We start from the raw sequence: 57,671 nt of genomic DNA, 5'->3' as shown, positions 1-57,671 counted from the left end.
GCCGCCTATGGGACTCAGTTTGATGCGGTGGATTTGGCTTCGGTGATCACCTACGAGCGTAACGCTTGGGGCAACGACACAGGCGATATTGTGACCCCTCAAGAGATCAAACAACGCCTGCAAGCGGGTCAATAAGGAGCTAAGAAGATGAGTCATTCTAGCGCACAGGCATCGGCTCATAGCGAACATGAGCATGGTCAACCTGCAAAAGGCTTAACCCGTTGGCTTTACACCACCAACCACAAAGACATTGGCACGCTGTATCTTTGGTTCAGCTTTGCTATGTTTCTGACTGGCGGTTGCATGGCCTTGGTGATCAGAAGCGAGTTATTTCAGCCGGGACTACAGTTGGTTCAGCCTGAGTTTTTTAACCAAATGACCACGCTACATGGTTTGATTATGGTCTTTGGTGCGGTGATGCCCGCGTTTGTGGGACTGGCGAACTGGATGATTCCTCTGATGGTAGGCGCACCTGATATGGCGCTACCGCGCATGAATAATCTTAGTTTTTGGATTTTGCCATTTGCCTTCGCCATGCTGCTATCAACCCTGCTAATGGAGGGGGGCGGTCCTAATTTTGGTTGGACTTTCTACGCGCCTTTATCAACTACCTATGCACCGCCCAGCGTGACCTTCTTTATTTTCTCCGTGCATATGATGGGGATTAGCTCAATTATGGGCGCCATTAATGTGGTGGCGACCACTCTGAATATGCGCGCACCCGGCATGACCATGATGAAAATGCCGCTCTTTGTTTGGACTTGGTTGATTACGGCTTTTTTGCTGATCGCTGTAATGCCCGTACTGGCAGGCGTAATCACCATGATGTTGATGGATATTCATTTCGGCACCAGTTTTTTTAATGCTGGAGGTGGTGGTGATCCGGTGTTGTTCCAGCATCTCTTTTGGTTCTTTGGACACCCCGAAGTGTACATCATGATCTTGCCTGCTTTTGGCATCATCTCGCATATTGTGCCCACCTTTAGCCGTAAGCGGCTTTTTGGCTACGCTTCAATGGTCTATGCCACAGCTTCTATTGCGTTTCTCTCGTTCATTGTTTGGGCTCACCATATGTTCACGGTGGGTTTGCCGTTGGCGGGCGAGCTGTTTTTTATGTACTCCACCATGCTGATTGCCGTACCAACGGGGGTTAAAGTCTTCAATTGGATCAGTACCATGTTCAGAGGGTCGCTCAGTTTTGAAACCCCTATGCTGTTTGCCATCGGTTTTATTGTGTTGTTCACCATTGGTGGCTTTTCAGGACTGATGCTGGCTATTGCCCCCGCAGATTTTCAATACCATGACACCTATTTCGTCGTGGCACACTTTCATTATGTGCTAGTGCCGGGTGCGATCTTCTCCATTATTGCAGGGGCTTATTACTGGCTGCCCAAATGGACAGGGCATATGGTGGATGAACGTTTAGGTCGCTGGCATTTTTGGTTATCCATTATTGGTGTGAACCTGACCTTTTTCCCCATGCACTTTTTGGGCTTAGCCGGTATGCCGCGCCGTATTCCTGATTACGCCTTGCAGTTTGCTGACTTCAATATGATCGCCAGTATCGGCGGTTTTCTCTTCGGTTTCAGCCAGCTGTTGTTTCTGTATATCGTGATCAAGTGCATCCGCAGTACCGACCAAGCGCCTGACAAACCTTGGGAGGGTGCAGAGGGCTTAGAGTGGCAGGTGCCTTCACCTGCGCCGTATCACACATTTAGCACACCGCCAAAAGTGGATTGATCCCTTTTGGCAACAGGCGTCAGGGGTACTTGACGCATAGGCGGAGGTTACGATGAAACCTAATCCAACACCCGCACAAGGCCGTGAACAAGATAAAAAACAAGCCAATCAGCGAACGTTAAGACGCCTATTATTGGCCTCTGTGGCGATGTTTGCCTTTGGCTTTTTACTGGTGCCCTTGTATGACGTGTTTTGTCAGATTACGGGGTTGAATGGTAAAACGGGGGGAGCGGTATCTGAACATCAAGGGGCGCAGGTCGATGCAACCCGTTGGGTTACGGTGCAGTTTCTTACCAATACCAATGCCGATATGCCTTGGCTGTTTGAACCGTTACAGCATAAAGTCAAAGTACACCCCGGCGAGATCACCAAAGTGAGCTTCAGCGTGCTTAACCCCGCCCTTAAGCCTATGACGGCACAGGCGGTGCCCAGCGTAAGCCCCTCTGAAGGCGCTGAATATCTGTTGAAAACACAATGTTTCTGTTTTGAGCAGCAAACCCTAGCCGCAGGGGCGCATCAAGAGATGACCTTGCTGTTCAGGGTTGACCCCAACCTACCCCCACATATTCACACTTTAACATTGGCCTACACCCTATTTGATATCAGCGAAACTCATGCCATCGGCCAGATGGCTCAAGTGGGTATTAATGGAGGTTTATCATATGAGTAGCTCATCAACCGCACCGGCCAACCCTCTCTATTTTGTGCCTGCACAAAGCCATTGGCCGATCATCACTGCCATTGGTTTATTTTTGCTGATGTTTGGTGGCGGGCATTTGATCAACCATCCTGATGGTCTGCTGAAGTGGTCAGGGCTATTGGGCTTTTTAGTGATCATCTGGATCTTCTTTGGTTGGTTTGGCGCAGTGGTCAAAGAGAGTTTGTCGGGGCTTTATAGCCCGCAGATGGACCGTTCTTTTCGCTGGGGAATGCGCTGGTTTATCTTTTCTGAGGTGATGTTTTTTGCCGCCTTTTTTGGCGCCCTATTCTATATTCGACAGTTGTCTATTCCTTGGTTAGGGGGCGATGGCGCACATCAGATGACACAAATTTTGCTCTGGCCGGATTTTGTCGCCCATTGGCCGTTAATAAACCCTCCTGATGAGCAAGCTTTTGCTGGCCCCAAGGCGGTGATTGACCCTTGGCATCTGCCCTTGGTGAATACGGTGTTGCTGTTGACCTCTAGTATTACGTTGACCCTTGCCCACCATGCGTTGAAAAAAGGCCATCGCGCTCAGTTAGCCTCGTGGTTGGCCATCACCATCGGCTTAGGGGTGCTTTTTTTAGTGATCCAAGCAGAAGAGTATATCGAAGCTTATACACTGCTTGATTTGACACTGAACTCGGGGGTTTATGGCAGCACCTTTTTTATTCTCACAGGTTTTCATGGTCTGCATGTCACCTTAGGGGGCATTATTTTGCTGGTGATGCTGATACGGATTATCAAAGGCCATTTCACCATGCAGCACCATTTTGGCTTTGAAGCAGCGGCATGGTACTGGCACTTTGTCGATGTGGTTTGGTTGGGGTTGTTTCTCTTTGTTTACGTACTTTAAGTTTAAACAGGGGGCGCATAAGCCCCTGTTGATCACGAAAAAGAAACTGAGCTTTCATCTGCTCATGATACTGGTGATCATTTTGTGTACTGGGCTAGGTTTTTGGCAGCTGGAGCGTGCTACCGAGAAAACCATCCTGCTAGAACAAATTCGGCAGGGGCGTTTGCATCCGGAGTCCGCCAATGAACTGTTGCAGCAAATCCGCAATGCTCAAATCAGACCTTATGCTCAATATCGAGTGAGCGGCTATTATCAGTCTCAATACTCGTTCCTGTTAGACAATCGCACTGATAATGGCCGCGTAGGTTATCACTTATTAACCCCTTTCTTATTGGCTACCCCCAGCCTTATAGGACAAACAGACACCCCTTGGCTATTGATCAACCGAGGCTGGATCGCCGCACCTAGGCTACGTGGTGATTTACCCATTATTAACACTCCTACTGGATTAGTTGAAGTTCAGGTACAGCTGAATCTACTTCAGCCTATAGCAGATACGGAACAACTTGATCTTAAATGGCCACTTCGAGTGCAGAAGCTTGATCTGACACAATTCAGCGAACAAATTCAGCATTCGTTATTGCCATACGAATTTAGACTCGCAGATGCAGGGCAAGCGGGCGTGGCATTGGCTCAACCCGCTAGGCCAGCATTGCAACCGGATCAACACATGGGCTATGCGGTGCAATGGTTTATGCTGGCGTTGGTGTTTAGCTTGCTGTGGTCATACCCACTGTGGCGAGGCTATATACCTCTTAATCGCTAGATATTCTTTAGCTTTAACCTAGTCCTCTCTGACTTTTCAACTCTATTCCCTTTCCCCTCTCGGTAACAAATTTGCCCATGCAGGCCTTTTAATCTCTGCTAGCCTAAAAAGGTGGGGCAATTATAGATCAGCATAAAAATAATAAACCCTCGGTATGAGGTGGGAGATTGATCATGCATATCCAATCTGAACAGCAGATTCAGGCCAATCGAAAGCGCCTGACGATGTTGTTGATTTTACTGACGCTACCCTTTGTATTGGCTTGGTTGATGGTACGTTTTGAAGTTTGGATTCCTGCACGCACCAGTAATCACGGGCAACTACTCAGCCAAGAAGCGCCTTTCTATCGTTGGCCGTGGCAGGCTCAAGATAGCTTCCCTGAGTCCCTAAAACAGCATTGGTTATTGGTGCTGGCAACACAGGGGGACTGCCAAAATGACTGCCAAAAGTGGCAGCAGCAATTACAGCAAGTACACAAAGCCTTAGGTAAAGAGGGCGATCGTGTGCGACGGGTTTTTCTACAGCCCGTTATGGCCAGCAGCCAACTACCAGCACCACTGCTAGGCATGGGCTCACAAGAGATTCTAAGCTGGCATGGTTTAACAATGGCAAGTCCTGACTGGCAGGCTCGACCTTGGTTAGGTAAAGACTTTCAGGTGCTATTGGTTGATCCAATGGGCAATTTGGTGACGGGTTACTCAACAGAGCATTCCGCACGGGATCTATTACGAGATCTGCGACGCTTGTTAAAAGCATCCGCAGCGGGATAACACAATAGATTTAATGGGTTCGCTGTTTTGAGAGCACTCAACCAGCGGAGGAGGCAGTTATGCCAAGAAAAAAAGCCATTGGACAGGCTCTTTTGGTGAGCCAGATCGCCTGCGTATTGGCACTAGTGGTGATCACATTAGGTGCTTGGACTCGATTGGTGGATGCGGGTTTAGGCTGTCCTGATTGGCCTGGGTGCTATGGGCATCTGATGGTGCCAACCAGTAGCGCACAACTGGCACAGGCCAATGTTTTATTCCCAAATCATGTTGTGGAAGCCGACAAAGGTTGGCCAGAGATGATCCACCGCTATGCCGCAGGCATATTGGGGCTATTGATCACATGGTTGGCATTCAAAGCATGGCAGTGGCGTAAGCTGAATGGCTATCCCAGAAAGCTCAGCTGGTTACTCTGGACGTTGGTAATCACCCAAGCACTGTTTGGTATGTGGACTGTGACCTTAAAGCTTTGGCCGCCTGTGGTGACACTGCATCTTTTAGGTGGGATGAGCACTTTAGCACTGCTTTTTGTTTTAAGTCTTCGGCTGAAACGCTTTTATAACCGCTGGGCTGATCGCGAGGGCTGGAGCGAAATGCGCTTTGACTCATTGCTGTTACATGAGCACGGTCAACATGAATGGGCACTGTTATGGAAGCTACGCCAATGGGCAAGCTTTGCCTTATTGATACTCATGCTACAAATCAGCTTAGGAGGATGGACAAGCGCAAACTATGCCGCAATGGCCTGTCCTGACTTTCCAACCTGTCAGGGTCAGTGGTTACCCAATACCGATCTGCAACAAGGCTTTAACCTTACTCCTCCTGTAGGTGCGAACTATCTAGGTGGGCAGTTAGATGCCCCCGCACGTGTTGCTATTCATATGGCGCATCGAGCAGGTGCATTAGTCACCATGTTGGTGCTAGGTGGTTTGGCTTTTTATATGTTGAAAAACCCTTTCACTTTATTACTACAAGTACGCGCATTTTGGTTAATGTCGACCTTGATTCTGCAATTGAGCTTGGGGGTTGCTAACGTATTTCTGAACTTTCCATTGCCATTGGCCGTGCTGCATAACTTAGGCGCCGCTTTGCTGCTTTTAGCTTTGTGCAATTTGCTCTGGTATTTACAGGCTTTACATCCGCCGCTTCCGGTGGGAGGGATGGTGCGCCATGCGTAATTTAACAGCTCATTTTTTTGGCTTTGCTTTAAATATGAAACGGTTACCTTGGCGCAGCTACTATCAGCTGTGCAAACCTAAGGTTGTCGCGGTGATGTTGCTGACCGTTGTGGTGGGGATGTGCTTGGCGCTACCCGGTGCATTGCCTTGGGCTAAGGTATTTTGGGCTTTAGTGGGAATTGGTTTGTCTGCTAGTTCTGCCGCTGCCATTAATCATCTGTTGGATGAAAACATTGATCGACAGATGGCGCGTACTCGCTACCGTCCACTACCACAAGGACAGTTACAACCGTTGCAGGTACTAGGCTTTGCACTGGTGCTGGGTACGTTAGGCATTGGTATCTTATTCAGCTTAGTGAACGCCTTAACCGCTTGGTTAACATTGGCCTCGTTAATTGGCTACGCAGTGATCTACACCGCAATACTCAAGCGGGCAACACCGCAAAATATCACCATTGGAGGTTTGGCAGGTGCCGCCCCCCCTTTATTGGGTTGGACAGCGATGACGGGGCAGTTTGATCCTCAGGGGTTGCTGCTCGTACTTATTATTTTTGCGTGGACCCCGCCACATTTTTGGGCTTTAGCCATTCACCGTAAAGCAGAGTATGCAAAGGCTGGCGTCCCCATGCTACCCGTGACACATGGCGAAGCTTTCACCAAATTGCAAATCCTGCTTTACACCTTATTAATGATATTAACCACAATATTGCCCTACATCACAGGAATGAGTGGTCTACTCTATATAACAGGCGTGATGATTTTGAACCTGCGCTTTTTGAAACACGTTATCGTGTTATATCGAGGGCAGGATGAACATGCCGCCATCAGAACCTTCTGGTTCTCAATCCGTTACATCATGTGGCTGTTTGTGGTGTTACTGGTGGATCATTATTTGGTCATCACTTAACTCAAGTTAAGTCTGCAAGTTGATCGCCAAGCGATTGCTAAGAATAAAGCAGCCAAACCGAAAATATTTGCAATATGATCTGTAAAGGCTCAATGAGCCGTAAGGAGGTCGTCATGTTTCAGCACATGTTTGGTGTGATTTATCACCCTAAAGCTGAGTGGCAATTTATTCGTGAGGAAAAGTACTCATGGGTAGACTGCTACAAAAACGATATTGTGTGGATGGCTGCAATTCCACCGCTCAGTTTATTCATTGGCAGTACACAAATGGGCTGGAGTATCGCAGGCGGTGACTACGTTCGTATGACGGTTGCCAGCGCTTTACCCATTGCCTTCGCTTTCTATTTTGCTTTACTGATTGGCACTTATGTTATGGCTCGCGCTGTACATTGGATGGAAAAAACCTATGGCTCCGAAGCCAGTTTTGACCGCTGTATGGTGCTGACCACTTTCACGTCTACGCCGCTGTTTATAGCAGGCTTTGCAGGCTTATGGCCTGTGCTTTGGTTTGTAGTCATGGTAGGTTTGGTGGCCATGTCCTATACCATTTACCTGCTCTACTCAGGAGTAGAAACCATTATGGAGATACCTGAGGAGCAGGCATTTCTATTTGGCACCTCTATTCTTACCGTGGGCATGGTAGTTCTAGTCGGCATAATGACCATGAGCGTCGTCATGTGGGGAATGGGCATGATGCCAATCTTTACTAGTTAACCTAAGGATTAGAGAGCGGATGATAGCAGCATCACCATGTTAGCCGGAGTCACTTTGACCCGGCTATTTTTTTATCCGGTCGACTCCCCTACAATGCCGAGCTTTGCTGAATGTTATCAAGTCAGCCATTGTTGTTGGTTAAATCATCTTATTATGAGAAAAAAATCCCGCCAGTCTCTTTCTCCTCTGCCTTTTCGTGATGGCATAGCGCCTAGCTTTTTGAACTTACCCGCAGGGCGTTGGCCTGATCTGCTCAGTTTTCTACAAGAGCGCTTCAAACACCTTAACCCTGATATGCTGCGTGAGCGTTTAATCAAAGGTGACCTAGTTGATGAACAAGGTAAGCCGCTGGCTTTAGACAGCCCCTATACGCCGAATCGACGTATCTGGTATTACCGTGCTGTTCCTGATGAAACCCCTGTACCTTTTCTTGAACACATTATCTTTGAAGATGAGCGTATTCTGGTGGCAGACAAACCACACTGGTTGTCCACTATTCCGGCAGGCCGCCATTTAAGAGAAACGTTGGTTAGCCGCCTACGTAATAAACTGAATTTACCAGAGCTTGCACCCTCCCATCGTTTGGACCGAGAAACAGCAGGCTTAGTGTTACTCTGCAAAGACCCTGCTTATCGGGGCGCTTACCAATCTATGTTTCAACAAAGGGACGTGCGTAAAACCTACTTAGCTGTAGCCCCAATACACCCTTCGCTAAGTTACCCCCATGTGCATCGTTCAAATATTGTGTCAGGCGATCACTTTTTTACCATGTGTGAAGCGGAAGGTGAGCCAAATAGTGAGACAGAGATCAGCCTAATTTGCCAACAAGAGGAAGCAGGGTTATATCAGCTTAAACCTCATACCGGACGACAACACCAATTGCGAGTTCATCTTAGTGGCTTAGGCATCGCCATTGAGAATGATCCTTGGTATCCCTGTGTGCAGCCAGCCCGAGTACATGATGATTTTAGTAACCCCTTACAGCTATTGGCCTATACACTGGAGTTTATTGACCCTGTTTCAGGTGAGGCTAGATTCTTTCAAAGTCAGCGCCAACTACGTATCACCTTGCCATCAGAAAGCAGAGGCCAAGAAAACTCAACGCCTTAGCACACCATAAGGAATGACCATGTATAAATTCACTTTTTTTGTGCCAGAGTCACATCTTGAAGCCGTAAAACAGGCCGTCTTTGCCACAGGTGCAGGTAAAATAGGCCATTATGATCGCTGCTGTTTTCAACTGAAAGGCGAAGGGCAGTTTAGAGCACTCGAAGGTAGCCATCCTTTTTTAGGTGAACGCGGTCAGCTAGAAACAGTTGTTGAGTATCGAGTTGAACTGGTTTGCGATGAGCAGCATATTCGCTCAGCGGTGGCGGCCATGAAGCTGGCGCATCCTTATGAAGAACCCGCCTATGATGTGATTCGAATGGAGTGTTTCTAACGCGCTAATATGAGCTGGCATGGGACTGATGCCTTGCTCGTTTGGCTTGATACATCAACGCATCAGCTTGCTTGATCAGGGCTTCAAGTGTGCTGCTGGCATCGGTTGAACAGGCGATACCGATGCTAGCGCCGATATGGGTTTCGCCCTCTGTGGTGACAATAGGATAAGCCAGAGCCTTGCGGATCTGTTCGGCCGTTGCCGTAGCGCGCTCGTCAGCGCTTTGATCTAACACAACAACAAACTCATCTCCCCCAAGACGACCTACAACATCAATCCCGAGACTTGTTTGAGCCAAAATCCGTTCGGCAACGGTAACCAAGACCTGATCACCGACAGCATGACCCATTTGATCGTTAATCGGCTTGAAGTGGTCTAGGTCAATCAGCAGTACAGCGACCTTATGAGGGGGGCGATTGAGTCGCTTTTTGCTGTGGTGGAACAAGCCTGCGCGGTTATATAAGCCAGTGAGTGGATCGGTTTCCGCTCTTTTTTGTGCCGCCTTTTTCTCGCTTTTTAACAGCTTAATACGCTGCGCCAAAGCCAAAGAAAACAGTAACACCTCAATGGTAACACCCAGTTGAAAACCATGTTCTGTCAGCAAATTGTTGGGGACTAACCCTGAAGCTCTGGAGACGGTTAAGGCCGCGCCAATAAGCGGGAATAGTTGGGCCGCCATAAACAGTTTGGCGGGCAGAAACTGGGTCAGTGCGACTTTGATACTGACCCAACTGAACAGAATCATCGTATACAAACCCACCACAAACGACATGATATTGCCTAAGCGATATTCTCCCACCACGACAGAGAGCAACATTAGGGCTGCAAACAGATTAACCAGCCTCAGCCCAATATCCAATCGAGGCGTGCGTTGCGCCGTGTTTAAGAACATGCGCCCCCATGCAGTCAATGCAACAAAATAAGCGGCAGGCACTAATACATGCTGGTAGTTGGCAAGCCAAATACTATTTGGCCAGAAATATTGAAAGGCATAACCATTAAGCTCGGTAATGGTCAGAATAGCGGTGGCAGCGGCCATTAAGTAGTAGCCGTATAAGCGATCTCTTAACACCCACCAAAGAATGGCGTTATAGATGAACATAGCCAGCATGATGCCGAAGCTTAGCCCTAACAGTAGGTTTTCCATTAAGTGCCAACGCTGAAACTGCTTCACTGACCAAATCCGAATCGGTGCGACCAAGCTGTCTTGGGTACGGATTTGTAAATAAATCCGTTGTAACTGGTTGTTGTTGAGCTGGAAAGGAAAAATAAAGTTTCGGTATTCAATGGGGCGCTGGGCAAAGGGTTGTAGATCCCCTAAGGTTTGCTGCTGCCAATGACCCTCTGCGGTTTGTGTATAGAGATGCACCTCATCAAGAGAGGCAAACACCACTTCCAACCACCACTCTTGAGGTAATGTGCTCTGCTGTTGTAGATCTAATGCCAGCCAAAGCGTGGCATCGGTGAATCCTAATCGTGCTTCACCTTCTAAGGGTTGAAAGGTTGAGCCTGTAATTTCTTGGATGCCCAGCTGCCCATTCTGATCTAATAAATAGCTCAAATACCCTGTAGCAGATTGGCCATTCTTTTCTGGATTTAGTAGCAAGGGTGCAGCATGGAGATGAAGCGTATAGACAAACAACAGTAAGCCAAGGGTGAAGGCAACAGTCCAATGTTGTAGTCGATAGCCCATAGCAGAACGTTTCCCTATTCAGATCACTCAATTTCAAATATTTTACATGAAATAAGAGAATAAAAGATGTTTTTCCCTAGGAGGCTATTGGGTCGCAATTTGCCAGCATAGGCTCTTGTTCTGCTCAACAAAATGAACAACATCAGGGTCAATTTTACCCTCTTGGACAAGCCCCAAAAGTATAGTCACAATTTTATCAGCAGGCATTGAGGCACGGTAAGGGCGGTTCTGTGCCAAAGCCTGAAAAATATCGGCCACGGTCAGAATTCTAGACTCAATGGGCAGATCAGCCGCTCTCAAATGATAAGGGTAACCTGAACCATCTAAATACTCATGGTGCTGGCAAGCCCATTGTGCGATCTCTTGAAAGGGCACAACTTGCTCTAGAATATCCCGCGCTTCAAAACCATGTCGATGCATGGCCATCACCTCTTTAGCATCGAGAGGACCTTGCTTGTCTAAAATTCGATCGGGAATATGTAGCTTACCAATATCATGTAAATAGCCTGCGATTTTCAGTTGTTGGCACCGCTTAGAGTTAAGATCAAAATGTTGGCCAATGTAAGCAGCTAAAGCTCCCACGTGTAAGCTATGATCTGCGGTATAAGGGCTTTTGGCATCTACGGCAGCAGCTAAAATGAGCGCTACGGCTTCAAGAGCCGAAATATCCAACACGATCTGTTTGGGAATGTCTATCGCATGCAAATAGCGAGTAAGGTGATTGGGTTCAAGGTTAAACCAGAAGGCATCAATCATAGAGGCTTGCACAAACACATCAATCATAACTGGATTGAAGAAGCCGTCCATTTCTAACAGACTTGCATGAATAGACTCTCGTGCATGAACGGGTTCATCATGAGGATTGTCGGCAAGATATTGAAATAACAACGCGTCCACGCGGTCAATCATAAAGATCAAACTGGCGACCTGTTTGCTGCTATCACTGATAGGCAGTTTTTTCAGCTCGTCCCAATGGGTGTGGTGATACTGTATAACCTCGATATACTGGGTATAAAAGGACAGGTTATTTAGACGCTTGACCCCCTCAATGCAGTGCAGATTCGCACGCTCCCAATCCAACAATGTGACCAACAGCTCATGATCTTGTGTCGAAGACACACCAATATCATGGATCAGGCCCGCTACCAGTATATCAGTCGGCTCAAACTCTGGGATATTCAGATATTCTGAGCACTTCCAAGCCATATAGCCAACACGTTTGCCATGTTGTGTATCGTCTACACCCACCTGATCAATCACATCTGAAATCATCAGTGTTAAGTCTTTAAATGATTGATTTTCCTGCATAACATGACCCCAGTTTATAAGCTGCAAATTGATTTATCTTTTTCTGCTCAATTCTCTGTGTGCTATAAGCAAGACCGCTATACTTTTAGTGAGTACTTTGGTTTAACCCTAACGTCATAAGGAAGCACTCATAATGATGAAAGTATATTCAACACTCAATCTACGTTGGCAGATACTGATTCCCGTCACACTACTGGGGATGCTGATGTTAAGTGTAGGCTATAAAGGTTATCAAGGAATTGAATTAGTCAGCGAGCGTTCTGCTGTGATGGCTGCTCAACTAACGCCTGCCACCAGTGCAATTTTGAATGCGGATCGAGATCTTTACCAAGCGGCTACCGCGATGCGAGATTATTTAAATGCCGCCCAAATAGGTGTGGATAAGAGTGAGCCACTGAAAGACTTTAACGACAATGTGTCTCAGGCGGTTGATCGTATGATGAAAGCCCGAACACTGGTGGCGAATACAGGGGTTGAGCTACCCTCAGAGCAGAGCTTTAACCAGCAATTGGCCGCATGGAAAGCGCAGGCTCAACAAGTATTGGCGCTGATTGACAGTCAAAATACGACAGATGCGCTGAAGCTGATAAACGGTGAGGAGGGTAAGGCTTTTGGAGCCTTACGCGATCAGTATGACGCGTTAGGGGAGAAAATTGATGCGTTCTCTGCACAGCTTGCGGTATCTATTACAGAGACCAAGGCACAGGCCAATACGGCCTTAGTAACCTTGCTGTTATTATCGCTACTTTGCTCCGTCCTGACCTCGATTTATGTGCCAAGGTTGGTGGTTCGCCCTGTTAAGCATCTGGAAAAGGTGGTGTCTGATCTGGCTGATGGCGGTGGTGATCTAACACAACGCATTCCTATTCAGGGGGATAATGAGGTGGCGCGTCTCTCTAAACAGATTAATCGGTTTATTGTCTTTTTACAGTCGATGATTGCAGAGGCGCAGCAACAGGCCCAAAACATGCAATCGGTTTCGAACAGCTTGCGCAAAAACACTGAACAAACCAATCAAAGTGCGCAGCGCCAACAACACTCTGTTGCACAGGTGTTTAATGCGGTGTCTGAGTTACAAAGTGCAATACATGAGGTCGCCAATAGCGCTCAACACTCTTCAACACAGTCGGGTGATGTGCATGTCGAAGTTGCCGCATCAAACGATGCCATTAACCAGTCCTCTTCTCAAATCAACAAACTGTCTTCTGAAATGCAGAATGTTGTGACGTTAATCAGCGCACTGGAGCAAGAGAGCCAAAACATTGCCTCTGTACTGGATGTGATTGGTGGCATTGCTGAGCAAACTAACCTGTTGGCACTCAATGCGGCGATTGAAGCGGCTCGAGCGGGTGAGGCTGGACGTGGGTTTGCCGTAGTGGCCGATGAGGTCAGAACCTTGGCGTCTAAAACACAACAATCAACGCAAGACATTCAAGCCATGATTGATCGCTTACAGGACGGCGTGAGTAATGCAGTGAGTGCGATGCAATCGGCCAATACACAAGTGGCCAAAACGGTAAGCAGTGCAGATACCGCATCAGGTGCCCTGCACCGTATTGTGAGTGGCATTGATAACATCAATGCGATGTCGAGTCAGATTGCTTTGGCTACTGAACAGCAAACCTCTGTCATCCAAGAGATGGGGTATCGGATCGATGAAATCAATCAACATGCAGCAGAGTTAAGTGGTTTGGCAGATCATGCCAGTCATGATGGCCATCAACTGGGCGATCTGGTCAAAGTGTTGTCAGGGCATATGCAACGTTTTAGAGTTTAAGTGAAACCTAAATATCAAGGCCTAGATTTTCTCGAAGCAGATCAAAAAGGCATAGCGTTCTTTCGATTGAACGCTATGCCTTATGTTTGTCCACCCTTAGCTTTAACCGTTACTGATAACGCCTTTGATCAGGTTAAGCCTAATTGCTGCATACGTTCTTCCGTCATTTGGTCGATCCAGTGCATCACTTCTTCACTGGCAGACTCCGCGGATTGCATTGCAGCTACAATAGCATCACGGACTGTGACATCTTTTTGCCAATCTTGATCAACCAACGCAAGTGCTTGGTGTACTGAACTATGCACTCGCTTATGTGGTACTTCTAAAGCTTTATAGGCTTGAGATTGTGCAAACTGGCCTTGGTTGAGGTTTTCGTAATACCACCGCCCCAAACGGCACTGGGTGTGGTTCACTTGTACCGCCTGATATTCTGCGCCTTTATCCTGCTCCCCTAGCGCAACATAGCCATTCTGTTTGTAGACCACATGATCCAACTTGACGAGGGAGTGGTAGATCACTGTGCAGATCCCTTCTACTTCTCGGGCTGATGTTTCAGAGGAGTGTGCCAGTTGGTTAAAGCGGGCTTCGAACTGCTCCACCATCTGTTTCATCTCTTGAGTCACTGTTTGTGACTGTTCTGAAACACTGCTGACTTCATCAACACGGCGGCTGAAACCTTGCAATATTTTATCCACAGACTCAGCTGCTGATTTTGTCCGCTGTGACAGCGCTTTAACCTCATCGGCGACCACTGCGAAGCCTCTGCCATTTTCACCTGCGCGTGCCGCTTCAATGGAGGCGTTTAGTGCCAATAGGTTGGTTTGATCAGCGATTTCTTTAATAGTCATAAGGGAAGCGGCAACCTGAGTACTGTCCTGACTAAGTACCTGCACCACCTCTGTCACTTGTTGCACGGTGTGAGTAATTTCATTAATGGCTGCTTGGATAGCACCAACAGAGTTAAGCGACTGTTGTGCTTCTTGTGCATTAAAACTTGACTGTTCACCCACAGACCGAGAGCTTTCATTAATATTAATCAAGTCTTGCTGGGTTTGTTTAAGGTTCTTAATCAGGTTGCTGGTGTTCATTTTATGCAGATTTGAAGCCAAACTATTGGCGTTCAATAGCGCTTGATTATCATGCATGGCTGAAATAGACAGTGTAATCGAGCGCAGAGAGTCGCCCATACGCCCCGGCAAGCCCGCACTCAAAGGGGGACGATTAAAGTTACCTTGAGAGACCTGTCTAAAGGCAGTATCGACCTCTTTGAAGTAGCTCTCTACTTGATCAAGCAAGTCATTCAGCGCCCACGCGACAATACCCAACTCCCCTAACCCTTTAGTACTGTTAACGCGGTGATGTAGCTCGCCTTTTACACTTAGAGTTAAGGTGTTGTTGAGACGTTTTAATATTTCCAGCATCCGGCGAGTTTGGATAATTTGTAATGCAAGTATGGTTGAAACAACCGCTCCACCTGCAACATGCCAATAATCTATGCCATATTGCCAGCTAGAGTAGATAAAGGTTGCGGTTATCACCAGATAGCAAAAAATTGACCCCCAAATAAGCTGGGTATGTAAAAAAGGAATACCTCGGCTGGTATTGTTGTGGCTATTCACCATATTTCACCCCTTACTTAGGCAGTTTACCCTGTTGATACAGTGCGATCATGGCATGACAGTAGTCTATGCCGATCTCTTGTAACCAAGACTCTAGTTTGGCCACAGACTGATCAATGGCACCTGCGCCTTGGCCTGCGGCTTCAATATCCAACATGCTGCGGTATAAAGGTTCGATAAACTGCTTTATCGTCTCTAGATTGGGCTTTCTACGAACTGAGTAATAACCTTTCAACTCACCTTGTAAGTCAAGATCTGGGGTAACATTGGCAAAGACCCAATAATAACTGCCATCTGCACATCTATTTTTAACAAAACCAAAAAACTCATGGCCTTGCTGTAGAGCTTTCCACATCAGTCGATAAACCGCCTTCGGCATATCAGGATGGCGAATAATATTGTGAGGTTGCCCCAACAGCTGCTGTTCTGAGTAACCAGAGATGGCCATAAATTTACGATTGGCGTAGGTTATTTTTCCTTTTGGACAGGTTTTACTGACAATAAGGTCGTGCTCGCCAAGCACAACTTCATGGCTACGTGGGGTAGTTTGACGGGTCATGAGCATGATCAACCATGTGGCGACATAACAGGGTATATAGCGGGTTTAGCTAATACCGAAACTTTAACGCTAAGTAATAATGCTTACAAGATGTAACAATAAAAGTAAGGTTATGCTTTGGTGGAGATCTGGCTGAAACTTAATCTCCCAGCTTATTGTTTTATTTGTAAATTAGTTGTTATGAAAAAGCGTGCCCAAACATTTTAAGTGATAAATACGCACCTCTGGATTGGCAAAGAAACCGACCTCCCAAGGGTTTTTGTCGATAAATGCGGCTTTAATCGGCTCATAAATAGGATGCCCAAGCGGTACTTCATAAGCCTCTGCATCTATTAATACGTAGTTCCAATCAATGGCATTTTCAAAGGTGAAGCTGGCACGCTCATCGATGGCAAAACAGCAGCGATTATCTTTTTGAAGCTGCTGCACTTTGAAAGTTGAAGGGAAGGAGATGATAAAAATATCATCCTCTTCAGAGGATAAAAACGCCATTGCGGTGGTGTGAGGTTGCTCTGGCGTACGAGTGATCAGAACGCCAATTTTATTATCATGCTCAGATTGGCTAATCACAGGCATGGTGGTTAAGGGGGTGGTGGGTAAGTTTTTCAGTGGACGGGCATCAGCCGGATAGTGATAGCCTCTTTCTCTATAACCTAAAACCTCTGACATGCCATGCACTAAGCTAAACTCTCGACAGTCGATAATCAGCGTATTTTGATTTTTAACTTGCTGCACACGCCCTTTATACGAGGTACGAAACACTCTTAACTCAGCGTCATATTCTTCCACACCAGTACGATTATCTAAGTGCAGTGTAACCCAATCGGTCAAATTGAAGCTGTGCCCCGTTGGAATAGTAAACTCCAACTGATGCTGTTCAAGAAAGCGCACTAACCCAATACACAATTTAATTTGATCGCCCTGATAAGAGGCCGCTACAGCAATGGTGGGGCTGCCGATTACTTCTGATAGTGCTTCAACTTGTGTCAGCATATCTTGATCCTGTGTTGAAAGAGCGCTGTCAGCATGAATAGCCTCAGGCGCTAAAGCCAGCTGTTGTTGAATAGGATAACAAAGTTGCCAAATTCGAGTCGCTTCACGGATACCTTTTAAATGGACATCCATGGATTGAGTAAAGGGATGCGGCTGCTGGCAATTTTCTCGCACATCATCCGAAACCAATAGCCATGTCTGATAGGTCTTGCATAAGCTTTCTATGCGAGCGGCTCGGTTAACCCTTTGTCCCAATGCGGTAAAGCTGCGGTGCTCAGCACTACCAAACTCACCTAGCAAACAGTAACCATAGTCGATGCCGATACCAATTTGAAATTGATGATCAAATACCGACTGATAATATTGGTTCAACTGCTGTAAGTTTTTCAACATCTGTTCGGCAGCAAACAAGGCTTGATCACTGGGTGATAAGCGCTGTTGCTCATCTAAACCAAACAGTACCATCATGCCATCGCCTAATAACTTATCCACATGGCCACCAAACATATTCACGGCGGCGGTCATAGCGCTAAAAAAACGATTCAGAATATGGGTGACATCATAAGGTAAGTGGCACTGGCTAAACTCTGTAAAGTTGCGAATGTCGCAAAACATAATCGCGATGGGTTGGGTTTTTGCACTAGGGTTTAAACCATTTTCGAGTGCCAACTGAATATCAAAGTGATCTCTTACCAAGCGCCTGACGGTGATGGAACCTGTAGGTCTTAGCTGACAAGATAAACGCACTTCTGAGGGTAAGTTTTTGCGAGATTTGATCTCTCGCTCGGCCTCTGTTTCAGGAGAACAGTTCTCTAAACCTGCTTCCACAATAACCCGACAAGTTGAGCACAAGCCTTTGCCACCACACTCATGGACATGGGGAATCTGCTGTTTAAGCGCTTGGCAAAGCAGGGTCTCACCCTCGGTTAGAGTGAACTGCTTTTCATTAATGAAGTGAACCAAAGAACTGGAAGCGGAAGATTTTATCACCACACGACACTCACTTATCAGCAAGCCAAAACTCTAGTGTAGAGCTTCGGCTTGCTGCAAGTCATGTGTAAAATATCTGTAGAGTTGATTAGGCAAACTTTGCCATCTCTTTTTGCAGCTTTTGCGATAAACCAAAGAGCTCAATGCTAGAGCGTGAGGTTTGCTCTGCTGCTTGTAAGTTTTGCTGAATTTGCAGCATAACTTCTTTCAAATGCTGTTCAGCCAAAGAGATATTATGTAATTGCTGCTGACTTAAGCCTTCAACTTGGCTATTTCTTTGTTTTAAATCTGCAATATCCTGTTTAATAACCAAAAACACTTCACTGATTTTCGCTGATTGGTTTAACTGCTCTGTTGTAGTGCTTTGTGTGCTACGGATGTTATCAGCCGCTTCTTGTGTCTTCGTTTGCAGGTTCGATACTTTATGGTGAATCTGCTCGGTGGAGGCCTGAGTCTTAGTGGCTAAGTTACGTACCTCATCTGCTACAACCGCAAAGCCTCGTCCCTGCTCCCCCGCCCGAGCAGCTTCTATCGCTGCATTGAGTGCTAATAGGTTCGTTTGGTCAGCGATTTCACTGATGCTATTCATCACATCACTGATAGAACGACTGTCGTTACTCAGTTGTTCTATATGCTGTACCGTGTATTCAACCTCTTGAATTAACTGCTCTGTTGCCAATCTGTTATTCTGTGCCAACTGATTAATCTCAGCGGAACGATTATTCACCTGTAGCATACGCTGCTGAGCTTGTTGAATATGACTTTGTACTTGCTGTGACCCCTGTTCAGTTTCATTCAAAGAGACGTTTAATTGGTCGAGTAGCTGCTGCTGAGAGTGAGTAATAGATAGTGTGTGGTCTGCGCTAGCTTGCAAGCCTTTAGCATTACGCTCTAACTGAGCCGCCATATTTAACGCATGCTGCATACTATTTTCAATGTTACTTACAAACTGGTTAAAAGCTTGAGCCAAAGCTCCCAACTCGTCTTTAGAATCACTTTTCAAACGTACACTAAGATTACTGTCACCATTGGCAATTTCATTCATGTGCTGTACCAGCAAGTTGATACGTTTGAGTACTCTTTTTGAGAGCCAAAATAGCCCTAACGATAGGCACAAACTAAAGAGCGTCGACATAACAAGGTTGATAAAACGGTTGCGCTCTATTCGGCTATCAATTTCCATGCGACTTTGCTCTAGCGTGGTTGAAAGTCGCGATAAGGTAAGGTCAATTTGATCATTTAAATTGCCTATTGCGCCTTCTTGCTCTGATAGGCCCACCTCTTTTGAGGTGCTCACAAAATCGTAAAAGGTTTTTTCGTAAACGCCTATATCAGTAGAGATGCTCTGCTGAAGTGTATCCGTTAACGTGCTGTCACTAAGCTGTTGATTAAAGGTTTGAATAGAGGCTGCAAACTTATCTACGTACTTCTGCTGACCTCGTAACATAAAGTCTTTTTCATGACGCCGAAGCATCAACATAGCAGCGGTTAATTCGGTATGGTTGACACTATTTAAAGATTTCTCCACTCGGTGCACTGCGCTTCTAAGCTTGCCATACATACCTGTTTTTGGTGTTAAGCCCAGTGCTTCTTTCTTTTCAACCAAGGTGGCAAAGGCTTGCTGGTGAGCATCGTTGGCATGTAACGTCATTTCTAGCCAACTGCTGGGGAATTTCTGCTCGACAAATACAGTTTTTAAATCAGACAACTTTTGCGCTAACTGTTTGCCTTCTATAGTAATTTGATCCGCAAGTGCTGCATCGTTATTGTGAAAATAAAGCTGCTCTTGCTCTTTCAACTTGAGCAAATCCGCTCGACTTTCAGATAGCGCTATTTCCGTTTCGCTCAGATCTGACAGTTGATTTAGCGTGTAATTACTCAGCAATAGTATTGAGGCAAAGCCAAGAATACTGATGATGATTAAAAGAATAAAACGTTGGCGGATAGTCATTTGCTCTCTCTCCGAGATAGTGCTCGTTTAGAGCTATTATTTCAGAGAGATCAAATAATATTAGTGACGGTTTTATGACGATTCTGTGGCAAATTTACACTGTTGCAATGAGTCTTGCCTCAGATCAATTTGTTATAATTTGTCTGGCTCAGCGTAGAGTAAGCAGCTCATCAATACCGCATCTTCACGCTCTTCACCGGGTACAGTGTAGTATTTAGGGCGAATGCCATCTTCAACAAAGCCCATTTTTTTGTACAAGTGGCGAGCCGCTTGGTTGCTTTCACGGACCTCTAACAAAATGGCCATTAAATTGTCGGCTTTGGCGAGTTCGATCATCTCGGTGATCAGTCTACGGCCAATGCCTTGGCCTTGTAGGCCGGGCGAAACCGCGATGTTATGCAGGTGCCACTCATCCACTATCTTTTGCAACATGGCATAACCGCAAAGGCGTTTTTCGATATAAACCCCCAGTAGGGTATCACCTCGTTGCATCCCCAACTCAAACATCAATTTTGTCCAAGGGGTTAGGTGGGCATTGCGCTCAATTTCCATCACGGCGTCGAGTTCTAAAATACCCACTTCACGGACTTTCATCATAAGGTTTGATCTGCTTTTGGTTAAGTCAGCTTAATTTAAGTGACAGAGTTTTTAAGAGTGATGAGCTGCTGTAATAGCGCCATTTTATGCTGGCCATTATGCAGTAACTGATTCACAGATATGGGGTGGTGCAGTTGAATATTCAACAGTTGGTGATCTTGGGCTATTAGCTCAGGTAGATCACCAAACCACCAACAGGGCTGATGGCTTTGGCATTGCAAACGCGCCCCTGTCAGTAATGAGTGCAATATCATCAAAAACGCTTCATCTGATACTGACCCTGTATTACTGCGAAAAGGCCACTCAAATGGCATCGACCAACCGTTTTCGGGTAACCCCATAAATCTCAGCGCCGAGGCCAGTAACGGCATAATCTGGTGTTCTGGCCATTGTTCATCTGTGATATTGGCAATAATCAAGGGGGCTGGTTCAGGTAAGCGTACTAATCCTAAGCGTAAACGCTGAGGCACCCTTGAGCTGAGCGCCTTTTCCTCTTGTGCAAGCTCAATAAGCGACGCTGAGCCCACTGTTGTCCTATTCAACACCGCTGCAATCGGACTTGGAGCTTGTACGCTTTGATCAGTTTCTGGTGATAAGCCAACAATCGGTTTAGGCTGGGCAACGGCTTGGCTTTGAGCTTGAATCTGCGGATGATGCCCGTGATGCGTTGCTAACGATGGCTCTATCGGCAGTTCTAATTCGACATACTCAGACGGCAATGCCCCTACCAACGGCAGACGTGGCATCCAACTGGTGACACCCAGTTGTTCGAGGTAGTGTAAGCGTAGCGCTTCGTTCATCAAAGTTCCGAATAACCGCTGAGCGGGCTGTTAAACCCAAATAAAAATAGAGTACGAAAGGTCAAAAAAGGGAGTGATTATAACGATCACCACTCCCTCTGGATACGGCTTAAACCGCCGATTCTTGCGGGTGCTTACGGGCTACATTGCTACAAATCACGTTAAGCGCGTGGATATAAGCTTTGGCAGAGGCCGCCACAATATCCGTGTCTGCGCCCATACCATTCACCAAGCGCCCCTCTTTTTCTAAGCGCACGGTTACTTCACCTTGCGAGTCTGTGCCGCTGGTGATGGCGTTCACCGAGTACAGCTCTAAGGTGGTGCCGCTGTTGGCGATCTGTTCAATCGCTTTGTAAGCAGCATCTACTGGGCCACTGCCCTCTGCTTCTGCGGATTGTTCTTTGCCATCAACACTGACCACAATTTTCGCCACAGGGGTTTCGCCTGTTTTAGACTGCACCTCTAAGGTGACCAGTTTAAAGCGCTCTTCTGCTGAGGCCGCTTTGGTGTCGCTGACCAAGGCTTGTAGGTCTTCGTCATAGATTTCGTGCTTCTTGTCGGCCAATTGTTTGAACAGCACAAAAGCTTGATTCAGTTCGGCTTCTGACTCGAAGTTGATACCCAGTTCAACCAAGCGAGAGCGGAAAGCATTACGACCTGAGTGCTTGCCTAACACGATGGCATTGGCGTTCCAACCCACATCTTCTGCCTTCATGATTTCGTAGGTTTCGCGGTGTTTTAACACGCCATCTTGGTGAATGCCCGATTCATGAGCGAAGGCATTTTTACCCACAATGGCTTTGTTAGGCTGAACAGCAAAGCCCGTAATGGTTGAAACCAAACGTGAGGTCGGCACGATATGGGCCGGATCAATACGAGTGTTGACGTTGAAAATATCGGGACGGGTACGAATCGCCATCACGATCTCTTCTAGTGACGCATTACCTGCCCGCTCACCCAAGCCGTTAATCGTACACTCCACCTGACGTGCGCCCATCTGCACCGCGGCCAAAGAGTTGGCAACCGCCAAACCTAAATCGTTATGGCAGTGTACAGAGAAAATGGCTTTGTCAGCATTGGGAATACGGGTGATCAATTGATGGATCATCGAGCCATATTGCTCAGGAATCGCATAACCTACAGTGTCTGGAATGTTAATCGTTCGAGCACCCGCATCAATGGCCGCTTCGATGATACGACATAAAAAGTCGATCTCAGAGCGGCCTGCATCTTCACAGGAAAACTCAACATCTGCGATTAGATTACGGGCTTTTTTCACCGCACGTACCGCCTGCTCAATCACTTGCTCCGGCTGCATCTGCAACTTGTACTGCATGTGAATCGGTGAGGTGGCGATGAAGGTATGGATTCGGCCTGAATTGGCACCGCGTAGTGCTTCTGCTGCGCGTTCAATATCGGCATCCAACGCACGGGATAAGCTACAAATGGTGCTGTCTTTTACACTGTCGGCTACGGCTTTAACCGCTTCAAAATCACCCACGCTGGCGATGGCAAAACCCGCTTCAATCACGTCCACCTTCATTTTTTCAAGGTGTTTGGCGATACGGACTTTTTCGTCTTTGGTCATTGAGGCACCAGGGCTTTGCTCACCATCGCGCAGTGTGGTGTCAAAAATAACCAGATGGTCCTTACTCATGTTTTAGCTCCTGCTGGCTACCCAGCGAATATCATTATTATTGGCAATAGACTATGCCGTTAAGTGTTAATTTAAAGGATAACAGCGGTTACGCCCAGCCTGCTTTGCTTTATAGAGCTGCATATCAGCGTCATGTAATAACTGTTCTGGCTCATCATGTTCAGCAAGTAACTCTGCCGCACCGATACTAACGGTTAGCTGATGCTGGCTGCTGCGATCATTTTGGATGTTAAGACGCACTTTCTCGGCCACCAGTAAGGCTTGAGCCAGATGGGTTTCGGGCAGAATGATGACAAACTCTTCACCGCCAAATCGACCCAGATAATCTCCGCGTCTTAGACCTCTTCCTGCGGTTTTGGCCACCAGCTGTAACACCCGATCCCCTTCTAAGTGACCATGTTGGTCATTGAATTTCTTAAAGAAATCAATATCAAACACCAATACAGACAGTGCTTTATCATGGCGCTTTGAAAAACCAAAGTAGCGGTTTAGGCATTGCATCAAGGCGCGTTTGTTGGGCAGTTGTGTGAGTTCGTCAGTGTTGGCCAACAGCGCGAGTCGGTTGTTCAGGTCTTCCAGCTCTGTTTGTTGGCTTTCCAAGGCTTGTTCGTAATATTTGCGTTCAGAAATGTCTCGAAGCGCGGAGATACGTACCGTTTTACCTGCATATTCAGCGCTTTTACCACAGACTTCCGCATAAAAGGTTTTACCTTTCAGCGTTTTGACGCGAGCCTCGTAGGGTTCATTATGGCCACTTTGAATATATCCCTGTACTAAGTCTTGATATTCTGGTGCCACAATTTCCAAAATCGACAGGCCGATGGCCTGAGTGCGAGGGCATTGAAATAAGCGCTCAAACTCTTGATTCACATCGGTGATGATACCGGATTCACTCAATACGATGGCTTCAAAAGCCGCCTCTGCCAAAAGCTGAAAGCGCTGTTGAGATTCTTGCTCGTGCTGCTGTGACAATCGAAGCTCGGTTAAATCGCGGCCAATGCCCAGAAAACCAATCAGGCTGTTGTCTTGGTCATAAATTGCGGTCACCGAAAGATGAATGGGAATACGCTGACCTGTCTTGCTGATGTAGTGCCAGTCGTTCTCATCTGGGGTGCCTTGTTTGGCCAATATCACAAAGGTTTCAAATCCTACGGGCACCTGATAGCCCAATTGGGCTGACAAACACTGGGCGCGGGCGGCAACCTCTTCAGGGTCGTGAAATAACGCGGGCGTTTGTTGATTGAGCAGCTCCGACTCTTGGTAACCCAGTAAGCTCAGCGCAAAGCTGTTGGCATAGGTGATCACACCATCAGGCTGTGTGGCGATGATCGTTAGATTGGCACTGTCTAAGATGGCCTGATGAAACGGATCTTTCAGTCTTAATGCTGCCATACAAGCTCTCCGGCTTATTTCATCGGTGTATTGCAATGCAATATCTAAGTAATACCTTAAAAACTAATGAACTTAAGCCATCAATGCCAGAGGTTTTCTAATCTTTTTTCTGTCGTTTATTGTTTTTATACCGGCGTAGCAACGCAATATAAAACGCCGCAAGTAGCATCAAAACAAAAACTAATATTTGCCAATGGGCTGCAGCGTCATAGGTGCGTAAGCCAATCAACAGTAGAAAACCTAATAATTGGCTACCAATAGCCCATATTCTCAGTGAGTCATGCATGTAATAAGTACCTCGTACCACCCAGTAGCCATGCTAATTACTGCAAAAGCAGCGGGTTAAAGTGGTGATTTACCGTTTAGAACGCATTCCTTTGGAACTGATGATCTAAACTGCGCTCTGACAGTAGATCGTTTATAATAGCGCACTTTATTGATCGCCTTTCATCATTTCAGCTCATGGTTATTTTATGCTACGCCACTCTTTTTTGTCTTTAACCTTGGTTCTTGCTTGTACTCTGTCTCAAGTTACACAAGCTAATCTAAACGCGCCAGAAATGTCAGATGAACATTCAGAGTCAAATTCAACATTAGCCGCAGAAGCTCTAACCAACGCTGAAGATACGCCTGCGAATAACGTTGAAAGTGAAAGTGTTTTAGAACTACCTGCACCTATTGCCCGCGCCATTGAACAGGGCATGTCATTGGAAAGTCAGTTTATCGCAGAGTCTGATTTAACAGGTTGGGTTTTATCTTTAGATGGACAGTACACTTTGGTTTACACCACTCCCGATCAGCGCACCCTTATCTCAGGTGCAATAATTAACGACGCTGGTGAAAATTTATCAGAACGCTATGCTCGGCAGTACTTCCCTAAACCTGATTTCACATTGTTGGAGCAAGCCGCTTATATCTCTGTAGGTTATCAAGCGCCCGTGGCAAAGGCTGAAGTACCAGAAAAAAAACCTAGCACAACCGCAGAAACAGCTAGTGCTGATACAAACACCGCGAACAACAATATCGAAGTGCCTGTTGAGACTCCATTAACAGAGCCTGCTCAGAAAGTTGTTTATGCCTTTTTTGATCCAAATTGCCCATTCTGCCAGCTGACATGGAAAGCATTCATTCCATACGTTGCACAAGGTGTAGAAGTGCGCTGGATTCCAGTTGCCTTTTTGAATGCAAGCAGCCGTGCAAAATCTGCAGCAATTCTGCAAGCAGAGCAGCCAGAAGATGCGCTAAACGAAAGTATGCAAACCTTTGGTAGCGAACAACAAGCAGAGGCGTCTATCAAAGACCGCAGCCGTCGACAGCTACAAGACAATATGAAACTGATGCAGCGCTTTGGTATTCAGGGCACGCCGGGGATCATCTGGCTAGATGCCAATAACGAGATGCAGATTCGCAGCGGTATGCCAAAGCTGCACGAATTTGCAGAGATTACAGGGCTGCCAGAGCAGGCACAAACTGCTCCAGAGCTGGCGCGCTTTCGTTAGTTAAAACGTTTCAGACCGCAAGGGATTTTAGATGAACGCCATTAGCTTAGGCCCTTTGATGTTAGCCACCGACCGTTTGTATTTAATTGCCACGGTGGTGTTATTTTTCTTAGGGGCTGAGCTGATCAGCTACTGGGCAAAACATCTAGGAGATAAGCCTAATCTTGGAGCAGCTTTAAATGCGAGCTTTTGGGCCGCCTTAATTGGTGGGCGAGCATTTTTTGTGCTGGGTCATCTGTCCAGTTATCAAGACAACTGGCTATCGGTTTTTTATTTTTGGCAGCCAGGTTATACACCTACCGCTGCGGTCAGCTGCGCACTGTTGGCATTAGCATGGTACTTACGCCAACAGCTACGCCTATGGCTTACAACCTCGTTATGGTTGCTATGCTGTGCGGCACTGTGGTGGCTTTTACTGCTGTGGCAACCATTGCAAGGGCAGAAAACAGCACAAACGCTGCCTAATATTCAACTGCCGACACTAGATGCAGTACCTACGACGATTGATCTGGCAACATTAAAACAACCTACTTTGATTAATCTTTGGGCCAGCTGGTGTGGGCCTTGCCGACGGGAAATGCCTTCCTTGGTGAGCTTTGCTGCTAAAAACCCTCAGATCAAAGTGTTACTAGTTAACTCGGGAGAGTCTGCAATCACCGTACAACAGTTTGTGCGTGAGACGACAGAGTTTAACCTGCCTGAAAACCTGATTTTATTAGATCCAAACCAAAGCTTATTGCAGCATTTTAATGCCCCTGGTTTGCCTGTTACTTTGGCCTTCAACGAAGGCCAGCTAAAAGACAGTCATATTGGTGAGCTTAACCTAGCGCGACTGCAACAGATGGCCGCGCGCATTCAACCTTGATACCTAACGCATTAAACCCGCATAGGCGGGTTTAATAGCAGTGGTAACATCAGAGCTATTCAATCTCGATCAAACGCAGCTCTTTAGGAATTGAGAACACCACATTTTCCTCGCGACCTTCTAATTCTATTGGCATTTGTGCGCCTAAGCCTACCAAGCGCTCAATCACTTGCTCGACCAATATTGAGGGTGCAGAGGCTCCCGCAGTAATTCCGATACGCTGCACCTGATGTAACCACTCTGGCTCAATCTCGTCCGCATTATCAATCAGATAAGCCTGAGTGCCGATGCGCTGTGACAGTTCGCGCAAGCGGTTGGAGTTAGAGCTGTTAGGTGAGCCCACGACTAATACTAAGTCCGTTTCTGCGGCAAGCTGTTTAACCGCATCTTGTCGATTCTGTGTGGCGTAACAGATGTCGTCTTTTTTCGGGCCTTCAATTTCAGTGAACTTCGCACGTAGTGCATCAATCACTTTTGCGGTGTCATCCATTGACAGTGTAGTTTGAGTCACGTAAGCCAGTTTCGAGCGGTCTTTAACTTCTAACTTGGCAACGTCTGCCTCGTTTTCCACTAGGTAGATATCACCACCTGAGCTGCGATCATAGCGCCCCATAGTACCGACTACTTCAGGATGGCCTGCATGGCCTATCAGTACACACTCTTGCCCACGTTGACTGTAACGTAGCACTTCTAAATGCACTTTAGTGACCAGTGGGCAAGTGGCGTCAAATACTTTCAATCCGCGACGATCTGCCTCGTCTTGTACCGCTTTTGATACGCCATGAGCACTGAAGATTACGATAGAGTCATCGGGCACTTCGTCTAATTCGTCAACAAAGAAGGCACCACGCGCTTTTAAGTCGTTCACAACGAACTTGTTATGTACGACTTCATGGCGGACATAAATAGGCGGTGCGAACACTTCAAGGGCACGGTTGACAATTTCAATGGCACGATCAACACCCGCACAAAAACCGCGCGGGTTAGCAAGTAGTATCTGAATCGCTGCGGTAGTCATTTAAGATACACTCGCCTCACTGGTACTGTTCTGTTCAGCAGGCTCAACCGCGATAATTTGCACTTCAAAATTTAAAGTGTGGCCTGCCAGTGGATGATTAAAGTCGACACTGACTTTCTGCTCATCAAAATCAGCGATTACCCCTGGTAGCTCACCGTTAGCTTTGTCTGCAAAACTTAAGATCAAACCTTTCTCTAGTGTTAGGTCAGGCGCAAACTGGCTACGAGGCAATACTTGCACGTTGCTTGGGTTATGCTGACCAAAGGCTTTTTCTGGGGTAACGGTGAAGACTTCGTGCTGACCTGCGCTTAGGCCGAGCAAGAAAGCTTCAAAGTTTTCAGGTAGATTGCCATCGCCTATGACTAAGCTGGCAGGGGCTTTGTCAAAGGTGCTATCGACAACTGCACCATCTTCCAACTTCAGGGCAAAGTTCAGTGTGACGCGCATCCCTGAGCCGATTAAATGTTCACTCATCTGTTATACCTTTTAAATACCGTTGCCGTTTAAGGGCTATTTTGAGTCGTTTAAATCTGATTGAGAGGCAGTTTTACCCTCTGGATTACGCACCATATCCCAAGCCAGCATGATTCCGCCTAGGGTGATGGCACTGTCTGCAATATTAAACGCGGGGAAATAACTGTTTTCCCAGTGAAAGAGTAAAAAGTCGACCACATAGCCCAACACCACTCGATCATAGAGATTACCTAAAGCACCACCCAAAACTAAAGCCAGCGCACAGGCTAACCAAGTTTCATGAGGCTTAAGACGTTTCAGCCAAACCAATAACACCGTGCTGATGACAATAGCAATGATGGTAAAAAACCAGCGTTGCCAACCAGAAGCGTCTGCCAAAAAGCTAAAAGCAGCCCCTGTATTGTGTAACAGCGTAAAACTGAATACTGGCCAAACGGGCAGCACCTGTGCATAAGTAAACTCTGCACTGACCCAAGCCTTGCTGCCTAAATCCAGTATGATGACGAGAATCGACAGCCATAACCAAGAAAGCTGCCCCAATTTACCAGTGTTATTCAGAGCACCCTTTGGGGTGCTCTTGTTGTCAGTGGATAGGTCTTTAGTCACGTTTTTTTCACTACTGATGATGAAAGTTTGCAGGCTTAAGCAAAGCGGCGCTGCTCACCCTCGCCTTCACCTTCAGGCAAGTTGCTCACGCAACGACCACATAAGCCTGGGTGCTCTGCATGTTGACCCACGTCTTCACGGTGGTGCCAGCAGCGTTCACACTTCGCATGTTTAGAACCTTCTACGGCAACTTTCAGGCCACTAAGTTCCGTTGCTGCTGCCTCACCTGCTTCTGCCAATGGCTTAATGACCGCCGAAGAGGTTAACAGTACAAAACGCAGTTCATCCTCTAAACGTGCCAGCAAGGCTTGCAGCTCATCGTCAGCATAAAGCGTGATTTCAGTCGCCATAGAACCTTTGATTTGACCCGCAGAACGCGCATCTTCAAGGGCTTTGTTAACCGCTTCTTTCACATCCATCACACGATTCCAGTAGGCACGATCCATCTCGCCGCCTTCTGGCATGCTGAACAAGCCGTCATACCAAGTGGTGACAAAAACGGTTTGCTCACGCTGACCCGGAATGTTTTCGTAGATCTCTTCTGCGGTGAAAGACAGTACAGGTGCAATCCAACGCGCCAAAGCTTCAACAATGTGATACAGCGCAGTTTGGCATGAACGACGGGGCAAACTGTTCGGCTTAGTGGTGTACTGACGATCTTTGATGATATCCAGATAGAAACCACCCAAATCTTGCGCGCAGAAGTTGTGTACTTTCTGATACACACTTAAGAAGTGGTACTCGTCATAAGACTCTAGCAACTCATTTTGTAGTTGCAGTGTACGATCAACCGCCCAACAGTCTAACGACATCATCTGATCAACGGGCACCATATCGGTTTCAGGATTGAAGCCTTTTAGGTTAGCCAATAAGAAACGCGCAGTGTTACGAATACGACGATAAGAATCTGAGGTACGTTGCAAAATCTGCTTAGAAACCGCCATCTCACCTGAGTAATCGGTTGCCGCAACCCACAGACGTAAAATGTCTGCACCTAGAGTATCGGTCACTTCCTGCGGTGCAATCACGTTGCCCAATGACTTGGACATTTTGTAGCCTTTCTCATCCACCGTGAAACCATGCGTCAATACTTGTTTATATGGCGCACAGCCGTTGATGGCGATAGAGGTTTTCAAAGACGATTGGAACCAACCACGGTGCTGATCTGAACCTTCTAGGTACAAATCGGCTGGGAAGGTCAACTCTTCACGTGGACGTAATACCGCATGGTGTGTAACACCCGAGTCAAACCACACATCTAAGGTGTCGGTGACTTTGTAATACTGATCAGCTTCTGCACCTAGCAGCTCAGCCGCATCCAGATCAAACCAAGCGTCGATACCGGTTTTTTCGATTCTCAGCGCTACCTGCTCGATCAGTTCAGCAGTGTTCGGGTGTAGTTCATCAGTGTCTTTGTTGATGAATAACGTAATAGGCACACCCCAAGTGCGTTGGCGTGAAACACACCAATCTGGGCTTTGCTCAACCATCGCTTCAATACGGTTTTGTCCCCAAGCAGGGAACCACTGCACACCTTTAATGGCGGTCAGCGCATCTTGTTTTAACCCTTTGGCATCCATCGACACAAACCACTGCGGGGTTGCACGGTAGATCAACGGGGTTTTGGTGCGCCAGCAATGCGGATAGCTGTGCTGGAACGCCTTGTGGTGAACCAGTTTGCCTTCACGCTCTAGAGCTTCCATTACAGGCTTGTCAGCTTTGTAAACATGAACACCTGCAAGCTCGCCCGCTTCTGCGCTATAAGTACCATCGGCTTGTACTAAATTGATAGTGCCTAAGCCGTAAGCTTTGCCCACGACAAAGTCTTCCATACCGTGATCAGGCGCGGTGTGTACGGCACCCGTACCCGCATCTGTAGTAACATGATCACCTAAGATCACAGGCACTTGCTTGGCAAAGAAAGGGTGCTGTAGCGATAGATTTTCTAAGCTTTGGCCTTTGGTCACAGCCAATACGTTGAACTGATCAACGCCCCAACGTGCCATAATGCCTTCGACCATTTCCGCCGCTAGAACATAACGCTGATCGCGCACTTGTACTAAGGCATAGTCTAAGTCGGCATGTAGAGACACCGCTTGGTTAACTGGCAATGTCCAGCCCGTTGTGGTCCAGATCACAACAGAGACATCACCCTCACCCGCTGGATTACCAAACTGCGCCAGCACTTGGCTTTGATCAATAAAAGTGAAAGCCACGTCTAACGCGATAGAGGTTTTGTCTTGATATTCTACTTCCGCTTCAGCCAAAGCAGACTGACCCACCACACTCCAGTAAACAGGCTTGTAACCTTTTACTAAGTGGCCGTTTTCAACGATGCGGCCAAGGGCGCGCACAATGTTGGCCTCGGTTTCAAAGTTCATGGTCAGATAAGGATTATCCCAATCACCACTGATCCCTAAACGGATAAAACCCGCTTTTTGACCCGCAACCTGTTCAGCAGCATATTCGCGGCACTTCTTACGAAACTCGCTAAAAGGCACTTTGTCGCCTGCGCGCCCAATCATGGTTTCTACTTTGTGCTCAATTGGTAGACCATGACAGTCCCAACCCGGTACATAAGGTGCGTCAAAGCCTGAAAGTGTGCGCGACTTCACGATCATATCTTTCAGAATTTTGTTAACGGCATGACCAATGTGAATACTACCGTTGGCATAAGGAGGGCCATCATGTAGCACAAATTTTGGCCGACCTTCACCGGTTTTACGTAGCAAGTTGTACAAGCCAATCTCGTCCCAACGCTTTAGGCGATCAGGTTCACGAGCTGGCAAATTGCCGCGCATAGGGAAATCGGTATCTGGCAGATTGAGAGTGTCTTTATAGTCGCTCATGGCTGAATATCGCTGCTAAAATAGGGTTTTAAATGAATGCGTTACAGGTTGTCCGTTAGGTTTAGCTTATTTTGTGCCAACGGAATGCCTTGATCGGCATGGTTTGCAAAATAGGCTCGGGCGGCAAGCTGATCTCGTTGAATCTGCTCACGCAACGCTTCGACATTAGCAAAGCGCACTTCGTCCCGCAGTTTACTGCAAAAAATGACCTGCACCCGTTGACCGTACAAATCACCATTAAAATCGAATAAATTGACCTCAAGCGCGGGGCGAACCCCTGACACCGTTGGGCGATTACCAATATTGGCAACCCCTTGGCGTAGCACTTGATCTTGTGTTGCCATCAGCACCGCATAAACCCCTTGCAGAGCAGGTTGTTTGTTCTGCAATGATAGATTTGCAGTAGGTACGCCCAACTGGCGACCTAGCTTTTGGCCATGAATCACACGGCCACTGATCTGATAAGGCAACCCCAATAGGTTTTGGGCTAAAACAAAATTGGCATCCGCCAGCACTTGTCGAATACGAGTACTGCTGACTCGCTCAGCGGCCACTTCAAAAGTATGCGTATTGGCCACTTCAAAGCCTTGAGCTGCACCCGCCTGCTTTAACAAGGCAAAGTTGCCGGAACGATCACAGCCAAAGCGGAAATCATCTCCCACCACCAAATAACGCACCCCTAAACCTGCCAGCAAAACCTGCTCAATAAAAGCTTGCGCCGATAAACTGGCAAGGCGGCGGTTAAAGGACAAACATAAAACGCGATCAACCCCTTGGGCTTTTAAACGCTCTACTTTGTCACGAAAGCGGGTGATACGCGCAGGGGCTTGACTGCCTGCAAAAAACTCTCTGGGCTGAGGCTCAAAAATCACCACCACAGAAGGCAGATTAAGTTCTTCAGCTTTGGCTTTCACCTGCTGCAAAACCGCCTGATGCCCCAGATGCACCCCATCAAAATTACCAATGGTGACAACACAACCTTGGTGTTTTTTGCGTAAGTTGTGCAGACCTCGAATCAGTTCCATTTTGCTCCAGTTTCTAACGCCAGTCGGTTTTAAATCAAAAGAGACCGATTATAACGAAATAAACGCACACTGCACCTTTTCACTGATCTCTTACCTGAGCGATTGATTTTATCTATAGGTAGACTTATAGCATTTACTATTTTTTTAATGGCGAATATCCCGCAAGCGCAATCCTGTCAGCACTAGAGTAAGCACAAATACCGCAATGCCTGCGCCGACCAAACCTGCCATCCACATACCACGTTGCAGCCAATCAGCCCCCTGCCATGCGCTCAGTTCAGGTTGAAAAAGCAGTAGCACAGCCACTAAGCTGCTGGCGCTTAATAGCAATTGTAGCAAGTATTTTGACCAACCTTGTTGCCAGACAAACACACCGCTTTTTTTCAGCCCATACCAAAGCAGTGCCGCGTTTAAAAAGGCTGACAGCGAAGTGGCTAAGGCTAAGCCTGCATGATCTAACCAAAACACCAGCATCAGGTTAAAGATCATATTGGCCACCATCGCTTTAATGCCGATTTTAACGGGGGTTTTGGTGTCTTGGCGGGCGTAGTATCCGGGGGCTAACACCTTGATCAGCATAAAGGCGATTAAACCTACGGCATAAGCTCGCAAACTCATGGCCGCCATATCCACATCATGAGGGGTCATGGCGCCATATTGAAACAGGGTATAAAGCAGCGGTTCAGCCAGTAACGCCAAGGCTAATGCAGCAGGCACTGCGATTAATAGCACCATACGTACCGCCCAATCTAGGGTTTTGGCGAAGGCTTCTGTTGATTTTTCTGCATGGCGGGTCGATAAGCTCGGCAGAATTACGGTGGCAATGGCGATGGCAAACACACCCAGCGGTAGTTCAACCAGTCGGTCAGAATAATATAACCAAGACACACTGCCGCTGATTAAGAACGAAGCCAGCACGGTATCTAACAGTAAATTGATTTGGCTGACAGAAACCCCAAACAGTGCGGGAGCCATCAGTTTTAAAATGCGTTTTACGCCTTCATCATGCCAACTGACTTTAGGCTTAGGTAAAAAACCAATTTGGGCTAAAAAGGGCAGTTGGAAGAGTAGCTGCGCCATACCTGCAATCAATACGCCCCAAGCCAGTGCCATTACAGGCTCAGCCATATAAGGCGTTAACCAAAGTGCAGAGCCGATTAAGGACAGGTTCAACAACACAGGTGTAAAAGCGGGCACTGCAAAGCGGTCGTAGCTGTTCAGAATACTGCCTGAAAATGCGGTTAACGAGATCAGCAATAAATAAGGAAAGGTGATCTGTAATAACTCTGCGGTTAAAGCCTGTTTTTCAGGGGATTGGCTAAAGCCGGGGGCAAACACCCAGACCAAAACTGGAGCAGCCACAATCGCCAAGGCGGTGATCGCGGTCAGTGTTAGCCCTAATGTGCCTGCTACGTAGTTGATAAGATTTTGCACCGCATTTTTGTCACGCTGACTACGATATTCTGACAGTACAGGCACAAAGGCTTGGTTAAATGCGCCCTCGGCAAAGAGTCGACGTAAAAAGTTGGGAATTTTAAAGGCCACAAAAAAGGCGTCAGCGCCTGATCCTGCACCAAATAAACCTGCAATAACAATATCTCGCGCCAAACCTAATACGCGCGATAACAAGGTCATGATGCTAACCAGTAGACCTGAACGTAATAGCCCTGACTTTTTAGGCGGCTCGGTTGGTGGTGTTGCAGAGGGTTGTGCTGTTGATGACATAAGTTAAGCTCTTCATCAGGCAAAATTCAGGCACAAAAAAACCGGCCTAAGCCGGTCTTTTTGTTCAAGCCATCACTCAAATTACGCTGCCAGAGCTTTCACTCGTGCATTTAAGCGGCTCTTAGTACGAGCTGCTTTGTTCTTAGAGATGATGCCTTTATCAGCAATACGGTCGATAACTGGCTGCGCTACGTTAAATTCAGTAGTCGCTTTAGCATAATCACCCGCTTCAACTGCCGCAATTACACGCTTGATATAGGTGCGCACCATGGAGCGCAGGCTTGCATTGTGATTGCGTTGCTTTTCAGCCTGGCGTGCACGTTTTTTTGCAGATGCGATATTCGCCACAGTTAAGCTCCTTGGAGAATTCGGTTCTAAAAATTGAGACGCGCACTATGTGCTCATCTCAGTTAAATGTCAAGTATTAAGGGCTGCGAATTTTACGGCAAAGTACCGCGAATGAACAGCCCTAAACACAATTTTATCTATATAAATCTTTCTCGTCTTACACCAAAACCAGATTATCGCGGTTAATTAGCTCTGGTTCAGCCACATAACCTAATAGTTCTGTAATTCGATGACTGGGTTGTCCCAGAATTTTCAACGAGTCTTCTTGATCATAGTTGACCAAGCCTTTGGCGATCAGCTCACCCTGTTCGCTTACGCACTGCACCATGTCACCACGGCGGAAGCGGCCATTAACCTGCTTCACACCCACTGGCAGTAAGCTGGAGTTTTTCTCACGCAATACACGTACTGCGCCAGCGTCTATCACCAAGGTGCCTCTGGTTTGCAGATGGCCCGCCAGCCAACGTTTACGTGCCGCCCAAGGTGTATCCTCTGGCAAGAATAAGGTGCCGAAGGATTCGCCTTTTATGGCGCGCACTAAAACATTGGGTTGACGCCCACTGGCAACTAAGGTTGCCGCACCAGAGCGTGCTGCCAAACCTGCTGCGCGTACTTTGGTGATCATACCGCCACGACCTAAACGTCCACCATCCCCTGCCATTTCAGCGAGCTTAGGGTCGTCAGCCAAGGTTTCAGTGATCAAAGTTGCATCAGGGTTTGAGCGTGGGTCAGCGGTAAACAAGCCTTCTTGGTCGGTCAGAATGATCAGTGCATCTGCCTCCAGTAAGTTTGCAACCAAAGCCCCTAAGGTGTCGTTATCACCAAAGCGAATCTCATCTGTCACCACGGTATCGTTTTCATTGATAATCGGGATCACTTTCAGCTCTAACAGCGCTTTGATAGCACTGCGCGCATTGAGATAACGCTTACGATTCGACAAGTCATCGTGGGTGAGCAAAATTTGCGCTGCACGAATACCATGACGAATAAACTGGCTTTCGTAGGCCTGCACCAATCCCATCTGACCAACAGCGGCAGCGGCTTGTAATTGATGCAGGGCGGACGGTCGCTCGGTGAGTCCAAGTCGAGTCATGCCTTCGGCCACAGAGCCAGAAGATACTAGCACTAGCTCGATACCTTGCTGATGCAAAGCTGCCATCTGCTCAACCCATGCGGTGATGGCAGGTAGATCTAAACCTTTGCCATCATTGGTCAGTAAAGCACTGCCAATTTTTACCACGACCCGTTTTGCGCGCACTAATCTGTCACGCTGCGACATCGTCCGTCCACCTACTCAAGAATTAATTTCACACCCCAAACAAGCCTTGTGCGGGCTGCTTAAGGTGCATACTCAACTTCAACGTCGTAATCATCATCGTCAAAGTCATCATCATCCAGATCATCATCTTCAACAGCCACTTTATTGTGACGGTTATGACGACGCTCTAGATAAGCCTCAACACGCTGAATGGCTTCTGCTTCCATACGCTCGCGTATTTCTGCTTCTTGCTCGGCAAGCTCTGGAAGTTCGGCTTCCAGCGTACGCTTCTCATCCAGCCATTGCATAATCTGATTACAAACTGGCATTGTGCCTTCGCTACTGATGGCAGAAACACGGAATACCGGCCCTTGCCAATCTAGCTCAGAGATGATGCGCTCACATAGTGCATCACGCTCCTCTTCTGGTACTAGATCCAATTTGTTTAAGACTAACCAGCGTGGGCGCTCTGCCAGCGTTGGGCTGTACTGTTCTAGCTCGTTGATAATGGCTTGTGCCACTTCAACAGGATCAGAGTTATCGTAAGGCGCTACATCAACCAGATGCAGCAGTAAACGCGCACGGGTTAAGTGTTTCAAAAAGCGAAAACCTAAACCTGCACCCTCTGAAGCCCCTTCGATCAAGCCGGGAATATCGGCCATCACAAAGTGTTTAAACTGACCTACCTTCACCACGCCCAAGTTTGGTACTAAGGTGGTGAATGGGTAATCCGCAACTTTTGGTGTTGCTGCCGATACTGCACGGATAAAAGTCGATTTACCTGCGTTAGGCATACCCAGCAAACCAACATCGGCCATCACTTTCATTTCAAAGCGTAAGTTACGCTCTTCACCTTCACGACCTAGCGTGATTTTACGCGGTGCGCGGTTGGTACTGGTTTTGAAACGGGTATTGCCTAAACCATGGCGACCACCTTGAGCGACCAGCAACTGCTGACCCACTTCGGTTACATCACCTAAAATCTCAAGCGTGTCTTCATCGTATACGGTGGTGCCCACAGGGACGTTCACATATAGATGCTCACCTGCTTTGCCGGAACATTGACGACCTTGTCCGCCTTGACCGCTTTGTGCGCGATAACGACGTTGATAACGAAAGTCGATCAGTGTATTCAGTGAGTCGTCGCCGACCAAATAGACATTGCCGCCGTCGCCGCCGTCGCCGCCATCAGGGCCACCCTTTGCCACGAACTTTTCCCGACGAAAACTCAGGCAACCGTTACCCCCTTTACCAGCGGCAACGTGGACACTTGCTTCATCTACAAACTGCATGATTCTGTGCTCTTCAATCTGGTTCTTTATTCCAGCTTCTCAATCTGGCCCCGATACCGTCTTACGCCTAAACTTCAAGCGTAGACAGGCGTTCCCGATTTTTCATTAGCCTTTGAAAAGCCCTGACAATGACAGGTGTTCGATGCCCCAGATCGGATGGCACCGATGGAAAAAGTCACGTCAGCAGGATGATTTCTCACTCAAACTGCTGATACGAAAAAAGCCCCGCACACGGCGAGGCTTTTTCAAACCGATCGAAATCGGTTTTATGCAGCAGGAACGATTGTAACCGTTTTACGGTTTTTCGCGCCACGCACTTCAAACTTTACTACACCGTCTGCAGTTGCAAACAGAGTGTGGTCTTTACCCATACCAACGTTCACACCTGCGTGGAACTTGGTACCGCGCTGGCGAACAATGATGTTGCCTGCTTTTACTACTTGGCCGCCAAAACGTTTGACACCTAGGCGTTTCGATTCCGAATCGCGACCGTTACGGGTACTACCACCAGCTTTTTTGTGAGCCATGTGTACATCCTCGTTAAGTTAATCTTGCCGACTACGTCGAATCCGTAGAGAGGTGAATTAACCAGCGATGCTGGTGATTTTCACTTCTGTAAACCACTGACGGTGGCCTTGACGCTTCATGTGGTGCTTACGACGACGGAACTTGATAATAGTTACTTTATCGCCACGACCATGACTAACTACTTCAGCCGTCACTTTTGCACCAGCAACCAATGGCGCGCCAACTTTAACGTCATCGCCATCTGCTACTAGAAGAACTTCGTCGAAATCAAAAGAAGAACCAGTTTCTAATTCCAGTTTCTCTAGCTTGATTACTTCGCCTTGGTTAACACGGTATTGCTTACCGCCACTTTTAATAACTGCGTACATTCTTGTCTCCAAAATACAGCAGTGTTTAGCAGGAAGGATGCTTCTTACTTACCTGATTCGAATGGAAGCGCTCTGGCAACCATCTGACAGGGAGCAAAGGGTATCGCTAAACAGGCCGCGGATTTTATATTAAGCCGTTGCCAACAGCAACAGCAAAAGACCCATTTAGACCGCTATTTTAAGGATCATTTTGCTTGGCTTGGAAGTTAGCCTGCGTTGCAAATCAAAAAGAGGATGATAAATAAGTAGTTACTCAGACTTTAGGCATAACCTTGCCTAATTTATGACAAAGAATTGCCGCTTAGAATATTTTTCGGACCTCTCATCAGCTAGATCCCCCGCAAACTTAGGCTCTAACAGTTTTGGCACAGTTATTTCATATATTGCACTCAATTAGGGTAAAAACACTATTCAGGTGAAAATATGCTTCGAATCAGCTCTGCACAATATGATGCGTCTGTTCTTCAGACGAATAGCCATGCTCTCGCTACAACAGGCGTTCAGTCTAAAGAGGCTACCTCTGCTAGCACATCGTCCAATCAGCAGGGCGTTACTCTTTCTGGTAGAGCGCTGGGTGTGCAGAAGCTGAGTCAAGAGTTCTTTAGCAACGGTACTAAAGGCTTTCAAATCACCTCGGACTTTGTCGCTAAGCTTGAAGAATACGGCTTAATCAATAGCACTGAAGCATCAAGGTTATCGCCGCTGATCTCCCCTATGTCACGTTTTAAAGAACAGGGGAATAATAGCGCATTGGATAAAGTCACCCAGTTCATTCAGGATTTCCGTGATGAGCTGAAAAAAGACAAACCCGATAGCAAGCTGATAGATACGCTTGATCGCGCTGAAAAAATTATTGAAAACTTCGATGGCGTTCAATCAACCGCAAGCCAAACCAATATAAAATCGGTGCTTGCTGAACTTAACAGCTTTTATAATTCAGCCGATGCAGAGAGCATAGACGCTGAAGATAAGGATGCCTTGATCCAGCTGGGATTGACCCTGAGAATCGCTGATAGACTAAGCCCAACGGCCATCTCTTCAAGTAAAGTGAATAGCTATTTATCTACGATGTCTCGCTTCTACTAAGACGGACAATTTTAAAGCAGCCTGTATTTCGACAGCCTTAGATAAGTGTCGCATCAATATTAATAGGGTATCAGCATACTGTTGAGACCCTAATACCTGACCTAATCCGGCAATAAAAAGCCTTTCAAACCCGCCTCCAGCTTGACACCTACGGCAACGCCCAATAGCATTCCAGCTCTTATTTTTATGCCATCTATCAGTTAAAAGCAGTCAACATGCAGCCAAAAAGTGCGATTCATGACATTGTTGCGGACGATTTTTCCGCTCTAAACCAAAACATCCTAGAACAACTGCACTCTCGTGTGCCTTTGGTTGAAAAGATTGCGGAGTATATCGTCGACAGTGGTGGTAAGCGTTTGCGTCCGCTGTTGGTGCTGCTGGTTTGCCGCGCCTTTGATTGTCAGAAAGCGGAACGTATACCGCTTTCTGCACTGGTTGAGTTTATTCATACCGCTACTTTGCTACACGACGATGTAGTGGATGAGTCTGATATGCGGCGGGGGCGTGATACAGCTAATAACAAGTGGGGCAACGCGCCAAGCGTGTTGGTGGGTGATTTCCTTTACACCCGTGCTTTTGAGTTGATGGTCAATATTGGTGATATGAAGATTTTAAAGATCTACGCCAACGCCACCAATGTGATTGCAGAAGGTGAAGTGTTACAACTGACCAATATCCGCAACCCTAAAATCACTGAAGAGCAGTACATGACGGTGATTAAAGCCAAAACCGCCATGCTGTTTGAGGCTGCAACTCAGTCGGCAGCAATTTTGTCAGGGGCAACAGCTGAACAAGAGCAAGCACTGGCAGACTATGGCAACTACCTTGGTTTGGCGTTTCAGATGCAAGATGACTTGCTGGATTACAACGGCGATGCGGTCACTATGGGTAAAAACGTGGGCGATGATCTTGCAGAAGGTAAAGCCACTCTACCATTGATTCGTGCTATGGCTGTTGGCACAGAGGATGAGGCTAAACTGATTCGCAGCGCCATTCGTAAAGGTGGCTTGGAATATCTAAATGATGTGCTAGCGATTGTGCAGCGTACAGGGGCTTTAGAGTACACCGAACAAAAGGCCCTTGAATTTGCGAATCAAGCAAAAGCCAGCTTGGCCTGCTTGCCAGAGTCGATCTACCGTGAACGTTTGGCACATCTGGCTGATTTGGCGGTACAGCGTAAGAATTAAGTTTGTCTTTAAATAGTTTTATAAGGGGTGCAGTGATGCACCCTTTTTTATGTTTAGCATTTTGCCGCTATATGTTTTAGTCAAAAACAGCCTGTAAACCCAAAAATTGTTCAGGCTTGGTCTCTCCTAAGTCTGTACTTAAGGCATAAAGTGCAGTGCGCAGCCCCTCTTCCATCGTGGGATGATAGAACGGTAAATGCGCGATTTCATCAATGGTCATTTTATTGTGGACACAACAGGCCAGCTCGAACGCAAAGTGTTCCGCTCTTGGTACTAACATCTCTCCACCCAATAAACACCTTGTTTGCCTATCGGCATATAAACGCACTAAGCCTTTATTACAGCCCATGATTAATGCGCGGCTTTGAAAGCTAAAATCAGCGCTCCCTATCGCTGTACGCTCAAGGTCAAGCTGCTCATAACGCAGGCCAAAGTAGGCGATCTGCGGGTCGGTAAAGGTGATATGAATGGGTACTCGCCGCTGATACTGCGCGTTATGGTTATTCTGGCCGTGGCTCCGATATTGAGCTAGTGCATGGAAGGCTGCAATTCGCCCCTCGTCCGCAGACTCATGACTCAATGCGCGCTGTCCATTGGCATCACCAACAATATAAATCCCACTATTTGTGCAGTTTGGGATACAAGCCTCTAAAGTATCGGGATTAATTATGGGTAAGCCTTGAGAGTTAAATTCAATACCTATGTGATGCAGGTTAAGTGCGTCCAGTGCAGGTTTTCGTCCCATTGCGACTAAAACTTTTTCAACGGGTTCTATTCGAGTACTTGTCCCTGTTAATTGCACAACCAGTTGATCCGCCTCTTCAAACAGATCGGCTTCTTTGCCTGTATACATGGTCAGTTCGGTACTGAACATCTCCTGAGCCCAGTACTGTATCTCAGGGTCAGAAATACCGCCGATACATTCGCTGGCTTCAATACCTGTAACCTGTGAACCAAGACGAGACAACGCCAAACCCAGCTCTAGACCTATACGACCTAAGCCAACAACTACGATATTGTCTGGCAGTGTTTCCTGTTCAAACAATGTCTCGCTGGTCAATATACGATTGCCAAAACGCTGCCAACGAATGGGGACAATAGGCGTTGAGCCAGTCGCGATAATCACTTTTTCAGCATAAATCTGCTGGCTGCCAACCGATATGTTCAAGGGTTTGTTGGGCGCTGTAGTGACAAAGCTTGCCTGCCCCAGAATAAAACGATCACCGAGTTGCTGTACCGCATGTGTAGGACTGTATATAAAGCGATCTCGTAGCAACCTAACTCGTTTGAGCACCTCTTTCGGCTCTATTTGTAGTTGACGAGTACCGCTGATACCTAGCTCAGGTAAAAAGTGACGGTTATGAAAAACATTAGCGGCTTCTGTAAGCGCTTTAGAGGGCATGCAACCAGATCTAGCGCTTGTTGTACCAAGCGGCCCTTGGTCTATTACAACAAAATCATCCGTAAACTGCTTGACGATTTTTAACGCTGACAATCCCGCTATACCTGCGCCAACAATAGCAACTTTCACTGATCGAATAGGGTTCATCTTAGGTATTCCCCTCTGAGATATGCCAAAATCTAATTAAGAAAAAAACAGGGCTTTGAAATACCTGTATCAAGACTCTATGACACTGACATGAACCCTGTTATTTTATGCGCAGGATTAATGGAGGGAGGGATTTATAGTTTTTTGGCACTGCTTTTGCCGCGAAGAGTTTTAAAAAGATTAATGAGTTTATCTAAGTCTGAGTCCTCCGCTGAACGCAAACTGATCCCAGTTGCACCAACCTTTCGCTCTATGGTTGATCAACTGCCCATTCCGACTGTTCTACTGTCTAGTGCTGCACAAGTGGGTTATGCCAACCAAGCGGCTCAACGCTTGCTAACCTCAACTGATGCAATGGCATTGTTAGATCTACTCGCTTTAGAAGAGCAAAAGAGTCTGTTGGACGCCTGCGCCAATCATAAGGCATTTCAGTTAGCGCTGACATTGCATTACCCTAGCACCACTCAGCAAAGCCAAACAAGCCGCGCCGTACAGTTGCAATTGATACCTATGCCAGAGGCTGATGGGCAATTACAGGCGATCATCAAAGATATTAGCGAATATCAGCAGGCCAATCGTTTGCCCGTGCATTTTCATCAAGTGATGCAGCAAACAGAAGACTTGATCATGGTGACAGATAGTCATGGTCGAATTGTGTACATCAACCCTGCATTTTTACAGCAAACAGGTTACACCGAAGCTGAGGTACTGGGGCAAAACCCTCGGATACTCAGTTCTGGCGAGCACGACGCTCAATTTTACCGTGAGATGTGGCATACCTTGCGTTCAGGCCGTAGTTATCGCAGTACTTTTATCAACCGCCGTCGCTGCGGTGAAACCTTCCATGAAGAGAAAACTATAACCCCTATTCGAGATGAGTTTGGCCAAATCAGTCACTTTGTTTCAACTGGACGTGATATCAGTGAGTTGCTTAACAGCGAAGAGCGTTTAAATGATCTACGCCGCTATGATCCTCTAACAAGACTTCCAAATCGTCAGCGTTTGGCAGAACAGTTTGAGCAGCATGTGCTTTTACGTCGTCGCACCCCAATGGCTTTGTTTTTGTTAGATCTTGATCGCTTAAGCCGAATTAATGACAGTTTGGGGCGTGCTGCAGGTGATCAGCTATTGAAGCTGGTCAGCAACCGTTTAAAAGAGAAGCTGGGGAAACAGTTTGTAGGTCGTCTAGGCAGTGATGCTTTTTTAGTGATGGCAGAAGGCATTCAAACCCCTGACCAAGCAGCACAAATGGCGCAGCAGCTGCAAAAAATTATGATGCCCCCTTTTGCACTCACTCAAGCAGAGCTATTCATGTCTGCAAGCTTGGGGATCACATTATACCCTTTTGATGGCGACCAGTTTGATGAACTGATTAACAAAGCCGAAAGCGCCATGCACCGTTGTAAAAGCACTGATCAAGGTTTCGGTTTTTTTACTGAAGACCTTACGATTCAAACACAAAACCGCGTGCGCCTAGAAAATCAGCTTAGACAAGCCCTGCTACACAAAGAGTTTCATTTGGTGTTTCAGCCCAGAATAGATCTGACAACAGGCCAAGTGAAAGGTGTTGAGGCGTTATTACGCTGGGTGCGTAGTGATGGCAAGATGGTCTCCCCCGCAGACTTTATCCCTGTATTAGAAGAGATGGGCTTAATCACTTCTGTTGGCGAGTGGGTATTGTTGCGTGCTTGTCATTACGCAAGCCAGTGGGTTAAACAGGGGTATAATTTAGAGATCTCCGTGAACCTATCTGCTCGACAGTTGAAGCAGCCTAAACTGGTTGAAATGATTGAACGTTGCTTAACACTGACAGGCTTACCCGCAGAACACTTAGAGCTAGAACTGACCGAAACCAGTATGTTGGAAGAGGTCGAATACTCTATTGAGCAGTTACAAAAAGTGCGTGCTTTAGGGATTAAAATTGCCATTGATGACTTTGGCACAGGCTACTCTTCGTTAGCCTATCTAAAGCGGCTTCCAGTCAACACACTCAAAATTGATCGTGCTTTTGTCAAAGAGCTAGAGCAAGACAGTAACGATATCAATATTGTGCGGGCAATCACCCAGTTGGCGCATAGCCTTCAACTCAGCGTTACCGCCGAAGGCATTGAAACCCCTCGCCAACTCGCACTATTAAAGTCTCTAGGCTGCAACGAAGGACAGGGGTTTTTACTGGCAAAACCTATGACAGAGGTTGATCTTTTACATCATATCAAACACTTCGATATGGCTTTGTTGATGCCTGTTGATAGCCCTGACTAGTCTGGCATTGCTTGTTGCAGCCTTTGCTCTACGTCTTGTCCCCACAGAGGACGATCTAATAAAAAGCCCTGTGCAAGCTGGCAGCCTTGCTGTTTTAGAAATGCCAGCTGCTCGGGGGTTTCAATACCCTCCGCTACTGTCAGTAAGTTTAAACTGCGCGCAAGGCTGATAATCGCCGAGGTAATGGCGACATCTTCGGCATCATCTGGTAAATCACGTACAAAAGCACGGTCAATTTTGAGCTTATCTAGAGGGAAGCGCTTCAAATAAGCCAAAGATGAATAGCCTGTGCCAAAGTCATCAAGGGAGATCCAAGCCCCAAGCGCCTTGAGTTCATCCAAGGTTTCAATCGCCCAATTAGCATCACTCATCAATGTGCTTTCAGTCATCTCCAATACAAGGTTTTGCGGAGGAAACTCAGTCTCTGTCAGCACTCTGCTGACCATTGAGACCAAGCCTTCTCTAAATTGAAGCGCTGAGACATTGACTGCAATTTCAATTGTGGGATAACCCTGCTTTAACCAGTGCTGCCCTTGACAACATGCTTCCCGTAGCACCCACTCTCCCAGCGCAATAATCAAACCTGACTCTTCAGCTAGAGGGATAAACTGATCTGGGCCTATCAAACCTTTTTCAGGATGCTGCCAACGGACTAAAGCTTCAACGCCTCTTAGACGCCCTGTTTCAATGCAATATTGTGGTTGATATGCCAGTTTAAGCTCATCACGCAGAATCCCTTGGCGTAGGGCATTTTCCATAGAAAGTCTTTCTGAGACAGCAACATTCATCTCATGGGTGAAGAACTGATATTGATCACGACCTTGGTTCTTAGCGTGATAAAGCGCGGCATCGGCATTGCGATACAAGGTCTCAAAATTTTCGCCATCTTGTGGATAAAACGCGATACCGATACTTGGGGTTACAGTGAGCAGATGGCTTTGTAGCTCAATACTCATGGCAATATCGGTCAAGATGCGACTGGCAATAGCAGCCGCTTGCTCAGGCTGAGTGATCTCAGGGCACAGAATCACAAACTCATCGCCACCCACACGACTGACAGTATCATTACCGCGTACGGCTGTGGTCAAACGCTTGGCAACTTCACAGAGCAGTTGGTCACCAATATCATGGCCTAAAGAATCATTAACATTTTTAAAGCGATCCAAATCAACAAAAAGTAACGCCAACTGCTGTCGGTTATGCTCTGCCACATGCAGCATTTGTGTTGTGCGCTCTGCTAATAAACGGCGGTTGGGCAAGTCTGTTAAAGAGTCATATTCAGCTAAATAGCGTAGGCGCTCTTCACTTTCTTTGCGAACGCTAATATCAGACAGTGTTGCGACATAGTTTTTGACTTGGCCATCTTCTTTTTTGACCATGCTGATGGAAAGCCACTCAGGGAACAAAACGCCATCTTTACGCCGATTCCAGACCTCTCCTTGCCAATGACCTTTTTCAGAAAGTGCTTGCCACATACTGGCGTAAAATAAATCAGAATGATTACCTGATGCCATAAAAGAGGGATCACGACCAATCGCCTCTGCCTCTGTGTAACCTGTGATTTCAGTGAACGCAGGGTTGACGGCTAAGATATGATTATGGGGGTCAGAAATGACAATCCCTTCAGTTGCACTCTGGAAAACCTGTGCTGCAAGTTCTAATGCTTGAGCATTATCAGTGAGCTCTGCTTGCTGACGGTCAATATCTGCCTGATAGCGTCGGAATAGGCTTTTCAACCAACCAGAAAAGATCAGCGCTAAAATCAACGCGGAAATACTCGACAGGGACAGTACCAGCAAGAGTGTTTTTAAACTTCTAACCCACTGCTTATCTAGCATGTCACGGTGCCGATCTAGAAGAGGAGTTAAATCATCAGGGTAAAGTCCTGCAACTAAGACCCACTCCCATTCAGGCACCACTTTAACCAATGCCCTTTTGATAACAGGACCACGGCCATCAGGATAAAACCAATCATAACTGATGGCACCGCCGCCTGATTTAGCCTTTTCCAATATTAATTCAAGACTTTTCTGTTTGAGTGTTTGTTTTAGAGAGGTATCGGGGATAGAAGGCAAAATGGGATTAACCAATACTTGGCCATTAAAATCAACAATAGCAATGTAACCGTTATCACCAAAGCGAAAACGCTCTAAACGCCTTAAAGTTTCCGTCTTTAGGTCATTCTCAATTTGGTATAAGTAATCCCCTGTACCTATTATCCATTGAAAGGGTTCAAATAGCCGAACATAGGCGATCTTGTCACGCATTACCTTGTTATCATCAGGTGCATACCAGCGATAACGAGAAAAACCAGCCTGCTCAGGATTACTGACCGCCTCAATCAATCCTCTCATGATGTAATGCCCCGTATCGTCCTTATTGTTAAGCAAGGAGCGACCTTCAATATGTGGGGCAGTTGGTAATAAAATACAAAGGCCGTCAAGGTCATCAATAAAGAGATAACCTCGCCCTGCAAAAAAACGAATATCTCGCAGAGCCTCTCGAATTAGAGCCTTAATTTCAGAATTGGGGATACGCCCTTTTTGCTGATCGTAAATAGACTGCGCAATGGCAATAGCCTGATCAACATGTACCTTAGACTCTCGCTTTAATATTTCCTCGGTACGAGTACGCATATAGTGCGTATAACTGACAGAAGCATTTAACTCGGACTCAAGCAATGCCTCTTGTTGAAGGAGAATCTCTTTTTTTAAAGTCTCCAGTTGAAAGTCACGGTGCTGGCTCTGTTCGTATAAAAAATAACCACCCAACAGCAGGGTGAATAGCAAGACAAAACTGACCATACCGACCATTTGCAGTTTAGGTAAACTTTGGGCGTTAACCTTTAGCTTCATGCACACTGTACTCTACTATATGAACGGATTTGTTCAGCTTGCAGACTAAACCAAGCACTCAAACAAAACTCTCAACGCTAAGAATAACATGTAGGGGATAAGAGAAAATATATCTAGAGCCAACAATCTAGCCTATGACAACTCAGAGGCTAATATTTAAGCCAACAACCATATTAAGAGCGCGTATCTCAGGCTTTTACCCAAAGCGACCAAGATAACAAAGTGCAAAAAGGGGGTTTTTAAAAAGCCTGCAATTAAAGTCAGCGGATCTCCAATAATGGGCACCCACGCCAGTAACAGAGAAGCCTTGCCCCAGCGTTGATATTTTACCGCAGCGCTCTCTAAAGCCTGCGCCGACACTGGAAACCATTTATGGTGACGCCAGTGATAGCCAAATCGACCTAAACTCCAGTTGATGATTGAGCCTAGAACATTGCCAAAGCTTGCCATTGCCCAAAGTAGATAGAGATTAGCCTGTTCGTCTTGCAATAAAATAAGTAGCAGAGCCTCAGATGAACCGGGCAGCAACGTAGCCGATAGCAAGGCGGAAAAAAACAATGATAAGTAACTGAGCACAGCTGTTCCTAAATATAGGGCTTTGTAACAAAGTGAAGCCCTGACGCAAGAGCTGTTATGATGGCTTGATTACCCTAAAACACCAATCAAAATGATTCACAGATCACACTACATACGGCATTTGAAGTTATGATTATAAAAAAAATGCATGTCGTTACAGCTTGAAACAGCTTTTAAAGCGGAAAAAAAGCTAATATTGTTTTATACCTCACCAATAATGGTCGCCACTTAAGCTCAGTGTAGAAAAATGGATGATAAAAAAAGCTCGGTAGATCAGGGTGATACACCCCCTGCCAAAGTAAAAAATGAGTTCACTTTAGTGCCAGGGGTTTACCCAAAGCATCATAAGCTGACGCCTGCAGAGTTAGCTGAGCAGGAGGCTGAAGAGGAACGTCAGAAAATCAAAGCACAATGGGAAGCACAGCAGGCTGAAAAAAAACTAGAAGAGCGCAAAAAAGCTGAGGAAGAACGCCAAAAAGCAGAGCGCGAACTGCTCTATAAAGAGTTAGAAAATCTAGACTATGGTCTGTTGTCGCTATCAGAATACCCCTCAGACTTTGAAGTAGAAGTAGCACGGCGCGCACGTTTAGGCTGGTTTTTTGGTTTAGGCGTTGCTGTTTTTCTGTTTGCCAGCAGTTTACTCAACCTTGTGCACCCTTGGGTAGGCGGTATTTCTGGTGGTATCGCCTTTGTTTTATGGCTGAGCCACGGCACAGGTATGATGCGCTTTCTACCGGGTTTGGGGAAACACCCTGAGCTTTTGACTCAACGTCGTAGAATAAAAAACCAAGTAACTGAGTACATCGTTCAAACAGAGGGTAAGCGAGGCTATATTCACCGTATTTATCCGTTGGTTCACTTTAATGCTAGGTTACGGGCGCGTAAGTTCAGACGTATTGCTTTAATGTCAAAAGAACACACTTTGTTTAATAATATCAAGACATTACAAGATGTTGCGCTTTATCATGAGTTTGTTGAAGAGGCGCGAAAAGCTGCCCAAGAGTATTTTCTTCAACAAGCAGAAGATAAGTTAATGGAAGACCTTGAGTTAGATCCTAAAGATTTTGATTTTAGTGAAGACGCTGACACAACAGAAGAGGCTGAAGCGGCGGCTAAGCCCTCTGCGGAAGAAAGCAAACCAGCAGATGACCAAAAGCCTTTGCAAGTTAGAGCAAAAGGCCAGCTAGAACCGGACAGTTCTTCAGATCCAGTTGAATCAACAATAAAAGACCATAAAGCAGATAAGTGAATAATGATCATGAGCGTAACGCAGACCGTCGCGGTATTAGGGGCAAGCCCAAAGCCTGAACGCTTTTCTAATCAGGCGGTACGATTACTGACCGAGTATCAGCATCGAGTGATCCCCGTTAACCCTGCTTTTGAAAAGATAGAAAGCTGGCCCTGTAGTCCTAGCCTCAGTGCGATTACTGAACAAGTTGACACTTTGAGCCTATACCTAGGTGCGGAGCGGTTGGTTGAACAGCTTGATGCCATATTAAAGCTCAAGCCTAAACGGGTTTTGTTCAACCCCGGTACAGAGTCACCTGACGTACAAGCTGCGTTAACCGATGCGGGCATCCCTTGGATAAAGGGCTGTACTTTAGTGCTTTTGCGCAATCACCAGTTTTAAGAAGCTCATATGATCGACTCACTTACCATTGCACCAGAACGTTTGGCTGTTTTCAGCCCCTTTTCTCGCTTGGCGGATGATCAACGAATTCTGTTGAGCCATCAACTTGCTAGAATGAATGCTGCAGCAGGTACATTGTTGGTGAGTTTTGGCGACATACCTGATTATGAGATTTTTTTGCTGAAAGGTTCTGTGCAAATATGCAGTGAGCTAAACAAAACCAATGTAAATGCAGGTGATGCCCGTAGCAGCCTGAGTTTAGTGAATCTACGCCCAAGTCCAGTGCAAATTATTGCTCAAACCGATATTGAGTATTTTTTGGTCAATGCGGACCTTTTACAGTCACTACAATCTGAGAATATCACCAGCGATTTTAATAACCCTGAGTTGATGGCGGGTAGCAGTAGTCATCCTGTGGTGCTGAATTTTTATAAAGCATTGATGAACAACCGTCTTGAGTTACCCAGCTTACCGGAGATTTCTCAGCGCATCAGCCGGATCATCACCGATGATAGTTTGCATCTTGATCAAATCGCCACATTAATCGCCTCTGACGCTGCACTATCCGCTAAGCTGCTACGCTTGGCCAATAGCCCAATGTACCGAGGCAAGTCATCTGTTTCATCAGTTTCAGATGCGCTAAACAGAATGGGTATCAATGCCGTTCGGCATTTGGTTTTGGCCTTCGCCCTAAAAGACAAATTAAAGTCCAACAGCCCTTGGATAAAAAATCGCATGCTTGGCTGCTGGAAACAGGGCGTACAATTAGCCGCGCTTTGCTATGTTCTGGCAAAAACCTGCACAAAAATTCCACCCGAAGAAGCGATGTTAGCAGGGCTATTACATAATGTGGGTGAGCTGCCATTACTGCAATTTGCAGAACACTATCCAGAACTAGAACAAGACCCAGACTACTTAAGCCAGATTCTATCCGATGCCCGTGGTCAAGCAGGTGCAATGATTCTGCATCGCTGGAATTTATCTATTCCTTTAATTACAGCGGTTCAACATGTTGATTCATGGTTTTATGAGCCGAATGATCCAGAACCGACTATTGCCGACATTTTACTTTTGGCATGTCTACATAGCTTACATATGGCAGACCGAGCACCTTGGATTCCAGCAATTAACCAAGTGCCCGCCTATCAAAAAATAGCCCCCGGTCAACTCAGTGACTCAATGACACTGAAAATTCTAGACGACGCCAGAGAACAAATTAGTGAAATTAGGCAATTACTCAGCCGTTAACTTTACAATAAGACGGATGGGTAAGGAAAAAAGCCAACCAATCAGATACTATGCCTCTTTTATTTGGGTCTTTAGACGTTAAAGGAGCCTGAAGGTGCGGGCATTAATTCAACGTGTATCTCATGCGAAGGTTGAGGTTGACCAGCAAATAGTTGGTCAAATCAATCATGGGTTATTGGTTTTTATCGGTGTTGAAAAAGGTGATCGCACAGATGATGCTGACCGCTTGTTACACAAGATCTTAGCCTATCGCGTTTTTTCTGATGACAATCAGAAAATGAACCTGAGTGTTGCCGATGTAAACGGCGGTTTGTTATTGGTTTCTCAGTTCACTCTAGCAGCGAACACTCAAAAAGGTTTACGGCCCAGCTTCTCTTCCGCAGCGCCACCCTCCGACGGTGAGGCGCTGTATCACTATATTGTAGAACAAGCGCGGCAAAAGCATCATACCGTAGCAACAGGGCGCTTCGGTGCCGATATGAAAGTACAGTTACTGAATGACGGCCCTGTCACTTTCTTGCTTGAAACCTGATTTGATTAAGGTGTAATCATGAGCCATAACTCCTATTCGCAAAAAGTTGCTTTGATCACAGGTGGCGGCCAAGGTATTGGCCGCGCAATCTGTCACGGTCTGTTGAATCAAGGCATGACCGTCATCTGTGCTGATATCGACATGGAAGCAGCGGATGAAACAGCAGCACTTTATTCTGATATTGGCACCATACACGCCCTCTCTTTTGATGTCTCAGATGAGTCTAGTGTGCAAGAGGGGCTGCAAAACATTATTGATGAGTTTGGCCGCCTTGATGTACTGGTAAACAACGCAGGTATTTCAACGCCTTTCACTGACCCTATTGAAGACCTGTCCCTTGATGAATGGCAACGCTACTTAGATGTGAATTTGACGGGGGTATTTCTATCGAGTAAATACTCACTGCCTTATTTACGTGAGCAGAAAGGCTGCATTATCAATATAGCTTCTACCCGTGCGTTACAGTCAGAACGAGACACAGAAGCGTATGCGGCCAGCAAAGGCGGCGTATTGGCCTTAACTCATGCGATGGCGATTAGCCAAGCGCCTGATGTACGAGTGAACTGCATTAGTCCAGGTTGGATCGAAGTGGGTGATTGGCAAAAATCACGGTCTAGCATTGAACCTATGCACTCACCTGCTGATTTAGCACAACACCCTGTAGGCCGTATTGGTCAACCCCATGATGTGGCCTATATGGTCTGTTACTTAGCCACCGATGTTGCAAGCTTTATCACTGGGCAGAACTTTGTTATTGATGGCGGCATGGCTGTAAAAATGCAGTACGGTGACACTCAGTAACGACTGCCTGAAAATGGATAGGCTTGCTAAATAACAGAAATAGAAAGAGCGCACCGTGGCGCTCTTTCTATTTCTAAATATTAGGCCGTTTAATTTGGCTTGGGTACAATATAGATTAATCTAAGCCTTCCTCTAATAGCTCTAACTCCTCTTGCAGCACCATCCAATCCGTTTCGATCTGTTCCGCTTTTTGGTTCAACTCGCCCTGCTGTTTTAGCAATTTTTGTAGCGACTCTTTGTTTTTTGCGTCGTAGATGTCAGGCTCAGACAGTGCTTGTTCAATTTCAGCCAATTGACTTTGCACTTGCTCTAACTGCTGTTCAAGCTTCTCGATTTTCTTTTTTAGGGGCCGTAGCTGTTCGCGCCTTTGTGCGGCTAGGCGACGCTCCTCTTTTCGATCACGTTTGTCTTCTGGCGCGGCTGTGCTGCTGTCGGTTGTCCCACTCTCTGCTTTTTGCTCTTTCTGTAGGTTTTGTGTCCGCAGCTTCAGCCATTGATGATAGTCCTCAAGATCACCGTCAAAAGGCTCCACTTTACCATCACAGACCAACCAGAACTCATCAACGGTATTACGTAGCATGTGACGATCGTGGGAAACCAAAATCACCACACCGGGAAACGCTTGCAGCGCCATAGTCAGCGCCAAACGCATCTCAAGATCAAGGTGGTTGGTTGGCTCATCCATCATCAGCAGGTTAGGTTTCTGCCATGCAATTAACGACAGCGCCAAACGGGCTTTTTCACCACCTGAGAATCGGGTCACTTCGGTTTCAACATCATCACCACGGAAACCAAAACCGCCCAGATAGTTACGAATCTCTTGCTCAGACACTTTAGGTGACAAACGCTGAATATGCAGTAACGGTGTGGCGTTAAGGTCAAGCGCTTCTAGTTGATGCTGAGCAAAGTAACCAATCTTAAGATTTTCCCCTGCGGTATAAACGCCTGACAGCGGCGCAACGTCGCCAACCATCGCTTTGATCAGGGTTGATTTACCAGCACCATTGGGGCCTAACAAACCGATGCGCATACCGGGTAATAGGCTAAATGACACCGCATTTAGAATGGTCTTATCACTATAACCAATCTGGGCTTGATCGAACACCAGCAAAGGTGATGAGGTTTTTTCCGTACAAGGAATGGTGAACTCAAAAGGTGAGTCCACATGAGCTGGGGCGATTAACTCCATGCGCTCCAACTCTTTGACCCGACTCTGAGCCTGTTTGGCCTTTGAGGCTTTGGCTTTAAAACGGCGTACAAAGTTTTCAATTTCAGCCACTCGGGTTTGCTGTTTCTCAAACTGAGCTTGTTGCTGGGCTAAACGCTGCGCGCGCATCAACTCGAACGCGGAATAGTTACCACGATAAAGTGTAATGGTTTGTTGTTCCATATGGGCAATACTGTCTGCCACGCTGTCTAAAAAGTCACGGTCGTGGGAGATCAGCAACAAAGTACCCGGATATTGTTTAAGCCAGCCCTCTAACCACAGGGTTGCATCCAAGTCTAAGTGGTTGGTCGGCTCGTCCAATAGCAATAAATCAGAAGGCATCAACAGCGCTTGGGCTAAGTTCAGGCGAATACGCCAGCCCCCTGAAAAAGACTGCACGGGTTGCAGGGTCTGCGCCATTGAGAAGCCCAAACCCAACAACAACTGCTCTGCACGATTTTTCGCCGTGTAACCCTGTAAATCTTCCATTTTGGCATGCAGTATTGCCATACGATGGTGATCATCTGCCGCTTCCGCCTTCACCAATTCGGCTTCAACCGCGCGCATCTCTTTATCGCCATCTAAAACATAATCAACCGCAGATTTGTTTAAGGCATGAACTTCCTGCGCCATATGGGCAATACGCAGGTTACTTGGAATAAACAGATCGCCGCTGTCGGCATGTAACTCACCCAGCAGCAACTTAAATAAACTGGATTTACCTGCACCGTTCGCACCGACCACGCCAATGCGTTGGCCACGGTGAATAATCAGAGAGGTATTTTGCAAAAGGGTTTGCGTTCCCCGTTGCAGGCTCAGGCGTTCTAATGTAATCATGTGAGTTTCAAGTCAAAATAAATGAGCCCGGAGGCAGGCGAGCATGTCAGATGTAGCATTGGAATATGATAACCCATTCTGGCGCTTTTCTACGAAACTCTATCGATTAGAAACCGTAGAAATGTCCTGTATCTATTTGCAGGATCATCAAGGCGTGATGGTCAATCACCTATTATTTTCTTGTTGGCTCAGCACACAAAATGTGTGTTACAGCCAAGATTGGGCACAACAGGTTGAGCCGATTATTGGTTGGCATAATCAATTTGTAGTGCCGCTGCGGAAACAGCGTCGACACCTTAAAGCAATGGCACAGGCTGAGCCACGCTTGCAAGAGATGCGAGAGCACTTATTAGAAGCTGAGATGATTGCAGAGCAGCATGAGCAAGCTTTGCTCTATTTGATGTATGCCTTGAAAAAAGGTGTACAAAATTGTACTGATCGCACCACGGCACTGCGCAACAATATGGCCTTTGTATTGAAAGATGCCAAAATGACCAAGATTGCCACCGATGAGCTGGCTAACTTATTGGCTCTGGTGGTTGATGAGGAGATCGCTCGACAACTGGCTGCTGAGTTTTAACCTTATCAGTAATACCCCTTATCTAGACCTTAATTGACAGACGCACCTGTGAAACTATTTCTTAAACTACTGATCATTGTTGTTATTGTTGCCATGGCCGCACCGTTCTTTATCAAAGGTTCAGACGGCAAGCCTTTGATCAGTGCTGGAACCTTTTTACCTGAAGCAGCCCTGCCAGAATCAGTGAAGGCGCTTTTACAAACTGCGCCCTTAAATACTGATACGACTACGCCGCATCACAACCCAAACCGTAACACTAATGGCGAAAATGGCGAAACTAAAGTATATCGCTGGCAAGATGCCGAAGGGCAGTGGCACTACTCCGACAGAGCAGGACAGCAAAACGCTGAGCAACACACTATTCGTCAATCTAATCAGCTACCCGCTTATCAACCAAAACAGGTGGAGACTACGGAGTCTGCATTAACATTGAACAGAAATAGCGCTTCTGAGGTCAAAATGCCAAGCTCTAATCTATCGGGCACATTGTCGTTATCAGATACAGAAGCTTTAATGAAGCAAGCCCAAGAAACACAACGTATTTTGCAAGAGCGCCAAGCCCAAATTGATGCGCTGTTAAAAGCGCAAACACAATAATCAAGACTGGTATCGGTGACTCAAAGCACAGACGAGAAAGTCAACATACTGTATCCTAAGACTTTATTATCTATATCCTAAGGCTTTGCAGGGTATAAAAAAACACAGACCCATTGAGGAATATTCATGAAAAAAACGCTACTTACGCTGACCTTAGGTAGCCTACTGGCTACTCCAGTAATGGCGGAAACTAAACTCAGCTCAGAACAGGATCGTCTTAGCTATAGCTTGGGTCTGATTATGGGACAACGTCTAAAACAAGACGTGCAAGAGCTAAACGTGGATGTGATGGCACAGGCAATAAAAGACCTTTACGCAGGTAAAGCGCCACAAATGACCGAAGCGGAAGTGGGCGAAACCATGCGCGCTTTCCAGCAGAAAAAGATGCTAGAGCAACAAGAAGCCCAAGCTAAAGCAGCTGAAGACAACCTGAAAAAAGGTCAAGAATTTCTAGCTGAAAACGCGAAGAAATCAGGTGTAAAAAGCACTGACTCTGGTCTTCAATATCAAGTGCTGACCGCAGGTAAAGGCAAAAAGCCCGCAGCAACCGACGAAGTTAAAGTTCACTACGAAGGTAAGCTAATTAATGGCGAGGTATTTGATAGCTCAATTCAGCGTGGCGAGCCTGTGACTTTCCGTTTGAATCAAGTGATCCAAGGCTGGCAGGAAGGTTTACAGCTGATGTCTGTTGGCAGCAAATGGAAACTGTTTATTCCATCTGATCTAGCTTATGGCCCGGGCGGTACGGGTGGCCCTATTGGGCCAAATGAAACTCTGATTTTTGAAGTAGAGCTGTTGGATGTAAATCCAAGTGTGGCGGCAGAGTAATTGATTCACACTTAAAGCTATCTTTGATCAAAAAAGGGAGGTCTATTAAGACTTCCCTTTTGTTTGGGTGCTTGCACATTATGCACTTCGAGTATGGTGTAAAGTGCAAGGCTAAAACTGATATTTAGCACCAAGCGAGAGAATATCTACATCAAGCTTGCCCAATACCCCCGGATCAGTGCCCATGACCCGTCGCCAGTTTAGCTGTAACTGCCAATCAGGCTTCAGTTGATAACCAACACCTAAACCAGCCACTGCTACTCGCTCATTGTTAGATTTGCTAAAACTTTCACTCTCGGTGGCTAGCACCGTGCCTGCGGCATTAACACTTTGTCCATTGGCCGAGCCTGAGGCGGTTTGCTTGAGCCAAGCGAACCCCAGTTGAGCTTTTAATCGCCAATGATCATTGACCGAGTATTGGCCTATGGCACTGAGCAGAACGCCATTTTGCTCGGCTGCTTCTTTGATAGTACGGGTTCGGGTGATACCCGTGCTGCTGGTATCGGTTGTGTTCGAGGTGGCGGATACCTCACCCAAGTTTAGATAACTGGCTTCAATAGCTAGATAAGGCGTGTATTGATAACCCACACTCAATATCACGGCGGTATCCTTATTGTCTTCAGAGAGCGTTGCACTGCCACCCTGATTGATAATACCTGTGTGATAGCTTTGAAAGTGGGCGGTATCTAGGTTGCTGCGAGTTTGCCCCGCTTCCAGTGTCAGATAAGGACTGGCATGGGCATTCAGTGCGGCCAGTGTTAAACCCGCAGAGATTAGATAAGGCGTATACCGCATGGTGTTATTATCCTGAGTCACAAATAAAAGGTTTTTAGGTTAACTGCGCCTCTGAGCCAATCCTCAGAGGCGCTCCACTTTTTGAGTGGTTATCCCAGTAACATCCAGTCAAAGAACTGGTGGGCGTTGGTGCCTTCAAAGGGTGAAATTGGGTCTGGCAAGGCGGTAGGCTCTCGATAACCTAGTGCACCTGGGTCATAGATCACACCATTCGCAACGCCGTCATCATCAAATACACTGCCGTCTTGGATTTCAAAGTCCAGCTGCCATTTATTACCCACTTGCTTAATGCTACCGTTATAGGCCTCACTGGCTAGGTTCACCCAGTTACCATCACTGATTTGTTTCCAGTAACCGTTTACTTGAGCGCTGGCGTCTACCAATAAGCTGAAGTTCTGAATCAACCCCGGTGCGTCCAAGTCCGCATAGAAGCTGATTAGACCCAGCGGCATTTCCATATCACTAGGTTTATCCTCTGGTGCATCTAACTGCTTCACATCTCTCAATTTAGCGACAGGTTTAGCAGGGTTGTCGCCATTGTTATTACCGTTATTACCCGCTGCTGCTAAGGTGACAAATACCACTGGCGCATCTAGGACAGCTGTCACTTTGTCTGTATTACGGAAAGGCACAGAGGCGACTTCTGATTGCTCTCGGTCTGGTGTGCCATCGCCATTACCATCGCCCTGTACAGTGCCTGTACCTGCTATTGCAGGTACAAAATCTTCAATAGACTCTGGTGTACCATCGCCATCTTCATCAGGCAGTTGCTCCCAGTCGACCACTGGAGGAATCTCTGGCTCTGGTTCTGGCTCTGGCTCTGGCTCTGGCTCTGGCTCTGG

General features: G+C 46.7%; 53 protein-coding genes (1 of these 53 only partly in view). 25 read left to right on the top strand and 28 right to left on the bottom strand.

Annotated features, from left to right (window positions below):
* From coxB to B5D26_RS02955, 11 genes are all read left to right on the top strand, one after another.
* Positions 1-135, top strand: the end of a protein-coding gene (gene coxB, locus B5D26_RS03005; protein ID WP_078744364.1) for a cytochrome c oxidase subunit II. It extends 999 nt beyond the left edge of the window; 135 of the gene's 1,134 nt are visible here — the last part of the coding sequence; its start codon lies off the left edge, out of view; its stop codon occupies positions 133-135.
* Positions 136-147: 12 nt separating this feature from the next.
* On the top strand, positions 148-1,740 hold the full coding sequence (ctaD, locus tag B5D26_RS03000; RefSeq protein WP_078744211.1) for a cytochrome c oxidase subunit I: 1,593 nt from the start codon (positions 148-150) through the stop codon (positions 1,738-1,740).
* 52 nt (positions 1,741-1,792) lie between these two features.
* On the top strand, positions 1,793-2,410 hold the full coding sequence (locus tag B5D26_RS02995; protein ID WP_078744210.1) for a cytochrome c oxidase assembly protein: 618 nt from the start codon (positions 1,793-1,795) through the stop codon (positions 2,408-2,410).
* A complete protein-coding gene (locus B5D26_RS02990; protein ID WP_078744209.1) occupies positions 2,403-3,296 on the top strand; it encodes a cytochrome c oxidase subunit 3 in 894 nt (297 codons plus the stop codon). Before B5D26_RS02995 ends, B5D26_RS02990 begins: the two co-directional genes overlap by 8 nt.
* Before the next feature lie 64 nt (positions 3,297-3,360).
* Complete coding sequence (locus B5D26_RS02985; RefSeq protein ID WP_159445573.1) at positions 3,361-4,062, top strand: SURF1 family protein; 702 nt, start codon at positions 3,361-3,363, stop codon at positions 4,060-4,062.
* Positions 4,063-4,235: 173 nt separating this feature from the next.
* Entirely contained in the window at positions 4,236-4,832 is a 597-nt protein-coding gene (locus B5D26_RS02980) for a hypothetical protein (protein WP_078744207.1), read from the top strand.
* 59 nt (positions 4,833-4,891) lie between these two features.
* Entirely contained in the window at positions 4,892-6,007 is a 1,116-nt protein-coding gene (locus B5D26_RS02975) for a COX15/CtaA family protein (RefSeq protein WP_078744206.1), read from the top strand.
* Positions 6,000-6,914, top strand: a complete 915-nt coding sequence (gene cyoE / locus B5D26_RS02970; RefSeq protein WP_078744205.1) for a heme o synthase — start codon at positions 6,000-6,002, stop codon at positions 6,912-6,914. Before B5D26_RS02975 ends, cyoE begins: the two co-directional genes overlap by 8 nt.
* Positions 6,915-7,027: 113 nt before the next feature.
* The gene (locus tag B5D26_RS02965; RefSeq protein WP_078744204.1) at positions 7,028-7,627 is read left to right on the top strand and encodes a Yip1 family protein; all 600 of its coding nucleotides are present in this window, start codon (positions 7,028-7,030) and stop codon (positions 7,625-7,627) included.
* 153 nt (positions 7,628-7,780) lie between these two features.
* The gene (locus B5D26_RS02960; RefSeq protein ID WP_078744203.1) at positions 7,781-8,737 is read left to right on the top strand and encodes a pseudouridine synthase; all 957 of its coding nucleotides are present in this window, start codon (positions 7,781-7,783) and stop codon (positions 8,735-8,737) included.
* A 19-nt stretch (positions 8,738-8,756) separates the two neighbouring features.
* On the top strand, positions 8,757-9,068 hold the full coding sequence (locus tag B5D26_RS02955; RefSeq protein ID WP_078744202.1) for a YqfO family protein: 312 nt from the start codon (positions 8,757-8,759) through the stop codon (positions 9,066-9,068).
* Between the two features lie 4 nt (positions 9,069-9,072).
* Here the strand turns inward: B5D26_RS02955 and B5D26_RS02950 are convergent, their stop codons facing one another.
* Both B5D26_RS02950 and B5D26_RS02945 read right to left on the bottom strand, forming a co-directional pair.
* The gene (locus B5D26_RS02950) at positions 9,073-10,761 is read right to left on the bottom strand and encodes a diguanylate cyclase (RefSeq protein ID WP_078744201.1); all 1,689 of its coding nucleotides are present in this window, start codon (positions 10,759-10,761) and stop codon (positions 9,073-9,075) included.
* A gap of 84 nt (positions 10,762-10,845) precedes the next feature.
* Positions 10,846-12,069, bottom strand: coding sequence for an HD domain-containing phosphohydrolase (locus B5D26_RS02945; protein ID WP_078744200.1), 1,224 nt, complete (start codon positions 12,067-12,069; stop codon positions 10,846-10,848).
* Positions 12,070-12,202: 133 nt separating this feature from the next.
* Here B5D26_RS02945 and B5D26_RS02940 point away from each other — a divergent pair, with 133 nt between their 5' ends.
* Entirely contained in the window at positions 12,203-13,846 is a 1,644-nt protein-coding gene (locus tag B5D26_RS02940) for a methyl-accepting chemotaxis protein (protein WP_078744199.1), read from the top strand.
* Positions 13,847-13,974: 128 nt separating this feature from the next.
* On the opposite strand, the gene B5D26_RS16715 is transcribed toward B5D26_RS02940, so the two are convergent.
* The 9 genes from B5D26_RS16715 to B5D26_RS02895 form a co-directional block, all read right to left on the bottom strand.
* Positions 13,975-15,468: a methyl-accepting chemotaxis protein gene (locus B5D26_RS16715; protein WP_078744198.1), complete on the bottom strand. Its 1,494-nt coding sequence runs from the start codon at positions 15,466-15,468 to the stop codon at positions 13,975-13,977.
* Between the two features lie 10 nt (positions 15,469-15,478).
* Positions 15,479-16,024 carry a PAS domain-containing protein gene (locus B5D26_RS02930; protein ID WP_078744197.1) on the bottom strand — a complete coding sequence of 182 codons (546 nt, stop codon included), beginning with the start codon at positions 16,022-16,024 and terminating at the stop codon, positions 15,479-15,481.
* 171 nt (positions 16,025-16,195) lie between these two features.
* The gene (locus B5D26_RS02925) at positions 16,196-18,010 is read right to left on the bottom strand and encodes an adenylate/guanylate cyclase domain-containing protein (RefSeq protein WP_159445572.1); all 1,815 of its coding nucleotides are present in this window, start codon (positions 18,008-18,010) and stop codon (positions 16,196-16,198) included.
* Positions 18,011-18,095: 85 nt separating this feature from the next.
* A complete protein-coding gene (locus tag B5D26_RS02920; protein WP_078744195.1) occupies positions 18,096-19,958 on the bottom strand; it encodes a methyl-accepting chemotaxis protein in 1,863 nt (620 codons plus the stop codon).
* Positions 19,959-20,090: 132 nt separating this feature from the next.
* Positions 20,091-20,555, bottom strand: coding sequence for a ribosomal protein S18-alanine N-acetyltransferase (gene rimI / locus B5D26_RS02915; RefSeq protein WP_078744194.1), 465 nt, complete (start codon positions 20,553-20,555; stop codon positions 20,091-20,093).
* A 35-nt stretch (positions 20,556-20,590) separates the two neighbouring features.
* Positions 20,591-21,355: a hypothetical protein gene (locus B5D26_RS02910; RefSeq protein ID WP_078744193.1), complete on the bottom strand. Its 765-nt coding sequence runs from the start codon at positions 21,353-21,355 to the stop codon at positions 20,591-20,593.
* 109 nt (positions 21,356-21,464) lie between these two features.
* Positions 21,465-23,012 carry a 2-isopropylmalate synthase gene (locus B5D26_RS02905; RefSeq protein ID WP_078744192.1) on the bottom strand — a complete coding sequence of 516 codons (1,548 nt, stop codon included), beginning with the start codon at positions 23,010-23,012 and terminating at the stop codon, positions 21,465-21,467.
* Between the two features lie 66 nt (positions 23,013-23,078).
* A complete protein-coding gene (locus tag B5D26_RS02900; protein ID WP_078744191.1) occupies positions 23,079-24,404 on the bottom strand; it encodes a diguanylate cyclase in 1,326 nt (441 codons plus the stop codon).
* Between the two features lie 97 nt (positions 24,405-24,501).
* Complete coding sequence (locus tag B5D26_RS02895; protein ID WP_078744190.1) at positions 24,502-24,690, bottom strand: hypothetical protein; 189 nt, start codon at positions 24,688-24,690, stop codon at positions 24,502-24,504.
* A gap of 187 nt (positions 24,691-24,877) precedes the next feature.
* Between B5D26_RS02895 and B5D26_RS02890 the strand changes: the two genes are divergently transcribed.
* Positions 24,878-25,903 (top strand): thioredoxin fold domain-containing protein, encoded by a 1,026-nt coding sequence (locus B5D26_RS02890; RefSeq protein WP_078744189.1) that lies wholly within the window; start codon positions 24,878-24,880, stop codon positions 25,901-25,903.
* Positions 25,904-25,934: 31 nt separating this feature from the next.
* Positions 25,935-26,768: a TlpA disulfide reductase family protein gene (locus B5D26_RS02885; protein WP_078744188.1), complete on the top strand. Its 834-nt coding sequence runs from the start codon at positions 25,935-25,937 to the stop codon at positions 26,766-26,768.
* A 55-nt stretch (positions 26,769-26,823) separates the two neighbouring features.
* Here the strand turns inward: B5D26_RS02885 and ispH are convergent, their stop codons facing one another.
* The 11 genes from ispH to rplU form a co-directional block, all read right to left on the bottom strand.
* Positions 26,824-27,786: a 4-hydroxy-3-methylbut-2-enyl diphosphate reductase gene (gene ispH / locus B5D26_RS02880; RefSeq protein WP_078744187.1), complete on the bottom strand. Its 963-nt coding sequence runs from the start codon at positions 27,784-27,786 to the stop codon at positions 26,824-26,826.
* The gene (locus B5D26_RS02875) at positions 27,787-28,260 is read right to left on the bottom strand and encodes an FKBP-type peptidyl-prolyl cis-trans isomerase (RefSeq protein WP_078744186.1); all 474 of its coding nucleotides are present in this window, start codon (positions 28,258-28,260) and stop codon (positions 27,787-27,789) included. It abuts the gene before it with no gap.
* A 36-nt stretch (positions 28,261-28,296) separates the two neighbouring features.
* Entirely contained in the window at positions 28,297-28,866 is a 570-nt protein-coding gene (gene lspA, locus B5D26_RS02870; RefSeq protein ID WP_407668507.1) for a signal peptidase II, read from the bottom strand.
* Between the two features lie 35 nt (positions 28,867-28,901).
* Entirely contained in the window at positions 28,902-31,715 is a 2,814-nt protein-coding gene (gene ileS, locus B5D26_RS02865; RefSeq protein WP_078744185.1) for an isoleucine--tRNA ligase, read from the bottom strand.
* Positions 31,716-31,756: 41 nt separating this feature from the next.
* Positions 31,757-32,740: a bifunctional riboflavin kinase/FAD synthetase gene (gene ribF, locus B5D26_RS02860; RefSeq protein ID WP_078744184.1), complete on the bottom strand. Its 984-nt coding sequence runs from the start codon at positions 32,738-32,740 to the stop codon at positions 31,757-31,759.
* 144 nt (positions 32,741-32,884) lie between these two features.
* Positions 32,885-34,465 carry a murein biosynthesis integral membrane protein MurJ gene (murJ, locus tag B5D26_RS02855; RefSeq protein WP_078744183.1) on the bottom strand — a complete coding sequence of 527 codons (1,581 nt, stop codon included), beginning with the start codon at positions 34,463-34,465 and terminating at the stop codon, positions 32,885-32,887.
* 81 nt (positions 34,466-34,546) lie between these two features.
* On the bottom strand, positions 34,547-34,813 hold the full coding sequence (rpsT, locus tag B5D26_RS02850) for a 30S ribosomal protein S20 (RefSeq protein ID WP_078744182.1): 267 nt from the start codon (positions 34,811-34,813) through the stop codon (positions 34,547-34,549).
* A 157-nt stretch (positions 34,814-34,970) separates the two neighbouring features.
* A complete protein-coding gene (gene proB, locus B5D26_RS02845) occupies positions 34,971-36,092 on the bottom strand; it encodes a glutamate 5-kinase (protein ID WP_078744181.1) in 1,122 nt (373 codons plus the stop codon).
* Between the two features lie 59 nt (positions 36,093-36,151).
* Positions 36,152-37,363 (bottom strand): Obg family GTPase CgtA, encoded by a 1,212-nt coding sequence (gene cgtA / locus B5D26_RS02840; protein ID WP_078744180.1) that lies wholly within the window; start codon positions 37,361-37,363, stop codon positions 36,152-36,154.
* 266 nt (positions 37,364-37,629) lie between these two features.
* Positions 37,630-37,890, bottom strand: a complete 261-nt coding sequence (gene rpmA, locus B5D26_RS02835; protein WP_078744179.1) for a 50S ribosomal protein L27 — start codon at positions 37,888-37,890, stop codon at positions 37,630-37,632.
* Positions 37,891-37,947: 57 nt separating this feature from the next.
* Entirely contained in the window at positions 37,948-38,259 is a 312-nt protein-coding gene (gene rplU / locus B5D26_RS02830; protein WP_078744178.1) for a 50S ribosomal protein L21, read from the bottom strand.
* Between the two features lie 423 nt (positions 38,260-38,682).
* Here rplU and B5D26_RS02825 point away from each other — a divergent pair, with 423 nt between their 5' ends.
* Positions 38,683-39,345, top strand: a complete 663-nt coding sequence (locus B5D26_RS02825) for a hypothetical protein (RefSeq protein WP_078744177.1) — start codon at positions 38,683-38,685, stop codon at positions 39,343-39,345.
* Positions 39,346-39,560: 215 nt separating this feature from the next.
* Positions 39,561-40,532, top strand: a complete 972-nt coding sequence (ispB, locus tag B5D26_RS02820) for an octaprenyl diphosphate synthase (RefSeq protein WP_078744176.1) — start codon at positions 39,561-39,563, stop codon at positions 40,530-40,532.
* A 76-nt stretch (positions 40,533-40,608) separates the two neighbouring features.
* On the opposite strand, the gene B5D26_RS02815 is transcribed toward ispB, so the two are convergent.
* Positions 40,609-42,081: a dihydrolipoyl dehydrogenase gene (locus B5D26_RS02815; RefSeq protein ID WP_078744175.1), complete on the bottom strand. Its 1,473-nt coding sequence runs from the start codon at positions 42,079-42,081 to the stop codon at positions 40,609-40,611.
* A gap of 183 nt (positions 42,082-42,264) precedes the next feature.
* Here B5D26_RS02815 and B5D26_RS02810 point away from each other — a divergent pair, with 183 nt between their 5' ends.
* Positions 42,265-44,343 (top strand): putative bifunctional diguanylate cyclase/phosphodiesterase, encoded by a 2,079-nt coding sequence (locus B5D26_RS02810; RefSeq protein WP_159445571.1) that lies wholly within the window; start codon positions 42,265-42,267, stop codon positions 44,341-44,343.
* Here B5D26_RS02810 and B5D26_RS02805 read toward each other — a convergent pair.
* Both B5D26_RS02805 and B5D26_RS02800 read right to left on the bottom strand, forming a co-directional pair.
* Complete coding sequence (locus B5D26_RS02805) at positions 44,340-47,198, bottom strand: bifunctional diguanylate cyclase/phosphodiesterase (protein WP_078744173.1); 2,859 nt, start codon at positions 47,196-47,198, stop codon at positions 44,340-44,342. The two genes, B5D26_RS02810 and B5D26_RS02805, sit on opposite strands and share 4 nt — an antisense overlap.
* A gap of 156 nt (positions 47,199-47,354) precedes the next feature.
* Positions 47,355-47,774 (bottom strand): YqaA family protein, encoded by a 420-nt coding sequence (locus tag B5D26_RS02800; RefSeq protein ID WP_078744172.1) that lies wholly within the window; start codon positions 47,772-47,774, stop codon positions 47,355-47,357.
* Between the two features lie 247 nt (positions 47,775-48,021).
* Between B5D26_RS02800 and B5D26_RS02795 the strand changes: the two genes are divergently transcribed.
* The 5 genes from B5D26_RS02795 (at position 48,022) to B5D26_RS02775 (ending at position 51,985) form a co-directional block, all read left to right on the top strand.
* The gene (locus B5D26_RS02795) at positions 48,022-49,023 is read left to right on the top strand and encodes a hypothetical protein (RefSeq protein ID WP_078744171.1); all 1,002 of its coding nucleotides are present in this window, start codon (positions 48,022-48,024) and stop codon (positions 49,021-49,023) included.
* 9 nt (positions 49,024-49,032) lie between these two features.
* Positions 49,033-49,404 (top strand): CoA-binding protein, encoded by a 372-nt coding sequence (locus B5D26_RS02790; protein WP_078744362.1) that lies wholly within the window; start codon positions 49,033-49,035, stop codon positions 49,402-49,404.
* 9 nt (positions 49,405-49,413) lie between these two features.
* Positions 49,414-50,652 carry an HDOD domain-containing protein gene (locus B5D26_RS02785; protein ID WP_078744170.1) on the top strand — a complete coding sequence of 413 codons (1,239 nt, stop codon included), beginning with the start codon at positions 49,414-49,416 and terminating at the stop codon, positions 50,650-50,652.
* 94 nt (positions 50,653-50,746) lie between these two features.
* Positions 50,747-51,184, top strand: a complete 438-nt coding sequence (dtd, locus tag B5D26_RS02780; protein WP_078744169.1) for a D-aminoacyl-tRNA deacylase — start codon at positions 50,747-50,749, stop codon at positions 51,182-51,184.
* Positions 51,185-51,202: 18 nt separating this feature from the next.
* Complete coding sequence (locus B5D26_RS02775) at positions 51,203-51,985, top strand: SDR family NAD(P)-dependent oxidoreductase (RefSeq protein WP_078744168.1); 783 nt, start codon at positions 51,203-51,205, stop codon at positions 51,983-51,985.
* 115 nt (positions 51,986-52,100) lie between these two features.
* On the opposite strand, the gene B5D26_RS02770 is transcribed toward B5D26_RS02775, so the two are convergent.
* Entirely contained in the window at positions 52,101-54,029 is a 1,929-nt protein-coding gene (locus B5D26_RS02770; RefSeq protein ID WP_078744167.1) for an ATP-binding cassette domain-containing protein, read from the bottom strand.
* A 43-nt stretch (positions 54,030-54,072) separates the two neighbouring features.
* Here B5D26_RS02770 and B5D26_RS02765 point away from each other — a divergent pair, with 43 nt between their 5' ends.
* The 3 genes from B5D26_RS02765 (at position 54,073) to B5D26_RS02755 (ending at position 56,034) form a co-directional block, all read left to right on the top strand.
* The gene (locus B5D26_RS02765; protein ID WP_078744166.1) at positions 54,073-54,609 is read left to right on the top strand and encodes a TIGR02444 family protein; all 537 of its coding nucleotides are present in this window, start codon (positions 54,073-54,075) and stop codon (positions 54,607-54,609) included.
* Between the two features lie 48 nt (positions 54,610-54,657).
* Complete coding sequence (locus tag B5D26_RS02760; protein ID WP_139776595.1) at positions 54,658-55,206, top strand: DUF4124 domain-containing protein; 549 nt, start codon at positions 54,658-54,660, stop codon at positions 55,204-55,206.
* A 126-nt stretch (positions 55,207-55,332) separates the two neighbouring features.
* Positions 55,333-56,034, top strand: a complete 702-nt coding sequence (locus B5D26_RS02755) for a BamJ family beta-barrel-assembly machinery protein (RefSeq protein WP_078744164.1) — start codon at positions 55,333-55,335, stop codon at positions 56,032-56,034.
* A 111-nt stretch (positions 56,035-56,145) separates the two neighbouring features.
* Here the strand turns inward: B5D26_RS02755 and B5D26_RS02750 are convergent, their stop codons facing one another.
* Together B5D26_RS02750 and B5D26_RS02745 are read right to left on the bottom strand one after the other, a co-directional pair.
* Positions 56,146-56,829, bottom strand: coding sequence for an outer membrane beta-barrel protein (locus B5D26_RS02750; protein WP_078744163.1), 684 nt, complete (start codon positions 56,827-56,829; stop codon positions 56,146-56,148).
* Between the two features lie 89 nt (positions 56,830-56,918).
* The coding region (locus B5D26_RS02745) for a choice-of-anchor U domain-containing protein (protein WP_327196244.1) at positions 56,919-57,671 on the bottom strand (753 nt) is incomplete at its 5' end.

Origin of the sequence: Oceanospirillum multiglobuliferum, assembly GCF_900167095.1 — a bacterium.
Lineage (GTDB): Bacteria > Pseudomonadota > Gammaproteobacteria > Pseudomonadales > Halomonadaceae > Oceanospirillum > Oceanospirillum multiglobuliferum.
Note: the sequence above shows the minus strand (reverse complement) of the source record. Positions and strands in the feature narration are given on the sequence as shown.

Bases quoted from the DNA above. Each gene is read 5' to 3' on its own strand.
- ctaD (WP_078744211.1), top strand. From the start codon at position 148: ATGAGTCATTCTAGCGCACAGGCATCGGCTCATAGCGAACATGAGCAT.
- B5D26_RS02995 (WP_078744210.1), top strand. From the start codon at position 1,793: ATGAAACCTAATCCAACACCCGCACAAGGCCGTGAACAAGATAAAAAA.
- B5D26_RS02990 (WP_078744209.1), top strand. From the start codon at position 2,403: ATGAGTAGCTCATCAACCGCACCGGCCAACCCTCTCTATTTTGTGCCT.
- B5D26_RS02985 (WP_159445573.1), top strand. From the start codon at position 3,361: ATGATACTGGTGATCATTTTGTGTACTGGGCTAGGTTTTTGGCAGCTG.
- B5D26_RS02980 (WP_078744207.1), top strand. From the start codon at position 4,236: ATGCATATCCAATCTGAACAGCAGATTCAGGCCAATCGAAAGCGCCTG.
- B5D26_RS02975 (WP_078744206.1), top strand. From the start codon at position 4,892: ATGCCAAGAAAAAAAGCCATTGGACAGGCTCTTTTGGTGAGCCAGATC.
- cyoE (WP_078744205.1), top strand. From the start codon at position 6,000: ATGCGTAATTTAACAGCTCATTTTTTTGGCTTTGCTTTAAATATGAAA.
- B5D26_RS02965 (WP_078744204.1), top strand. From the start codon at position 7,028: ATGTTTCAGCACATGTTTGGTGTGATTTATCACCCTAAAGCTGAGTGG.
- B5D26_RS02960 (WP_078744203.1), top strand. From the start codon at position 7,781: ATGAGAAAAAAATCCCGCCAGTCTCTTTCTCCTCTGCCTTTTCGTGAT.
- B5D26_RS02955 (WP_078744202.1), top strand. From the start codon at position 8,757: ATGTATAAATTCACTTTTTTTGTGCCAGAGTCACATCTTGAAGCCGTA.
- B5D26_RS02950 (WP_078744201.1), bottom strand. From the start codon at position 10,761: ATGGGCTATCGACTACAACATTGGACTGTTGCCTTCACCCTTGGCTTA.
- B5D26_RS02945 (WP_078744200.1), bottom strand. From the start codon at position 12,069: ATGCAGGAAAATCAATCATTTAAAGACTTAACACTGATGATTTCAGAT.
- B5D26_RS02940 (WP_078744199.1), top strand. From the start codon at position 12,203: ATGATGAAAGTATATTCAACACTCAATCTACGTTGGCAGATACTGATT.
- B5D26_RS16715 (WP_078744198.1), bottom strand. From the start codon at position 15,468: ATGGTGAATAGCCACAACAATACCAGCCGAGGTATTCCTTTTTTACAT.
- B5D26_RS02930 (WP_078744197.1), bottom strand. From the start codon at position 16,024: ATGACCCGTCAAACTACCCCACGTAGCCATGAAGTTGTGCTTGGCGAG.
- B5D26_RS02920 (WP_078744195.1), bottom strand. From the start codon at position 19,958: ATGACTATCCGCCAACGTTTTATTCTTTTAATCATCATCAGTATTCTT.
- rimI (WP_078744194.1), bottom strand. From the start codon at position 20,555: ATGATGAAAGTCCGTGAAGTGGGTATTTTAGAACTCGACGCCGTGATG.
- B5D26_RS02910 (WP_078744193.1), bottom strand. From the start codon at position 21,355: ATGAACGAAGCGCTACGCTTACACTACCTCGAACAACTGGGTGTCACC.
- B5D26_RS02905 (WP_078744192.1), bottom strand. From the start codon at position 23,012: ATGAGTAAGGACCATCTGGTTATTTTTGACACCACACTGCGCGATGGT.
- B5D26_RS02900 (WP_078744191.1), bottom strand. From the start codon at position 24,404: ATGGCAGCATTAAGACTGAAAGATCCGTTTCATCAGGCCATCTTAGAC.
- B5D26_RS02895 (WP_078744190.1), bottom strand. From the start codon at position 24,690: ATGCATGACTCACTGAGAATATGGGCTATTGGTAGCCAATTATTAGGT.
- B5D26_RS02890 (WP_078744189.1), top strand. From the start codon at position 24,878: ATGCTACGCCACTCTTTTTTGTCTTTAACCTTGGTTCTTGCTTGTACT.
- B5D26_RS02885 (WP_078744188.1), top strand. From the start codon at position 25,935: ATGAACGCCATTAGCTTAGGCCCTTTGATGTTAGCCACCGACCGTTTG.
- ispH (WP_078744187.1), bottom strand. From the start codon at position 27,786: ATGACTACCGCAGCGATTCAGATACTACTTGCTAACCCGCGCGGTTTT.
- B5D26_RS02875 (WP_078744186.1), bottom strand. From the start codon at position 28,260: ATGAGTGAACATTTAATCGGCTCAGGGATGCGCGTCACACTGAACTTT.
- ileS (WP_078744185.1), bottom strand. From the start codon at position 31,715: ATGAGCGACTATAAAGACACTCTCAATCTGCCAGATACCGATTTCCCT.
- ribF (WP_078744184.1), bottom strand. From the start codon at position 32,740: ATGGAACTGATTCGAGGTCTGCACAACTTACGCAAAAAACACCAAGGT.
- murJ (WP_078744183.1), bottom strand. From the start codon at position 34,465: ATGTCATCAACAGCACAACCCTCTGCAACACCACCAACCGAGCCGCCT.
- proB (WP_078744181.1), bottom strand. From the start codon at position 36,092: ATGTCGCAGCGTGACAGATTAGTGCGCGCAAAACGGGTCGTGGTAAAA.
- cgtA (WP_078744180.1), bottom strand. From the start codon at position 37,363: ATGCAGTTTGTAGATGAAGCAAGTGTCCACGTTGCCGCTGGTAAAGGG.
- rpmA (WP_078744179.1), bottom strand. From the start codon at position 37,890: ATGGCTCACAAAAAAGCTGGTGGTAGTACCCGTAACGGTCGCGATTCG.
- rplU (WP_078744178.1), bottom strand. From the start codon at position 38,259: ATGTACGCAGTTATTAAAAGTGGCGGTAAGCAATACCGTGTTAACCAA.
- B5D26_RS02825 (WP_078744177.1), top strand. From the start codon at position 38,683: ATGCTTCGAATCAGCTCTGCACAATATGATGCGTCTGTTCTTCAGACG.
- ispB (WP_078744176.1), top strand. From the start codon at position 39,561: ATGCAGCCAAAAAGTGCGATTCATGACATTGTTGCGGACGATTTTTCC.
- B5D26_RS02815 (WP_078744175.1), bottom strand. From the start codon at position 42,081: ATGAACCCTATTCGATCAGTGAAAGTTGCTATTGTTGGCGCAGGTATA.
- B5D26_RS02810 (WP_159445571.1), top strand. From the start codon at position 42,265: ATGAGTTTATCTAAGTCTGAGTCCTCCGCTGAACGCAAACTGATCCCA.
- B5D26_RS02805 (WP_078744173.1), bottom strand. From the start codon at position 47,198: ATGAAGCTAAAGGTTAACGCCCAAAGTTTACCTAAACTGCAAATGGTC.
- B5D26_RS02795 (WP_078744171.1), top strand. From the start codon at position 48,022: ATGGATGATAAAAAAAGCTCGGTAGATCAGGGTGATACACCCCCTGCC.
- B5D26_RS02790 (WP_078744362.1), top strand. From the start codon at position 49,033: ATGAGCGTAACGCAGACCGTCGCGGTATTAGGGGCAAGCCCAAAGCCT.
- B5D26_RS02785 (WP_078744170.1), top strand. From the start codon at position 49,414: ATGATCGACTCACTTACCATTGCACCAGAACGTTTGGCTGTTTTCAGC.
- B5D26_RS02775 (WP_078744168.1), top strand. From the start codon at position 51,203: ATGAGCCATAACTCCTATTCGCAAAAAGTTGCTTTGATCACAGGTGGC.
- B5D26_RS02770 (WP_078744167.1), bottom strand. From the start codon at position 54,029: ATGATTACATTAGAACGCCTGAGCCTGCAACGGGGAACGCAAACCCTT.
- B5D26_RS02765 (WP_078744166.1), top strand. From the start codon at position 54,073: ATGTCAGATGTAGCATTGGAATATGATAACCCATTCTGGCGCTTTTCT.
- B5D26_RS02755 (WP_078744164.1), top strand. From the start codon at position 55,333: ATGAAAAAAACGCTACTTACGCTGACCTTAGGTAGCCTACTGGCTACT.
- B5D26_RS02750 (WP_078744163.1), bottom strand. From the start codon at position 56,829: ATGCGGTATACGCCTTATCTAATCTCTGCGGGTTTAACACTGGCCGCA.